This is a genomic window from Bacillus sp. CR71 (genome assembly GCF_003429245.1).
GTDB lineage: Bacteria > Bacillota > Bacilli > Bacillales > Bacillaceae_G > Bacillus_A > Bacillus_A thuringiensis_S.
The window spans coordinates 2,062,018-2,119,688 of the sequence record NZ_CP031748.1 but is presented as its reverse complement, the minus strand read 5'-3'; the positions used below and the strand labels follow the sequence as shown (position 1 = coordinate 2,119,688).

Here is a 57,671-nt window from a genome sequence, read left to right as displayed (position 1 = left end):
AGATTTAGCTTCTCATCGAACCGGTGTAAGCCGTCATGAGGCTCTTTGGTATAGCTCTTCCTTATCTCGAAAAAATCTCGTTGAAAAAATAAAACATTTACCACTTGATGCGCCGTTCCGAACAGCGTTTCTATATAACAACTTAATGTATACAACAATCAGCTACATTGTAGAAAATATTACAAATCAAACGTGGGAACAATACGTTACAGAACATATTTTAGAGCCTTTAAATATGAATCAAACAAACTTCTCTGTTACAGATTCACAAACTACAGATGATTATGCTTTACCTTACGTTGAAAATGAAGGTAAAATAAAAGAAGTTCCATTCCATAACATCGATACAGTTGGAGCTGCTGGGTGTATTAATTCTACAATTGAAGATATGGCAAATTGGGTCCTTCTTCACTTAAACAAAGGTAAATTTGGAAATCATGAATTAATCTCCTCTGAATTATTACAACAAATGTATACACCACATAATTCCATTCCAGATCAACCAGTTTTATCACTTCCTGAATCTCCATTAAATAGTTACGGTCTTGGTTGGTTTATTAGCGCTTACCGTGGTAATAAGGTAATTCATCATGGCGGTAATATTGATGGGTTTTCAGCACTTGTTTCATTCATACCAACAGAAAACATAGGCCTTGTCATTTTAACGAATGCTGGAGGAACATTACTTCCTACTTATCTCGCTAATCAAATTTATGACGAACTACTTGAATTAGAATCCATTGATTGGCATAAACGTGCTGTAGAAGATACTGAGAAAATGAAGGAAATGATGAAAGAAGCAACTGAATCGCTTCCTGAACAAATTAAAGGGACTACACCTTCTCACAAGTTAGAGGATTATACTGGTACTTTTGAACATCCTGCATACGGAACATTACAAGTATACAAACAAGATGATTCGTTATTTGTACAATTTATGGAGATGAAGGTTCAATTGCACCATCATCACTACGACATCTTCTCTGCAAAAATTGACTTATTCCAAATGAAAATGAGTTTATTATTCGCTTATGAAATGAATGTGAGTGGTGAATTCCCATCTCTTCAGTTACATGTGCCAGCTATGTTAAGTACTCAGCCGCTGACATTTAAGAAAATCAAATAATTATTTTGATGGTAAAAAATAAAGGTAGGTGCGAATCACACCTACCTTTTCTATTTCATATCAATCTTATCTGGTTGAAACCAACTTGGTTTTGATAACTCAAAGTTTTTATGATCTTCCAATACAATAGTAAGACGCTCTAACGTATCCTCCAACATATGCGGTGCTGCTCGTAATGTCCAGACAACTGATGAGAAAACTGTCATGCCAACGTACACCGCATATAATTTCCAGAACTCCTCTGGTATTCTCTCATTAAAGTATCCTTCTATTTGTCCGATTGAATATGGAATACTAATGTCTCTTGCAAATAGTGCAATTTTTACGAAATCATGCAGTGGGTCGCCCCAGTCATAACCATTAAAATCAACTACACCTACATATCTCCCATCCCGTACAATTATATTTTCTAAATGAAAATCATCGTGTTGAAATCGATTTGGGCGATCCTTTACATACATTTCATTTTCATCTATAAACTTAATAATTTTATCATCATTTTCAATTTTAATTCCGCATGTTTTATACGCCTCTAAATATTTCCTATGTTTTTTCATTGCTCTTTCATACCACGGAAGTATATTCTTAGGAGCTTCAAGTGTATGCATTTTCGCTAAATCTTTTCCTGCCTCTATGCCAATATCATATTGTTCTTTTGGTGAATACGTAGACAATAGTCTCTTCGCATCTTCCCCTTCTAAATATGAAAAAATACTATAGCATACACCTTCTTCTTCCAATATACCTATTTCAATTGGCCTTTGTGCCTGTACGTTACATTTTACCATTTCATTTAAAATTTGAAACTCTATTTTCTTTCTTTCATACTCTTTTATATCGCCTGTCCGAAATAAATATTTTTCATTATTCGCACTCATAATTATATATTTCTTGTCAGGCGAAAAACCTTTAGAAATTTCTTTAATATCCACTGCATCTTTTACAATTTATATATTGTTTTGCTGCGCTGTAATTATCTTCATATCTATTCCCCTTACATTTCTGCCTTTGGTGTATAAGCAACTTCTACAATAAATCCATTCGGATCGTAAAAATCAATCGTATAGTAATCTTCCGAATAATGATTCATTTCAATTGGACCACGTATTACCTTCACTTTCGTACTAGAAAGAAAATCTGCTACTTCATCAACTACTTCTCTATGAATAGCTTGATAACAAATATGTCTAGGCCCTAACGTCCTTACGATTTCCTCATCTACTTCTTTAAAATATATTTCACTTTCTCCTGTGCTATATGCTACTTCATTTAACTTTCTCCATCCAATTATGGAAAACAACTTATTATAAAAAGAAATGGACTCCTCCAAATTCGCTACCCAAAATTCAATATGATGAATGCCTGCTCGAAGTGTATTCATATTAAGAATACGCTCCTTGTACTACTTCCACAATTTCCATCGGCTTATGAACCATATAATCTGGTGCATCTTTTTTCACTGTTTCAATGACATCATATCCCCAAGATACCCAAATCACGTTCACTCCAGCCTTTTTACACGCTGCTACATCTCGCTGTTCATCACCAACGTATAACATATCCTGCTCTGTTATCTTTTTCGATTTTAAAAATCTTTTTATCATTTTATCTTTACCAAACAGATTTTTAGAACAATACACTTCTTGTATATTTTCTATATCATTCTTGTGTAAAAATGCCCGAATATGCTCTTCTGAGTTAGATGATATAACCGCAATACCGTATCCTTTTTTATATAGTTCATCTAATACATCCTTCATCCCATGAAATAAAACAAGATCTTTTATAGCAGGCTGATATAATTTATAAAACTCCAACGCTAATATCGGTAATTTATACAGTGGTACATCGAGTTGTTTACATCTCTCTGGCATCGTTAATTTACGTAAATGTTCAATTTCTTCTTCCTTTACCGTTTTATATCCGTGCTTTTCAGCAATTTGATTATAAATTGGTACAAATATATTTTGCGAATCTACTAATGTGCCATCAAAGTCAAAAACAATGTATTTTTGCATCTCCATACTCCTTTTACTTCTTTTTTCTAAACCTATGTTATTCAACAACATAGTTGTCTGTCCCTTCTATAAACATAAAAAAGAACAAGATTTTCTCTTGTTCTTTTTAAGACAACCATTTCGGCGGTACATTTGTATTCCAATAAATATTTCCTAACTCATGATGTCCAGAGTATCCATCATCAAAACGGTGATAATGGAAATTAAAATAATAACCATCTTGCGGCGGATGATCTCTTCTTACATGGAAACGCAATAAATCATTTCCTGATTTCGTATCGTAGACGTGAAAAATCTTTTCATTATTTCCACCAGCTGGTTTTTGAGAAATCGCTAATGATTGTAGTGAGTCTTCTGGTACATCACTAGCAAGCTCAGCAATTGCCTCTTCAATTTTCGGTAATATTACATCTTTAAATTCATCTTCAATTACTGGACCAATTTTAGTACCAAACTTTTGCATCGACTGCTTCTCTGCTTCTTGCATTGCATAAGTAATAAAAGTATCGGTGGTTAACCTGTCATTCGTTTCTTCATATGTATAGGACGTGCTCTCCAAACTTTGTTGCCCAGCTGTGCTCGTAGGCTTGTCCGCAGCTTTGGCATTATCAAGCAATATGGAAGGAGGCGTCACTAAACCAAATGTAAATACGGTAATTAATGCGACTAAGGTTTTTCTAAACCAATTTGGCATTTATGTTCCCTCCCCTTTCACTCATTATTTTTTATATAACGGTGGTTTCTTCTATTATACAAAATGATTATAATTTTTGCACTTTACAATTTTGTTAACGTTCACATATTTTTCACTTGAATATGAAATTGTAAGATTTCATACAATATTAATACCACAATATTGAGGAGGCACTTGAATGACTTTAGATGTCATGTATTCCGCCGCAAGTATACTCGTTTTAGTATATTTTATTTATCAATGTGTTACAGACTAGAAAAAGAGCCGTCAATGGCTCTTTTTTAATGGTACAAATACAATCCATACAATTAATAAAATAAAAACAACGCTGCCTACCACAGCTGGCAATAAATAAAACTGTGAAAGTGTAACTATCCCATATAAAAGTATTGCTGGTAGTAATAAATAACGATCTGCCTTCCATCTTAACAATAGTAATTTCCCTTCATCACAATATAAACGAAGAAACATCTTATTCGTAAATTCATTCCAATAATCACGTGCATAGCGAGAAATTGCAACTACAGCAAATACGAGAACAATAGCTGTAATCCACCTTGGAGTCATAATTATACTTGCAGTACTGATACATACAATTTGAATATAAAATATTCGTGCAGTACTTGTACGGAAAAATTCTTTCAAAAAAGATTCGACAATACGAGAATCAGCTTTTTTTCCTAATAGTCTTTTAGAGCGCGGAAACATCCACGGTTTTTTATTCGAACTACTCGGTTTAGCCGCATGACCACCAACTTGCATAATTCCGCTCGTCCAGCGCATGCTTTCCTCCTTTTCTTTCTCGATTTCTTTAAAAAAGAACTTTTTATAATTCATTTTCTCTTTTACTAATACACTACTTAAGAAAATTACTAAACCGATAAATAGAATTGAATAAAATGGATTTTTATAAATAAAAAATAAACTAATTCCAAAAAAGGACACGCTCATAGAAAATACTACATTTTTTATAATCCATAAAACCCATCGTTTCCCCACATGTACATGAATAAATCTCGTTAACAACGACAACATAAATCGAAATATAGTAAAGAATACCCAAAATAATAGGACTTGTATCTCTGTTACCTCGATACTTTTCATCAACACCGGTAACATAATAACGACCACTATTATATTCGTTATCGCTATTCGAATAAATGTGTACATCATGCCATACTGGACTAATTTTCGCATATGTGTTGCATACGAAATTAAAAATAAACTATCCGCTTGCTCAAAAAATGAACGAACTCCTCTCGGATATGTTACTAGATAAAATGCTAGTAATCCTAATCCGAAATAAATCGTCTCTTCCATTGATAATTCATTTATCCATAGTGACCTATAATAGATTCCCATAAATATAAGTATTGGAATAATAATATATAACGCGACTGTCCAATCTGTTACCGAACGTATAGACTTCCACTTCCGCCGGAGCTCATGGCGTAATCTTTTATAAAATTGTTGTTTAATCATGTTGTTCACGCCTTACAATTATATCAAAGCAGTCTAGTAATGAGCTATCCGGCATTTCCGCTAACATTTGAATAGATTCTAAATGTCCATCTGCGACTAATGTACCTTGTGAAATGAGTAAAAATCTTTCACAAATTTTTTCAGCAGTATCCAATACGTGCGTACAAAGTAAAATTCCTGCTCCGCGCTCTTTTTCTTTATATAAATAACTTAAAAACTCTTTCGTAGCTACTGGATCTAAACCGATAAAGGGTTCGTCAATTATATAAAAATCTGGCTCAGTTAAAAACGCCAATATTAGCATCGATTTTTGTTTCATACCTTTTGAAAACTTTGATAAATATTCATGTTTATGCTTATCCATTCGAAAAGTATGTAATAATTGTCCCGCTCTTTCTTCCCAGCTTCCCATTTCACTTCCACGAGCTGCCATTAATAATTCAATATGTTCCCAGAGCGTCAAGTAATCATAGTATGTTGGATGTTCTGGTACGTATGCATACGGATTTTTCTTTTCACCGAATGATATTTCACCGTCCATATTTACAAGTAATCCCAGCATCGTTTTTATCGTCGTACTCTTCCCAGCACCATTTGCTCCAATAAGAGCAACTAGTTCACCTTTTTCGATAGAAAAAGCTATATCACGAATTGTTTTTTCACCTATTTCATATCCAGCTGAGCGGATATTTACTTCTAACATGCATTTCCCCTCTTTCCATTTCCAATACAATCAAGGAAAAGAATAACATATAACTATCTATATATCATTATAAAATATTTATTTTTATGGCAGGAAAAAACATTTTTTAACAGAATACTAAATGTTTGATTACATTTTATTGGAGTGGATAATATGTCTTTTCAAATTCGTGAAGCAACGATAGATGATATAGACGCACTTTGTTCTTTAACGAAAGAATTAAAAGGTTCCTCTATTTCCTATGAAGATATGAACAATCGATTACAATTCGTACAAATGAGTCCGTTTGATTTTTTATATGTTTACGAAGAAGAAGAAGCTATATTTGGATTACTTGGATTTCGTATACGTGAAAATTTAGAAGATGTAACACGTTATGGAGAGATTTCAATTATTAGCGTCGATTCTAACATACGACGGAAAGGCATTGGACAAGTGTTGATGGATTATGCAGAGCAATTAGCAAAGAAACATAATTGCATTGGCACATGGCTAGTTAGTGGAACAAAAAGAGTAGAAGCTCATCCTTTTTACAAAAAATTAGGTTATGAAGTAAATGGCTACCGATTTGTAAAACATTTCTAAACTACTTATAATTGAAGGGACTATAACTATGACAAACATTAAAGCAATTTTCATTGATCGTGACGGTACAATTGGTGGTGACACTACAATACATTATCCGGGATCTTTTACATTATTTCCATTCACAAAAACATCCTTGCAAAAACTAAAAGCTAAAAATATAAAAATTTTCTCTTTCACAAATCAACCTGGTATCGCAGATGGAATAGCAACTGTAGCCGATTTTGTACAAGAATTAGAAGGCTTCGGTTTTGATGATATTTATGTATGTCCTCATAAACACGGTGATGGTTGTGAATGTCGTAAACCAAGTACAGGCATGCTGCTTAAAGCAGCAAAAAAACATGGGCTTGATTTAACACAATGTGCTGTAGTTGGTGATCGCTGGACTGATATTGTTGCAGGAGAAAAAGTAAATGCGACTACGATTCTAGTCCGAACAGGAGCTGGGTATGATGCTTTGCATACGTACCGAGACAAATGGGCACATATTGAACCAAACTACATTGCAGATAACTTTGAAGATGCAACAAACTGGGTTTTAAATCAACTATAATACAAATGAAGATTTTGATGCACTCAAAATAATTTAAATCATAGTTAAAATATCCTTTTTGGCAAATAATTTTCTTCCACAAAACGGATTACCTCAAAAGGTAGCAAGTTCCCTTTTGATACGCAAACATTGCAATTCAAATTATATTTTTTATTACTAACAGCAATTAACATAAAGAAGGAATAGCTTAGTGGCTATCCCTTCTTTATTGACTTCTATTATTTACATTTGTTATCTTTTTTTATTGAGTATTCTCATCGTTTTTATACTCCAAAATATCCCCTGGCTGACACTCCAAAGCTTTACATATCGCTTCCAATGTTGAAAAACGAACCGCTTTTGCTTTCCCATTTTTCAAAATAGAAAGATTCGCCATCGTAATTCCAACCTTCTCCGAAAGTTCCGTTACACTCATCTTTCGTTTTGCTAACATGACGTCAATATTAATAATAATTGTCATATCCGCCACCTCAGACCGTCAAATCATTTTCTGATTTTATGTTAATTGCTTCTTGTAGAAGGCGTTGAAGAATAGCAGCAAAAACAGCGATAACGAGCGAAGCAAAAACGATAATAAGTCCCACTAACCCAATAGGAGGGTCCATTTTTTTCGCTATAAAATGAAAAAGTGGCATACCCAATACATACAAACCACTGATTGTAACTGCACAGCGCTTTATATTCTTTAACGCCTTTACAGATAATTCCGAGAACGCTGTGTTCTCGTCAATATACTGTAAAAGATTGAAAGCCTGATAAAGAGCAACATAAAAAGGCACAGCTGCTCCATACATCACAATAAAAACAAGATATTTTATCGGAGCGATATTAGGATACAAATTCGCTACAAAATTCGCCATTTCCGGCACTAAAAATATGCATAAGGCAAGCACTGCAATTCCAGAAAGAAAAATAATTACTTTTAAGAACGTTGTTGAACTTCATTTAAGGTTCATTTACAATAACTCACTTATTTAATGACAACATAATTTTACCACACAATTTATCGTTTAACAATAAATAAATATCGTTTTATCGTTATTGTCATACTTTTTAATTTAGGAAAAAATAAAAAAGTATTTCTCATTACAAAGAAATTCTTTTTCTTGAAAATGCCTCTTTCAACTTAATTTTTTAAAACGTTAATTCGTAATGGAAATAACGATTATCTCTCAAATAACCATTTTCAGCATATAATCGTTGTGCTGATAAATTATCAATCTCTGTTTGTAATTTTACACCTTTTGCTCCATTTTCTAATGCGTATTCTTTAGCAGCTTCTAATAATTTTTTACCTGTTCCGGCTCCACGCTTCGCCGCTTGTACAAATAAATCATTTAAAATCCATAATTCTTTCATTGAAATGGAAGAAAATGATGGATATAGTTGTGTGAACCCAATATATTCGCCGTCTTCAACTGCTACGAAAATAACGGACTCTTTTTTCTCAATTCGGTTTCGTAAAAATACTTTTGCCCCTTCTAAATCAGAATCCTGCCTATAAAACATGCGATAGTTATTAAAAACTGATGCTAGTCCATCTAAATCTGCAATTGTTGCCTCATATATTCTCATTTTACTCCATTCCCCTTCCAATACTGTCTCATTATATCCGTTGCCCATTTAGGCTGGTGTATTTCTTCTTTCGGCATAAACTCTTTCATTATTGGTTTTATATCCAATATAGGAGTGCCATCAATAGCATCTAATCCCTCAACAATAATTGATTTACCTTCTCTTTTGATCACCTTTACAATTGTTACACCTATGCGATTCGGGCGATTTTTCCCGCGCTGTGCAAAAATACCTACTTCAGGATAATCCTTATTATTTCTAGGATGTCTAGCAAAATACTGAATTTGCTCGTCAGTTACTTTATGAAAATAAAAAACAACTTCAATATGAGAAAAATCTTCAATCCCTTGTATACTTTCTTCTGCATACATTTCAGTTAAAGTTATACGGGATCTTACTTCTCCCCACTCATCATCTTTTATTTCCTTTCTTTCATTATGTACAAATGCGATTGGTTGAACTGAAAACATGCGCATTCCCCCTTAAATGTAACCACTTACATTATAAAATATTTTCTGAATGTTTTCCAGATATATGAATTTAGTTTGCATAATATAATTACATTCTATCTAGAGCTACCTTGACTGCTTCAATTGCATGTATATGAGTCGTATCAAATATCGGGACAGATACGTCTTCTTGCTTTATTAATAACCCTATTTCTGTACAACCTAATATGATTCCCTGTGCTCCTTTTTGCACTAACTCTTCGATGACTCTTTTATAATATTCTCTAGATTGAGATACTATTTTTCCTAAACATAATTCTGTATATATTACTTTATTTATTTCTTTTCTATTTTTTTCTGATGGTACTATTACTTTTATATTATTTTCTTCTATACGTGACTTATAGAAATCTTGCTCCATTGTATATGTAGTTCCAAGCAGACCAACCTTTTGAATGTCTTTTCTTTTAATTGCTTTTGCAGTTGCATCAGCAATATGTAAGACTGGAATATCAATTTTCGCCTTTATTTTTCCAACTACCTTATGCATTGTATTTGTACAAATGATTATAAAGTCTGCTCCTCCCTTTTGTAATGAATATGCCGCATTCCCTAGAATTTCTCCAGCACCATCCCAATCTCCGCTAGACTGACATCGTTCAATCTCTTCAAAATCCACACTATTAATCAAACATTTTGCTGAATGTAGCCCTCCTAATCTCTCTTTTATTTCTTCATTAATAATTCGATAATATTCAGAAGTTGATTCCCAACTCATACCACCTATAAGACCTATCGTTTTCATATAAACAACACCTACCTAAACTTTTTTATAAAACTAATAACAACGTTTTATTGTATATATTATACATAATAAAACAAGACTTTAAGTTTGAAATATAAAGTCTTGTTTTACGGAAATATGGCAATAATAAAGAGTAATTGTACTTTCATTTCCAAGGAAATTTTTATAGAATATTCTGAAATTAACAATCTGATGTTTTTATAAATTCTTTATACTTATAATTAAAACACTCTCGATACAACGCTTTGATTTCATCATATGATGGAACACGTGGGTTATTAGCTGGGCTACCACTTTCAATTGCATCTGATGCCATTTTAGAAATAGCATTTTCAAATTCAATTTCATCGATTCCATATTCTTTTAAATTTGGAATACGAAGATCAAAGCAAAGTTTTTTTATTTCCCCAAGCGTGTAGTCTGCTACTTCCTCATCAGAATTCGAATACAAATCCTTATTTAAACTACGTCCAATTTTTGCTAACCTTTTCACTGCACTTGTTTTTGTAAACTCTAACACTGTAGGTAATAGTATGGCATTTGATATTCCATGCGGTACATGAAATAATGCTCCCACTGGCCTTGACATTCCATGAACTAATGTAACTGATGCATTAGAAAATGCAATTCCAGCTTGTAAGGAAGCAATCATCATCGCTTCTCTTGCCTCCATATTACGTCCATCTTCATATGCTATACGTAAATATTTCATAATACTTTCAATAGCTGAAAGAGCAAGTACATCTGTAAGTGGCTGTGAAAATTTAGAAATATAAGCTTCAATCGCATGACATAACGCATCTATTCCTGTTGCTGCCGTAATTTGTGGTGGTAACGAACTTGTCAAAACTGGATCTATAATTGCTACTTTCGGTATAAAACTAGGATGCTTCATCATCATTTTTACATCTGTTTTTTTATTCGTAATTACTGCTACACTTGTAACTTCCGATCCAGTACCAGAAGTTGTTGGAATTGCAATAAGTGGTAGTGGATTGTTTTCTATTTCAATATCCTTTTCGACATAATCCTCAACTTCTCCACCATTTGTATATAAAACCGCTACTGCTTTCGCAGCATCAATACAACTTCCACCACCAATACCGATAATAAAATCACACTTTTCCTCTTTACAAAGAGATAAGGCTTCTAACACGTGTATATTTGTAGGTTCAGCATCCACTTTATTATATGTACTAACAGTAATACTTTTCTTATTTAGTTGTTGTATACACTTTTCAAGATATCCTAATTTCTCCATAATTGTATCAGTAACTATAAAAGCTCTTTTCCCTAACTTTTTTGATTGTTCCCCAAGTTTTTCAAGCGAATTCCTTCCATATAATACCGACTTTGGCATACGAAACTCAGAAACTTCTTGCAAGTACTTCACCCCTTCTTATCCTATTTAATATTTTATGATATAAATTATCGATTTGATGAATCTTTACGATTCGAATTTTTAATAGAGTCCTGTTAAAGTATAGAACGCGATAACTAAAAATACAGCAACCGTTTTCAAAATTGTAATAGCAAATATATCTTTATAGGACTGTTTATGTGTTAATCCTGTTACTGTAAGAATAGTAATAATAGCCCCGTTATGCGGTAGTGTATCCATTCCTCCTGATGCCATTGATACGATACGGTGCATAACTTCTAATGGAATATCAAATTGATTGGCCGCTGCAATAAATTTATCTCCCATTGCACTTAATACTATTCCCATTCCTCCTGATGCAGAGCCTGTAATTCCAGCTAAAATATTCGTCGTTACTGCACCATTCACTAACGGATTTGTGAAAGTAGCAGAGATGCCATCTCTCATAATTACGAAGCCTGGAAGTGCTGCAATGACACCACCGAATCCAAACTCAGCTCCTGTATTCATCGTTGCAAGTAGCGCTCCACCAATACTTGTATTCAATCCAGCTTGGAAACCTGTTACTACTCGCTTCCAATATAATAATAACGTTGTTAAGATCCCTATAATAAGTGCCAATTCTACAGACCAAATTCCTACTACTGCACTTAATTCTACTTTTCCAAATGCTTTCATACCAATTGCAGAAAAATCAAAACCGCTTGGATACCACTTTGGTATCATAATAGTAAACACTTTATTCATTACACCTACTAAAATAAGTGGTATAAATGCAATAAGTTGTTGTGCTCTTGTAATTTCAATGTTATTAATTAATGGCATATTTTTTTGTTCTAATTGCAAAGATGCTGCCATTTCAGTATTTCCATCATTAAAACCAAAATATCCTTCACCTGCCGCTTTTGCCTTCTTACGTCTACTCTCTAAATATAGTAAACCTAATGTAAGAACAAAAATTGCTCCTACAATGCCGAGTATCGGTGCAGCATAAATATTCGTTTTAAAAAATGTTGTAGGTATTACATTTTGAATTTGTGGTGATCCAGGTAGCGCATCCATTGTAAACGTTACTGCTCCAAGAACAATCGTTCCAGGGATTAAACGCTTTGGAATATTAGCTTGTCGAAACAACTTAGCTGCGAACGGATAAACAGCAAACACTACTACATACACACTAACACCACTATACGTTAAAATAGCCCCCATTAATACAATCGCTAATATAGTACGTTTTTCACCAACTAACTCAATAATCGTTTTTGCGATAGAATCTGCAATTCCTGACATTTCCACTACTTTTCCAAATATTGCTCCTAATAAAAACACAGGAAAATATAACTTTATAAATCCAACCATTTTCTCCATAAAGATATTAGAAAAGAAAGGTAATACATAACTAGGTTCTGTCAAAAATACTGCAAATAATGCAAATATCGGTGCGAATAAAATAACAGAAAAGCCTCTATATGCTACGAACATAAGTAAACTTAGTGCTAATAATATAATAACTAACTCCAATTTTACCCCTCCATTAAACAGAATATTCTAAAATTTATCGATAAACTTCTACTAATCTTTTAATTCTGACATCCCTCCTCTTATTCATACAATTTTTTCATGCTAAAAATGTCTAATTATAAATATTCGATTACATATGAAAAATCCCTTTAAACAGAAACGAATTCCTCATCATACGTTATAAAGGGATTGTTAGTACCTATATTTACTGATTTATTAAAATTTTTCTTACACAAAAATGATACAGTTCTTCAACATCTTTCACTATGTAAGTCGCACTAACTTCAGTCAGTTCTTTCTCACAGCCATAGCCATATAAAACACCAATTGAAGCAATTCCATTCTGATTCGCACCTATTATATCGTGCTTTCTATCACCAATCATTATCATTTCTTCTTTATTTAGTTCTTCATTTGTTTGTAAAATATGAGCAATTATTTCTTCTTTTTTTATTCTCGTACCATCTAAATTACTTCCAATGATATCTTCGAAATAATTCGTTAATTGAAAATGCTCTATAACTTGTTTCGCAAATACAGTGGGCTTTGAAGTAGCTACGAATATGCGATTTCCTGAACTTTTTAATTGTTGCAAGAGCTTCAGAATCCCCTCGTATACATTATTTTCAAACAATCCACGCTGCTTTAAATACTCACGGAAGTAAAAAACTGCACGTTCAACCTCTCCTTCACTCATATTATATCTCTCTACGAATGATTGCTGAATAGGAGGACCTATAAATGAATCTAACTCACTTATATGTACTTCTTCAATTCCTACTTTTTTTAACGCATACAAAACCGAATTTACAATCCCTTCTTTCGGATCCGTTAAAGTTCCATCTAAATCAAATAGAAATGTTTTATACATGTTTCATTCCTCCACTTAATTTGCTGTATAAATAACTGCTAACATCTCTTCCACTTCTCCCTATTATACTATCATTATCTATTTTTTCGAAAAATCAATTTCCATATGTCACATACTTTCAGTTACAAAATACGATAGATATGATAAAGTAAAAAAGTTACAATTATTTTAATAGAAACTGGTGAAACAAATGTCAATTACGTTAATTTTTATAATGGCTTTCACAATTGTAATCCACGCAGTTGAAACAAGCTCTTATAGTATTCGATTAGCGGGGGTTCGTTTAAAGAAGATTGCTGTCGCATTATCCGTCGTAGGAATCGTATTACTCATTTCAAGAACGTCAAACTTACTACAAGCCTTTTTACTTGGCGGGATTGTGGACGAAGCAAAACTAGATCCTTCTATTGATTTAGAGCATATTATACGTCTTGTACTATTATCTGCTTCTATCGGTACATTGCTTGCGATTATACTGTATCCAACTTTGACAAAACTATTTGGATATGTCATTCAAAACTTTGAAACAGACGGTTCTTTCATTCGAATGGTGAAAACGAATAACATTCAAAAATTAAAGTACACAAAAAAATATGTCCGCTTTCCAAAGTTAGAAATGATTCATAGACTGCGTATCGGTGGTATTCCAAAGCGTATTATGCTTATTAACATGTTTGCTACTGCTATTTATACAGCTGGGGTACTTTCTGCCCTTTACGCTTCTTTTTTAAATCCAGATTATGCAACAAATGCAAGTACAGCTTCTGGCCTTGTAAATGGTTTCGCCACTATTTTATTAACTGTATTACTCGATCCACGCATTGCTCTTTTAACAGAACGTGCTTTACAATCAGAAAGCGGTGCTGAATCTATGAGTAAAATGTATGGTTGGCTAATGATTTCTAGACTTCTCGGCACATTATTGGCACAACTACTATTTGTACCAGGTGCTTACTGGATTTTATGGATTATTGAACTTATACATTAATTTACTAGAAAGGTGAATTTATCAATGAAGATCAAAACAGAGAAAGATATAATTCGCTTAATAGAAAACGACGAATGGATGATGAATGTATTACAAATGGCAAAATCACTAGAGTTACCTGATTGGTGGGTTTGTGCCGGCTTTGTTCGTTCTAAAATTTGGGATACTTTACATGACTATGAAGCTAAAACGGCTATGCCTGATGTTGATGTGATTTATTATGATAGTCTACATCAAGATGAGATATACGAACAATCATTAGAAACGAAATTAATGAATATTGATGCTACTATTCCTTGGTCTGTAAAAAATCAAGCTCGTATGCATGTAGTGAATAATATGCCACCATATTCTTCTTCTGTTAATGCTATTTCTAAATTCCCTGAAACAGCAACGGCTTTAGGAGTTACACTTGATGAACTAAACAATGTTATATTAACAGCCCCATGTGGTATTGAAGATGTCCTTTCCTTACAAGTGAGACCAACAGCTCATTTTCTTAAATCGAAAGAACGATTACATATGTACAAAAACAGAGTTATAAAAAAGAATTGGCAAAGTAAGTGGCCTAACATCACAATCACATATCCAGAAATTTAGAAAGAGTGCCTCTCATTTATAGAAGCACCCTTTTCTTCATTTCAAAAAATGTATGACTGTTTCTGCAAATCTATCTGCTTCCTCATAATGAGGTGAATGACCGCTCTCTTCAAATACGATATACTTGCCGTTTCGGGCATCTTTATTAAATGTTTTAATTTGTTCTTCACACGTTACTACATCATGTTTTCCTACTATTAATAACATTAGATTTTGTACATCTTTTATTTTTGATAATAATGATGTATGACATGCTCCCTCTAATTTTAATCTATCAAAGTGCATTTTGGAGCGATTTGAAAATATTTCCCACTCTTCATCACTGTATAAACTCTCATCTGTCCTATCTTCCTTATTATTGTAAATCTCCATTCTTTTTTCTTCTAATTCAGCGCTTAATCTTATATAAGCTTCTAACAACTCTTCTGAACTAGCATTGCTAGATGAATAAGCAAAGCACTCTTTTGCTACTTCTTCTTTTCCATACTTTTTTAATAAATGCCCTGTCTTTTGCAACAAAGCTCTACTTGTTAATGCAAAATCAAAAGTTGGTCCTTCAAATATTATTTTCTCTATTGAACTTGGATATATCGACGCATAAAGCAATGCTACATATCCACCGAAAGAATGTCCAATTATAGACCACTTCTCAATTTGTAATACTTTTTTTAATTCCTCACAGTCTTCAATCAAATCATTTAATCCAAAAGCTTCGTCTTCAGTAATTTTTTCTGAACGACCAACACCTCTTTGATCTATCATAATTACATATAGAGAATCTTTTAAACGTTCCGCTTGATGAAATGAAAAATCATAACAACTCTCTCCTGGTCCACCATGCAAGTATAAGACTGGCTTATTTTTAGGATTTCCATGTGTTTCAACGTATAGCTTTTTCCCTCTAATATTCATATACTCTCCTGTTTCTATCAAATTCGCCATAAACATCACCATCTTCTTTTTTTACTGAATATTATAACATTTATTGTTAAATAATCCCTATTACATTTAAAAAGACGATAATGATTGCGAGCGGTGCTACAAATCGAAGTAAAAATGCCCAACAAGTAAATACTTTCTTTCCATAATTTCCACCTACAAAAAACTCTGCTTCTAGTATCTTCTTTTCCATTTTGAATGAAACGAAAATACTAATAAATAGTGCTCCAAGTGGCATTAATATATTACTAGATAAGAAGTCTACTGCATCAAAAATATTCTTTCCGAAAATCGTAATATCACTCCATACTCCAAATGATAACGCTGATGGTATACCTACTAAGAAAATGCCGAAACCGATCAGCCATGATAATTTCGTTCTCTTTTCTTGTTCACCATTTGCTAATGCTGAAACAACAGTTTCTAGTAGAGAAAATGCCGATGTTAATGTCGCAAATGTAAATAGTGCAAGGAATACTGTTAAGAAAAATCCACCGAATGGGATTTGACTAAATACAGATGGTAATACGATAAATAGTAATCCAGGTCCTTCTGTCGGCTCCATTCCTAATGAAAATACGGCCGGAAAAATGGCAAGACCTGCAAATAAAGAAACAAATAAATTCAATCCAACAATTGTTATTGCTGATTTTGGTAAACTTTCTTTTTTATTTAAATAGGAACTATAGGTAACCATAATTGAAATCCCGATACTAATTGCAAAGAATGATTGCCCCATTGCGAACAAAATACTTTCCGAAGTAATCTTTGAGAAATCTGGTTGTAAGAAAAACTTCACACCTTTCATAGCATCATCAAGTGTTAACGAACGAATAATAAGAGCGACAAATAAAACGAACAATGCTGGCAACATATATTTACTTGCTTTTTCAATTCCGTTTTGTACACCCTTTGATACAACCCATATCGTAATGAACATAAAAGCGAAATGTCCCATAATAGCCCAAGTGGGATTCCCAATTGTTTCAGTAAATAATGCTCCGTAATTTTGTCCCGGTGCAATTAGTTGTCCAGTAATTCCTCTGAATAAATAAATTAACACCCATCCACCTACAACACTATAAAATGAAAGTAGTATAAAACACGTTCCAACACCAAGGCGTCCAATCCAGTGCCACCCTGTATTTGGTGCAATACTTTTAAATGCGCCAACTGCTTGTTTCTGCGTACTACGTCCAATCATAAATTCAGCTATAAGTAGTGGTAATCCAATTAATATAGTAAATAATATAAAGATTAAAAAGAATGCTCCTCCCCCGCTCTTCCCGGCGATATAAGGAAACTTCCATATTGCGCCAAGTCCAATTGCTGATCCTGCTGCAGCCATTATAAAACCTAATTTCGAAGTCCATTGCTCCGTTTGTTTCATCTCATTTTCCTCCTAATTAAATCTTTTTATATAGATAAATAAATTTTATATACCTATCCAAATAAACCCTCCACTTCTTTTTCCATATAATAAAAAAATGGCCTAGCATCTCTATATAAAGAGACGCTAAGCCATTTACTTAACGCGGTACCACCCTTATTGATTCCATTATGAATCCACCTTAGTAGTAATCGTTTGATTACAAACCTAATATCGAAGGTTAACCGTTAAGATTTACTAAGAATGTGATTCCGTTCCACCTTACTGCTCCTAGGCGAGTTCAGGATGTCATTTGACTATGTCGCACCAACCCATAGCTCTCTGTACAAATACATGACCTTACTACTCCTATTCAACACATTGTAATATTTAGAATATATTTTCTTTTGAAATTAATATGAAGTATATCGGTTATATTTGTAACTGTCAAGGGGTATATTAATTTTTTGTCGAAATGGTTCATATTGATAACTCACTTTTACTAAGCTTATTAGCAAAAGAAAGAGTCTATATTTTCATCTTTTTACGGTATAAGACGAGTACAATCTCTCGGAAAAGCACTCGCCTCTCGTACATTTGTTAATTCTAATAGTTTATATACAATCCTTTCTAACCCAATTCCGAAACCTCCATGCGGGGGACAACCGTATCGGAATGTATTTAAATAAGATTGAAATTTCTCTGGGTGTAATCCTTTTTCTTTAAACGAAGCGAGTAACATTTCATAATTATGAATTCGCTGTGCCCCTGACGTTATTTCTAACCCTTTATATAATAAGTCGAATGAATCAGTAATAGCTGGATTCTCTTTATTTTGCATCGTATACATCGGTCTCGCTTCTTTCGGATAATGTGTAATGAAAACAAATTCACTATTATATGTTTCCTTTACATATTTCCCTAGTAACTTTTCACCTTCTGTATCTAAATCCCCTACAGGAGATTCTTTACGATACTTACTTTTCAAAATTTCTTGTGCTTCTAACAATGTAATTTTAGGTATTTCAGTAATAACAGGTACTTCTATTTGTAATAGTTGTAGTTCTATTTCACATTTTTTCGCTACTTGTTGAAACATATATCGTAAAACATCCGTTTCTAGTTGCATCACTTCATAAAAATCATGAATAAAACCAAGTTCTACGTCTAACGATATATATTCATTCAAATGACGGGAAGAATTATGATGTTCCGCTCTATATACAGGTGCAATTTCAAAAACTCGTTCTAACCCACCTGCCACCATCATTTGCTTATAGAACTGTGGTGATTGTGCTAAATAAGCTTCTTTTTGGAAGTATGGAAGCTTAAAAACATTTGCTCCTCCTTCTGCCCCTTGCGAAACAATTTTCGGCGTAAAGATCCGTGTGAAATCGTTCTCTATAAGAATTTCACTAAAGCTCTGAACGAGTGTAGATTTCACTTTAAAAATCGCTGCGGTTCGCTCATGCCTTAATGATATTACTCGCTCATTAAGTAGTTGATCTAAGCCCACTTGTAACTTCTTTTTATTTATTTCAAATGGAAGTGGTTCTGCACCGTTTATTACTTTCACTTCATGAGCAAGTACTTCAACACCCAATTCTGTTTTCGACGTCTCGACTATTTCACCGATTACATGGACAACACTTTCTACATCAACTTTATATCCAGCCAATCCATTCTCTAATACACATTGAATTACTCCTGTTCTGTCCCGTAATAATAAAAAACTAACATTTCCAAGATGCCGAATTTTTTTACCCATCCTTGAAGTAATACAACCTTTCCACTTTGTTCCATACATTCTTTTGTGAGTGAACGCTTCATTATTGAATTCATTATTTTTCCCTCCAGTAATTTTATATTTATTTACGTTATTGTTGTCATCGTCATCATCCACGGTCACTCACCCCCTTTCAAAGAATACAAAAATCCGCCCCTATAAATAGGGACGGATTTTTTTCCGCGGTACCACCCAAATTGTCATACTGACCATCTTAGCCCTGATAACGGTAGGTACCGTTTGCTTTTACTAATAATCACGTTCAAAGCAACACTCACAGGTGTCTTTCCATCATGCGGTATCACAACCTTCTCAGCAACCGGCTGCTCTCTGTAGACCTTTGCACCATGTACTTTTCCTGATCATCACTTTTTATATTTACAGAGTATTCTAACTTCTCGCTTTATAAAATGCAAGAATTTTTTTGAAACATTCTGATTTTCTAACTCCTAACTGCTTCTAAAACGGGAAAAGTTAATTTTGTAATACATATTCTTATGTATCAAATCCGAAATTACACATCTAATATTTTCCTAATTTTTACATAAAAACCGTATTTTTCACGCATATTAATAAACAAATTTAAAGCGAGGTGTGCATATGCAAAAAGCAATTAGTTTCTTTCTCCTATTGTTTTGCCTAATTGTAGTAAACGAAACATACGCCTATTCACCAAAATCTTTACCAATCTCTCAAAACTCTGGTCAATGGCTAGTGAATATTGATAAACCGAAAAAAACAAACAAAAATATGCTTCAAGCTAAAAAAAATGAATTTCAAACATATCATTTTTCAGTAAAGAATATCGGGAATAGTGAAGTATATAACGTAAACGTCGAAGTATTCCGCAACGAACCAAATAAGAAAACGAAATATGAACTCTTTTCCCTAAAGGAAAGTCGTTTAGCAAGTGGAAAAACTGGATTTGAACACGCTAATTTACCTGTTGCTACAAAAGCGGATGAGGTTGATGTTATTATTACATGGCAAGAACACCCATTCCGATTGATGCGAAATGGTCAAAAAGTTGAATCTAGAAAATTTAAAGAACATTTTGTTTTTAAAGAAGCTAAAAAGTAAATGGGATACGGATATATTCACACTATCATTGATATAGCTTTATTTACTAGTACCAGTTCGTAAGCAAATTAAAAAGTCGTGGCTTATAATGCCACGACTTTTTATATTAATTCGTACTAATGCCTCTCGCTGCCCAAATACGATCGATATCAGCAGCATGTTGTCCGCCATATAAAAGAGCATCTGCTTGCTTAATCGCTTTTGCTCCATCACTGAATTTAGAGTTTGGTGTTAATGACCAGTGTGATTGTAAAATGATTTTTGTTGCTACATCACGGCCAAAAGCTTGTGCCATTTCGTATTGACCTTGTGCCCAAATTTCACCATCATCATGCACTTCATTCGTTATATCTTTCGGATATACTTTATTCGTATCTAATCGGCGTAAGCATGTTGGATCTGAACTAGAGTAAGCTGTCGCATCCCATTCTCCAACACATGCTTTTCCGTATCCTGTAGTCGATACTGCATCTTCATATGTAGCACCTAAGAAGTCGCCAAATCCTTCTCCCATCGCTCCGCCTTCTGCTGAACTACCAAAGCCAGGAACTTGGTTATCTTGAATCGAATGCCCATACTCATGTGCGATAATACCAGCATCTTCTGCATCATCAACACCGCCAGTACCGAAAGTTAAAGCTTTTGTTGATGGAGAATAGAATGAATTATCATCAGTTGTACCATTAACATTCACTTTTATCGAACGGTTATTAATATTTTTAAAACCTAACCCTTGAATGTAACGCTGTAATGTATCGATATGATAATACGACATCACATCTTCAAAGCTATCATTTGCACGTGTATAGTTAAATTGTAAATTCGTAGATTTTGTTTTCGCTTTTGAAGAAATCGTTACATATTCTCCAATTAAAAATCCTGTTCCATCTAAACCTTTTAACGTAACAGTTTTCAGTTGGTTCGTTAGAGCTGTTGAATCTGCATCGTTATTATCTTTTAAGCCTACTTTACTACCGCTAGATACGACTGGGTTAGGTAAAAATACTTTTCCTGATCCTTCAGCTTTTCGGTTTATATCAACCTTTTTAATTAACTTTCCATTTTCTGCATCAATAAATGTTTCCCATGCACCAAATGGATTATTAGAATGGACTACAACTTTATATACTGGACGAGCCATTCCTTCTTCAACAATATATCCGAATTCTTTCTCTGTAGGAGCCCATAAGTTTTGCTCACTTGCTTCTCCAACATACGCCATTGATTTTTGTATTGCATCTTTTTCACTAATTTTTGTCGTTACTTCCTTCACACCTGTAACAGGCTGATAATCAGAAACAGCGAGTACTCCCTTCCCTTCTCCGTTAAGAGTAACTGTAATTTGTTTTGAAAATACAGGAGCACCGTTAACAACTTGTTGAAACCTAACATATGAAGCTACTGACGTTTCTGTTGTAGAAATATATTGCAAGTCTGAAAGGTCTGCCTTCAATCCATACTGCGCAGCATTTTCTTTTAAATATTCAGTTGCTTTTTTCTGTGGCGAATAAGCTTCTAACTTTACTTGCTGTTGTTTTTCCAATGCCGAAACCGTAGAAATCGTCCCCATTACTAACGGCACAGTCATTGCCATTGCCACCATTTTTTTATTAAACATAGAACCACTCCCCCTAATAAAGTAGCTCAACCTTATCCCGTTACCACTCAGCAATCATTCTCCACAAAATGGAGGGATAAAAATTGAATCTAGGAGTAATTCTCTATGGACAATTCTATTACCTTTCCATTTGAGGTAAGTGAAATTTTCTCAATATTTATGTGTAAAGTGAAAACAATACTGTAGAAATATATTTCTACAGTATTGTTTTCGGTACGCTATGAAAAAAGAAAATTGCTAGTAATCCTATCGAATGTATAGTCAAATAAATTCTAATCATACAAAAAAGGAAGTTGGAATCATTCCAACTTCCTTTTTTCTTTAATTAGCCGCACTTAATTTAATTCTAAGTTTTGTCTCACCTAAAGAAAGTTCATCGTCTTCGTTCGTTAAGTGACCAAATGTAAATTGTTTAACGAGTAAGTTTTCTTCCAATAAATCTTTATGGTTCGTTAACGTTCGCTGTAGCTCTACTTCTGTATCGAGAATAACATCGACTCGTAAATTAACTGGTAAATTCAACTGTTTACGATATTCTTGAACCGCACGAATGAATTCACGCGCTACTCCTTCTTGTAACAATTCTTCCGTTACATTCGTATCTAACATAACTGTGTATTGTCCGTTAGTCGTATTAGAAAATCCTGATTTTGCAACTTTCTCAACTAACACATCTTCAGCAGTTACAACTACTTCTTCTCCTGGTGTTGCTTCGTAAACTGCTCTTCCTGTTGATACAAAGTTTTGCACTTCTTCTTGTGATAATTGTTTTAGCCAACCATTCACTGCATTCACATTTTTACCGAACTTCGGCCCCGCTGTTTTAAAATTAAGCTTCAATTGATATGATGTGTATTTTGTTTCATCGAGTTCAACATGGAACGCTTTTACATTTAACTCATCCATAACGATATCACGATAAGATTCCCAATCCATATCATTCTCGTTATGCTCAAGTAATACAAGTTCTGCTAGCGGCTGTTTTACTTTTAAAGAATGCTGATTACGGTTACTTCTTCCAAGTTCAACAACTTGTAAAACAGCATCCATTTCCGCTTCTAATTTCGGCTGAAGTAGTAATTCATTTACAACTGGATAATCAGCTAAATGAACACTACTTCCTTCTAAATTAAGATGAATGTCTTCCGCGACAAACGGTGTGAATGGTGCAATTAATTTACTAATTGTTACAAGTACTTCATGAAGTGTCTCATACGCAGCAGCTTTTTCAGCGTTCATACCAGATTCCCAGAAACGATTACGTGAGCGTCTTACATACCAGTTACTCACTTCATCTACAAGTGCTGCAATTTCACGAGCTGCATTCGTAAATTGATAATCATCAAGTGCTGTTCTCACTTTTTTCGTTGTACTATGCAATCTTGATAATACCCATTCGTCTAATTTCGTAAGCTTTACATTATACGTTTCTTTCGGATTATACTCATCTAAATTTGCATATAAAACGTAGAAGCTATACACATTGACTAATGTATCTACAAATTTAGATTTCGCTTCCAGTACTGTTCTTTCAGAAAAACGCTTCGCATTCCACGGGGCACTATCAACAAGTAAAGCCCATCTTAGCGCATCTGCACCAAACTTATCTACTAAATCAACTGGGTCTAGTGCATTCCCTTTACTTTTAGACATTTTCTGTCCTTCTTCATCTAAGACATGCCCTAATGATAACACTCGTTTATACGGTACTTTTCCTGTATACAGTGCTGAGACTGCTAATAAACTATAAAACCAGCCGCGTGTTTGATCAATTCCTTCTGCAATAACATCCGCTGGAAACTGCTCTTCAAATAACTCTTTATTTTCAAATGGGTAATGATATTGTGCAAATGGCATAGAACCACTATCAAACCAAACATCAATTACTTCTGGTGTACGATTCATTGTTCCTCCGCATTTCCCGCAGCAGACTTGCACTTCATCTACATAAGGCTTATGCAATTCCAAATCTTCTGGTGTTTCGTTCGTACTATGCTTTCTTAATTCAGCAATGCTTTTCGGTGCGAACTGATGATTACAACTTTCACATTCCCATACGTTTAATGGCGTTCCCCAATATCTATTTCGGCTAATATTCCAGTCCACCATATTTTCTAAAAACTTACCAAATCGTCCATGTTTCATATGATCCGGATACCAAGTAACAGAATCATTATTTTGTAAAAATGTATCTTTAATTGCAGTTGTTCGGATTAACCAACTTTCTCCTGCATAATAAAGTAGTGGTGAATCACAACGCCAGCAATGCGGATAGCTATGTTCATATTTTTCTTTATGATACAGTAAACCTTCCTTCGCTAAATAACGAACGATATCCACGTCACAATCTTTTACAAATTTTCCTTTCAAAAATGGTACTGCTTCTGTATACTCACCTTTTTCATCTACAACGTGCAAGAATGACAATCCTTCACTTTGAACGACTCTATAATCATCCTCTCCATATGCTGGAGCAATATGAACAAGTCCTGTACCACTATCTGCTGTTACAAAATCTGCTGCGATAACGCGGTAACCATTTGTAACTTCTTTCATCGGAAATGGGGCTGCATAAGATGTGTTTAATAATTCTTCGCCTTTATGAACAGATAATACTTCATAATTCTCTTTTAATACTTCTTGTACACGTTCTTTCGCAACAATATATACATGACCTTCTTGTTTTGCTTTAACGTATTCCATATTTGGATGGACAGCAAGCGCTACGTTTGCTGGAAGTGTCCAAGGTGTCGTTGTCCAACCTAAGAAATACTCATTTTCACTATCTTCCACTTTAAACTTCACAGTTGCACTTAAATCTTTTACTGTTTTATACCCCTGTGCAACCTCATGTGAGCTCAATGAGGTTTGGCAGCTTGGGCAGTATGGTGAAACTCTATGTCCTTTATATAACAATCCTTTTTCATGGATCGTCCCCAAAATATGCCATACACTTTCGATATATGGATTCTCTAAAGTTACATATGGATCATCCATATCTACCCAATAACCAATACTTTCAGTGAATTCACGCCACTGCTTTTCATATGTGAAAACACTCTCTTTACACTTTTGAATAAATGGTTCAATACCATATTCTTCGATCTCATGTTTACCAGAAATACCAAGTTGCTTCTCAACACCTAGTTCTACAGGTAAACCGTGTGTATCCCATCCTGCTTTTCTTACTACTTTATAACCAGCCATCGTTTTATATCTTGCTACTAAATCTTTAATTGCCCGACCAAGTGCATGGCCGACGTGTGGTAAACCGTTCGCCGTTGGTGGCCCTTCATAAAACACAAACGATTGCGCGCCTTCTCGATTCTGAATTGATTGTTCAAAAATGCTTTGTTCGTTCCACTGCTTACGAATACGTGTTTCTCTCCCTACAGCTGACTCTTTTACATCTACTTTCTTCATCTACAATCACTCCTTTGAATGTTTTAAAAGCACACAAAAAACCCGCCCCTATGAAGTAGGGACGGGTTTACCCGCGTTACCACCCTAATTCTATTAGCTTTTTCACTAATAGCGCTTAGCAACGTACTATCATACGTGTTCTTTGTAACGGTAGACATCCGTCCGGGCTTACTCACTTTCAGCCTCGGCTCCTCGGAGATGATTTTCAAATAACGTCTGCCCACCGGCTTTCAGCAATATACCGGCTCTCTGGAGAACAGTTCACTATTTTACTCTTTCTCGTCTTCAGATTTGTATACTTTGTTAAAAGTTATTTTATGCCATTTGACAACTAATTGTCAACTAATTCAAAATATATCCTTATCTTTTCCCCTATTCTTATACAATTACTTTTCAAATTCTCGCAATGCTGCTAAATTTTCATCATCCTCAATAAGTTCAGCAAAGAATCCCGATTCATCCTCACGAAGGACAATTTCAAGCTCTTTCTTCGCCTCTTCATTTCTATTTAACTGTGCTAAATAACAAGCACGATCATATCTTGCTAACAAATCACTTGCATCCATTGTTAATACTTCATTTGCTATTTTTTCTGCCTTTAGTGTTTGGCCGGCACCATGATATGAAGACGCTAAAGAAAGGAGAATTGCTGTTTCATTTGGATGATTTATAGAAGCATTTTCTAATAGATGAATTGCCTCTTCAAACCTTTCTTGACTTTGATACATTTCTCCTAAAGCAAGAAATGCTCTACTTACGAACGGTGTTTGCTCCATTAATTGTAAGATCATCTTTTCTGCTTTTCTTTCTTCCCCTGCTTTAAAGAATACTTGTGCTTGCAGAAGAAGTGTATCATAATCATCTGGTAGTTCTCGAACCATTTGCTTCGTTAATTCCAAAGCATCTCTTAACATATCTTCTTCCTCGCACTCAACGAAAAGATTTACAAGTTGCTTCGCTACTTCATAATCCCATCTATTTTCTAGTGATGTGTGCAAAATCTCTATTGCTTCTTTATTCATCTCTACATTCTCATAAAATAGCGCAAATCGCTGTGCTGCCATACTATTTTTCGGATTTAACTTTAAAGAGATTTCATATAAATCAATTATCATAGTAACCATTGAAATTTCTTTCGCACGATTTTTCATACGATAAAAAGCTCTCGTAATGATAGATCGTTTTGGCTGTTCATGCAGCTGCCGTTCAATCCATATTTCCGTAACCGCAGCTGCAGCATACATGAATGCTGTACTTCTTTCTGCTTTTTTCACCTTTAACGTATGAAGAAAATCTCGTATGTTAGACAATTTTTTATGTTGCTCTACTGCTTTTACATAAACATCAAATATACGTTCATTATCAAAATCTTTTTGTATTACTTTCATTGCAACTTCAATTGCTTTTACATTTCTTTTTTTCACTAATACTTTTGCATAATGATATAGAACTTCTATATGCTCACCATCTAATTGTAGCGCGTATTCAATCTGTTCTTGTTCTTTATCTATTTCATTCATCGCACCATGCACATATGCAATCGCATCTAAACGCCATATTTCAGGTACTTCTTCCGCTAATTGTTCTAGTTCAGTCAACAATTCTTCCTGAAGATTCATATCTACTGAAAGCTGTGCCAAATATTCCATATTAATATGCAACGGCTCTTCTTTCATCGCCTGAACCATATGACTTTGTTCTTTAAAACGGTTTTCTTCTTTTTCGTATATTTCCGCAAGCTGTAAATGTACACCTACGAAATTCCCATCAAGCTCTAAACATGTTTCATACGCTTGTTTTGCTTCCGTCAATTGTCCTAATGCCATAAGTGTTTCACCAATTCGGTAATACGGTAATGCCGTTTCCTTTTGTTCTATCGCCTTACTATATCTTTTCATCGCTTGGCCGTACTGTCCAATAGATTCATATAAAATACCTGCATAACAACCGTACTCACTTACTTCATTTCTTTCTTTGTGTAACGTTCTTAAAAACGCTATACCTCGTTGTACAAATTCCGTTCCTTTAATTCGATTCACATATTCATCTAACGCACTTGCTACATTATAATCACTTTTCTTTATACCATTTTCTAACTTAGATAGCGCTACTTTAAACCCTTCTTCATTTCCACCAAGTTCAATTTCAGCATCCCATAAAACCATTCCTGCATTCATGAGGAAATCTTGGCTCTTTTCAATTTGCTTCTCAAGACCAAGAATATATTCTTTTGCTTCCTTGTATTGTTCTCTTGCCATATAAACTTGTGTAAGTCCGAAGTGAGAATAAACATCCTCATCATTTTCTTCTAAAGCACGCTTATACAATACTTCTGCTTCTTCCAAGCTATCATTTTGAAAATGATAGTCACCTAATTTTACGTAAAGAGATGCTTTATCATCACAATTCTCAATACCGTTTAATAAAATTTCTTTCGTACTTTCCTCATCCTTCAAATCAGATTCGTATATTTCCGAAAGTTTTGTATAAATGTAAGGTGCATTACTATCCAAATGAATCGCTACTTTAAGCCCTTTTATTGCTAAATATAATTTTCCTAGTTGATGTGCACATCTCGCTCGTTCATACCATACATGTGCTTCATATTTATATTCTTTTAACAAGTCATTAAAGATTTCATATGCTTCTTCATATCTTTCTAAATCTATTAATATTATACCGTGATTCGTTAAAGTAAACCTTTCAGGACTACGCTCTAACGCAACTTGAGAGTATTGCAATGCTTTTTCAGATTGATCAATATACATATAGGATAAAGCGAGAAAACTCCAAGCAATAGGCTGATCTGCGTCTAATTGTAACGATGAACGAAAGCTTGAAATTGCTTCTATATAACTTTCCTGCTCAAAAGCATATCTTCCATTTATCAAATGATATAATGCACGATTATTTTTCTTCTCAACGCTTGTCAGCATTTGCTCGGCTTTGTCTACTTCCTGAAGACGAATAAAACACTGTGCACCATGCAATTTAACAAAGTCCGAGTTCGGAAACTTTTCCATTAACTTATCGATACAATATAAAATAAATTCTTTATCTACTTCAACATCTAAGTGCTTTATCGTATATAACCACGTATTTGGATTATCACTCGTTTCTTTTAAAAATTGTACTAAGTTACTAATTCCCTCTTTGTCATGTTCATCTAAATGATCCGTAAGAGAAAAAATAGATTTAAAATAACGATTTTCTTCTTCACTTAGAAACGCTAGTTGCTCCTTCTTTTCTTTCGGAACAAACGTGATTGCTAAACAGCCTGTATAACGATATTTTTCTTGTAATTTACTATATTCCACAAGAACTGGTTCTATAAAGTTTGGATCTTGAACATAGAAAGCTTGCAATGTATCATCATATCCAGATAGAACTTGTACGTGTGAAGCATGCTCAATATCTATACTTAATAAAACAGGAATTCCTTCGTCAATCAGTCTCTTATAATTCTCTTCATTCCCTTTAAAATAACGATATTCATAACCTAATTCTTCTAAATAAGAAACAGTATCTGAAAACTTCGAACCTGTCATATCAAAAATAAACTCTGCTATTTCATCTTGTGTACGTTTCTCTCCCCATATACGCAACATCATCTCTAAACTTGTCGGAACACAATAATTATCCTTTTGTACAATAGGAACTATCGGCAAGTGAACCTTTTTTCCATCCGGATTTTTTTCTAAATTATGATATAAAGATTCTTTTAAACTCTTTTCTTCTCTTAATAGCTTTTGTAAATCTGCAAACTTATTCATTTTGTACAACGCTTCTGCACGTAAATGTACAAAGTAAGTATTATAGGCATGATATGGCAGCTGAGTATTTATGTTATCTATTACCGCTAACATTTCTTCATATTGCTCTAAATCTAATAAATACTTTACCTTCTCAAAATGAAAATATGGTACTTGTGGAAACTTTACAATCGCATCATCAATTAACTGTATTGCACGTTTTTGTTCCCCTTTATTCGCATACAATTGTGATAATAAATAGGTAGATAACTCTTCACAATCTTCATGCTGTATGCCAGCAATAAATTGTTCTTCCGCTTTCTCCCATTCACCTGTATGCATATAAACGTAGCCCCATTTATCAAAGACTGCACGTGTACTGTACTCCTCTGCTTTTTTCATATACATTAGCGCTTCTTCGTTTCGTTTCATTTCTAAAAGACATCGTACTAACGTAAAATATGTTTTCGCTAAAAAATCTGCATCTATTTCTTCTTTACCTAACTCTTCTAAAGAAGATTTTAACAACTGCTCTGCTTCAAGAATTTTTCGCTCATCAATTAACTCATCACAATATAAAGAGAGCGTTCTCATATTTGGGAATTTTTTATAAGCGTAGCGAATGAGAAATGAACTGCATTGGTGCATAAGCCCTTCATCAGTAAGGCGAATTAATATATCAAACTCCTTATGCGAAGGAATATTGGCAAGCCAATTCTTCACATAGGATAAAGTATTCGTTTCTTTTATATATGCAATTTCATTATTTATTTCCTGTAATCCGTCTACAAATCTCTTATCTTTCAAACAAGTTTCTAATTGCTTAAAATCTAGCATGCATTCACCTCGAATTTATATTTATACTGCTACTTGCTTAGATTTTACACACCATATAGTATGTATTCAACTAAAATCTCTTATAATGGATGGTATTAATTAATATTATTCAAATTTATAACAAAATATAGTAAAAATGATTGTTTTTCTCTGTATTTTGTTTGATTATATGGAATAACGTAACATGCAGTTTTGATCTTGTAAAAGCTGAACTTAGTACATAAAATTATATCGCCGATAATTCAAATATATCAGCGATTATATGTCGAATACCGACTTATCGACATTAAACGACAATTCTTATACATCATACCTTTTAACAAACTATGTCACCAAATGTAATTTTCATATTGGGAGCGTATACAAAAGAAGAATACACATGAAATATTTTAAAAAATCGTAGTTCAGCTTCATATTGAGCTAGCGCATTATCATATGTTAATCCTCTGGCTATTAAACGTTCTACAAATTGTTGCTTATCACCCGGATCACCTGCAATCCCCTCTTCTTTTAATGATTGATACAAATCGTTTTTATCATTGTGATGCATATTTGAATCTAAAAAGTTCACTTTATCGCTTACTCTACACTCAATATTTTTCACACCTAATTCACTTAAATATATCGGTATTTTCATGCCTATATTGCCATCTTTACCATTTCTTTTCGTATCACTTTCAAATAATTTCTGCAAAATACCTAACTGAATAAATTCTGATTGTTTCTCCCCATCTAAAGAGTATGAAGACATATTTGATATCCAATGTGGTTCAAAACAGATTATTTTTCCGCCCTTTTTAATTGAATGTATCATTTTTTGTAGCATCGTTTTTGGCGAACTCATATGTAATAAGAAAGCATGACAGATTGCTATATCGTATTTATCGTTCAGTTCAATTTCTGTAGCATCTTCCTCAATAAATTCTGATTCATACGGGAGGGAACGAAACAACTCTCTCGCTTCAGCTATTAATGCTTCTCCGCTATCAATGCCTGTATATGTTGATCCACCTGGAAGTAACGGCAACAAAACTAACCCTAAATAACCATATCCACAGCCATAATCAACAACATGTACTGGATCAGAAATCTTCCAAACTGAATTCACTAGAAAACTTACATAATCGCTATTGTAATATAAATCTCTCGTGTTTTTTAAATACGCTAGTTTACTGTTCCAATCGTATGTTTCCAACGTCTAACGCCTCCTTTTATATACACCCCTTACAATTCTCCATTTAACAAAAACATTCCTACATTTTAATTCCCCCAGAAATTAGTTTAATAAAGTGAGATTACTACTTACATGGCTCCTATACCAAATAAAAAGGCATACATATCTGTAATGATACATACACCTTTTATGCTACATCTCCTCAGGTGCCTCCACCCCAAGTAAACGTAATCCTTCTTTTAGTACAACCGTCACAGCATAAACCAATGCGAGTCTGCTGTCTTTTTCTTCGCTCTCTTCTAATATACGAACATTACCGTAATATTTATTGAATGATTGTGCTACATCTAATATATATTTCGAAATAATCGATGGCTCATTTTTATTGAAAGCTGCTTCAATTATTTGCGGGAATTTATTTAGTAATTTTACGACACTCCAGCTATGATCGTCTTTTAAAGCAAATGTACATGTTTCAAATTCTACACTTTCTTTTCTTAAAATAGAACAAGCACGTGCATGTGTGTACTGTACGTACGGGCCTGTTTCTCCTTCAAATTTCAGCATGTTTTCTAATGAGAATTCAATATTGTGCATACGCTCATTTTTTAAATCGTGGAAGATGACTGCACCAACACCGACTTGCTTTGCTACTACTTCTTTTTGTTTTAAGTTTGGATTTTTCTCTTCAATATTTTGTTTTGCAAGTTCGATTGCTTCTTCGAGTACTTCTTCAAGTAAAATAACTCTTCCTTTACGTGTCGACATTTTCTTACCATCTTTTAAAATGAAGCCAAACGGTACGTGTTCCATACCATCAACCCAAGTATAGCCAAGTTTTTTTAATACGGTGAAAAATTGATTGAAATGTAAGCTTTGTTCTGGACCAACAACATATAGCGCTTTATCAAACCCATAAGTGTTTTGACGATATAAAGCTGCCGTTAAGTCACGCGTTGCATAAATCGTCGCACCATCTGATTTTCTAATTAAGCAAGGCGGCATTCCTTCTTCTTCTAAATTAACGACTAATGCACCTTCTGATTCTTCAAGCAACTCATGTTCTTCTAAAATCCCAATAAAATCTTCCATTAAATTATTATAAAATGCTTCTCCCTGAAAATTAGTAAATTCTACGCCGAGAAGTTCATAAATGCGAGAAAATTCTTTAAGGGACTCATGACGGAACCAATTCCAAAGCTCTACCGCTTCTTCATCACCTTCTTCTAATTTCTTAAACCAAGCACGTCCTTCTTCTTCTAGTTCTTCGTCGTCTTTTACCTCTTCATGGAATTGGACATATAACTTAAATAGCTCACGTATTGGATCTTCTTTAACTACTGCTTCATTTCCCCATTTTTTATAAGCCGTAATTAACTTTCCAAACTGTGTTCCCCAATCTCCTATATAATTAATCCCTACAACTTCATAGCCACATTTTTCAGCGATATGTTTCAGCGAATTTCCTATCATTGTAGAACGTAAATGCCCCATCGAAAAAGGTTTCGCGATATTAGGAGAGGAATAATCAATTACTACTGTTTTTTCACAGCCAAAGTGGTTTTGACCGAACTCTTCTTTCTCCGCTAAAACTGTTTTTAATACTGCATCACTTACAGTTTCACGATTGAAAAATACATTTACATAAGGACCAACGGCTTCTACTTTCATAAAAAACGGATTATTTAATTTCTCAGCAACTTCCTTTGCGATAAGAGCTGGTGCTTTTTTATATTGCTTCGCTAATGAAAAGCATGGGAACGCTGCATCTCCAAATTCATCTTGTTTCGGTGTTTCAATTAAATCTAAAATTTGTTTTTGCGTTAATTCATTCGTGAAAATATTAGATAAACTTTCCGCAAACTGCATTTTATAATCCATGATACAACCTCCTTATTTTTTAAAACACAAAAAACTCGTCTCTAAAAAAGAGACGAGTTTTAACCCGTGGTACCACCCTTGTTGTTCGTTACGAACCACTTTCCCGTTTATAACGAGGACAGGGGGCCTCGGCTTTCTCTACTATTCGTTCAAGAAGCATCTCCGAAGTGCGCTTCATCTTTTTCTTCCGTACTAGGCTCACACCATCCCCAGCTCGCTTTCCTTCTAAAAAAGACTACTCTCTTCATCACAGACAGTATATTTAATTAATTATTGCTTATTATACATCTTTTCAAACAATTAGCAAGGGTCAATTACACCAAAGTGAAACTTAGCACTTTTTCTTTTGTATACGTGAAAATTGTGTTTTTCAAATCTAGAACTACGGAAATGATCTTTTAATACGACACGCTTTCTCGCCACTCGCTTCGCCTCCGCAATTGTTTCGTCAGTAATATCATGATACAAAGCGAAGTGTTTTAATCCTTTAATTCCGTCAGATTCTATGACAGTTTCTTCAAACATAGGATCAAGGTAAACGACATCGTAACTATCGTCTTCACATTGCGCTAAAAATGAAAAATGCTCCGTTTGCTTTACTAGGATTCTTTGCATTGCTTCATCGATTTCAGAAACAGATGAAGACCATGTTTTCAAACCATTTCTCATGATATAAGCCATATATTCATTGCCTTCAAGTCCTGTTACTGTTCCACTTTCACCAACAACATAACTAGCTACAATACTATCTGATGCCATACCGAGCGTACAATCTAACACTGTCATTCCGCTCTCTAATTTAGCAGCTTGTACAAACGGATCGTGCTCTCCACGCATTAACCTTTTCACACGAAACATCGCTGAGTTCGGATGAAAGAAAAATGATTCTTCCGTACCTTTCGGATAAATAGCTAATCGGTTCTTTCCTACGACAAGTACATCTTGTTCATACTGCTCATGTAATTTATGCACTGGTATATCATTACGTAAAATAAAAGAACGATTTAATTCTTCTGCTACCTCCTTTGCATATGCTGTCATTTCTTTATTTGTTCTTCCTGCTGTTGTTACTATCATTCTTTCACCTCTATATAAAGAAAAGAGGGAGATTTACTCTCCCCCTTCCTTAGCAATTCTTTTCGAAAGCTTGCTCTAAGTTCGTAATAATTTCGTCCATAGTTGCACCTTCAATTTCATGACGGTGAATGAAGTGAACAACTTCTTTTCCATTTAATAATGCCATAGATGGTGAAGATGGAGGGATTTCTCCGAAGTATTCACGCATTTTTGCGGTAGCATCTTTATCTTGACCTGCGAATACAGTTACAAGATGATCAGGTTGTTTTTCAGCACGAACAACCGCTTGACCTGCTGATGGACGTGCTAAACCAGCTGCACAACCACAAACAGAGTTTACAACTACTAAAGTTGTACCTGATGTATTTTCCATAAATTCTGTTACAGCTTCTTCTGTAGTTAACTCTTCAAACCCAGAGCGCACTAACTCTTGGCGCATTGGGATTACCATTTGGCGCATGTATTCTTCATAAGCATTTGACATCTTGTAATCTCTCCTTCAACTTTCATTCCAAATTCATCATATCACGCTCTATTACTAGGTGCAAAAGAAAGATTACGATGATTTCATTTTTTTGTAGGGATTTCACAAACCCCACCGCGGCAATGTCCAACTGGGACAAGTTTTCTATTGTTAGCGATATAATCGTATACTTTACTTCCAAAACCAAGTACGATAGATAGCTTTATAAAAGGAACGGCAAACCAATAAGATGGTACGGCCTTTGCTAATACATCTATGCTCTGAATGCCGTCATACCACTTATTATTTTTAAAAATATACAGTCTTTGTTCCATCTTACTTTGTAGTTCTTGAGAAAGCTCATACTTCTCAACTACATCTTCATCTCGAAATGAAACAAATTTCATCTTACCTTTTTTATCTAATTTTTTCGTACGTTCTGCAACGGCCGTACACATCGGACACCAACTATCATAGAAAACAATCATATATTATTCCCCTTTACGAGACTCTGTCATTTGTTTCCATACAGAACCTTTTGCTTCTTCTCCGCCTTCAATACGCTCTAATGCTAGACGCGCTTGCATCGCTACTTCAAACTCTGGATCATCTTGCGCTGCTTTTAATGCTGGAATTGCACTTTCATCTCCAAGCTCAAATAAGAACATAGCTGCACGCCAGCGTACTAATTTACTTGAATCTTTCAGAGATTTAATCATAACGAACATCGCTGCTGGATCACCTACGTCTGATAAGCAATCGCCTGCTGTACGGCGAACACTTACTGAACGATCTAATAACGCTTTATATAATAATGGCAATACTCCATCACCTTTTACCATACCTAAATACGCAGTTGCTAAACGGCGGATCGAAACTTTTTCATCATCTAACGCCATCTTCAACACTGGAATATCTTCTTCAGTAGGATCCATTTGTTCTAATGCTGCAAAACGGTTTTTCCAGTCAGAATCTTTCATCATCTCTTCTGTTACTTTATATGGCTCACGCTTTTGAATCGTTACTTCAACAGCACCTGCTTGATTTAATAATTCTTTAACCGTTTCATTTACACGTTCTTCTGAATAAGCAGCAACAATCTCTTCCACTACTTCTTTCCCGATTTCTTCAAAGTTACCGTAACGTGTACTTTGTTCCACCCATTTACGCTCTTTTACAACGTTTGGTGCAGACATTTGCACTTTCATAATTGATTCTTTAAAACGATCTGGTAAACCAACACGTTCTTCCGTCGTTCCATCTGTTAACTTTACTTGCATTGGAATTGTAAAGAACATTTGAACAAACACTTTCACTTCTCCAAAATGAGCAAGTTGTTGTTCTTCACTTTCTTCCACTACTTCTTCGCCGAAAACAGCACGAACTTGTTGTAATAAAACTTTCCAGTCATACTTCGCATTTCGCTCCACTGCTAAAAAGTCGGCTACATGATATACACCTTTAATGCCTTCAATTTTCAAAATTTCTTGCACTTGCATTGGTGCTTGTTCTTTATTTTCATTTGTATAATTATTACGCGCTCCTGATGGTAATACTTCATTCAAAATAACTTTCATTGTATTTGGACTTGGCGTCGGTTCAATTGCTTTAATCTTCACGTAAAAAACTCTCCTTTATTGCATGTTCTTAGCTGTATTGTAACATGTTATCACTCTATACTCCTACTCGGATGCTTAATTTTACTAATTCCTTTTCTACATTTCTGAAAAGCTTTATTCATTCTATTTTCACCTAATCTTTCCAAAACTATAGTTAAAAGTCTAATTGACAATTACATAAAAAGGAATTAACCTTAACTCATAAAATGACCTTGGTCATTTTATGAGTTAAGTCATTTATAAGTGGAGGGATAACAAATGAATAATGTCATAATTATTGGTGGCGGTATCGCTGGACTTTGTGCAGCAATTTCCCTACAAAAAATAGGATTAGATGTAAAAGTATATGACAAAAAAACTGAACCCACTGTTGCTGGTGCAGGTATTATCATTGCCCCAAATGCAATGCAAGCACTGAAATTATACGAAATTTCTGAGAAAATCAAAAAATTCGGCAACGAAAGTGACGGTTTTAACCTTGTATCCGAAAAAGGAACTACTTTCAATAAATTAATTATTCCAACTTGCTATCCAAAAATGTACTCCATTCATAGAAAATATTTACATCAATTATTACTTTCTGAACTAAAAGAGGATACTGTCGAATGGGGAAAAGAATGCGTAAAAATAGAACAGAATGAAGAAAACGCCTTAAAAATAGTATTTCAAGATGGTAGTGAAGCACTCGGCAATATACTCATTGCGGCTGATGGTATTCATTCTGTCGTTCGAAAACAAGTAACACAAGGCGATAATTACCGTTATGCAGGCTATACGTGTTGGCGCGGCGTAACTCCTACTAATAACCTTTCTTTAACAAACGATTTTATTGAAACTTGGGGAACAAACGGTAGATTTGGTATCGTCCCTCTTCCCAACAATGAAGTATACTGGTATGCACTCATAAACGCTAAAGCTAGAGATTCAAAATACAAAGCTTACACAACAGCAGATTTATATAATCACTTCAAAAATTATCATAATCCCATTCCAGCTATTTTAAAAAACGCATCTGACGTTAATATGATTCATCGTGATATTGTAGACATCACTCCAATGAAACAATTTTTTGACAAACGCATCGTATTTATTGGAGATGCTGCCCATGCACTTACTCCGAATTTAGGTCAAGGTGCTTGTCAAGCAATTGAAGATGCGATTATTCTGGCTGAATGTATCGAAAATAATGCTCATTATCGTCAAGCATTTATAGAATACGAACAAAAAAGAAGAGATAGAATTGAAAAAATCTCAACCACTGCGTGGACAGTTGGAAAAATGGCGCAAATAGAAAGTAAACCTTTAACTATAATAAGAAATGAAGTAATGAAACGTATTCCAAAATGGATTTCTGAAAGGCAAGCACACGAACTATATAGTTTTCGTTTATAACAAGAAACTATAAACAGAATTCTTTCTATCTTGCTTTCGATTATATAGAGCTTTATAAAACAATAAACTGAATTCTGACGTAAGATTCTATTTGAGATTATCTATTAAACAGCTATAATTGTTTGTGTTAGGAGTAGATAAAATGCTAAGAGAAACGAGAAAAAAAGAGTTAAAAGAACTTATATTCCTAAAGGCAATACAGCTCTTCCAAGAACGTGGGTACGAAAACGTAACGGTTCAAGATATTACTACTGCATGTGGTATTGCAAAAGGAACTTTCTTCAACTATTTTCCGAAAAAAGAAAACATATTATTATTTTTAGGTGATTCTCAGATTGACCTATGGAATGAAAGTTTAAAAACGTATAAAAATATGGAACATCCAAAAGAAAAAATCAAACTTGTTTTAGGAGATTTACTGGATCGATTTACTGGACATGGTGATTTCATGAAGCATGCCGTCTTTGAGATTATAAAGTCAAACTACTTAGTAGAAAATGAATTAAAAAGTATACAACAGCTACAAGAAGGTTTGTCTTCAATTATTACCGAAGCGAAAGAGGCAGGAACATTAAACAGTCAATGGGATGTAAATATTATCACTTCTACTATTATGAGTACTTATTTTTATACACTAATATCCCCTTCCCAATTACATGCTAATGAAACAAATGCAAAAAATATACTCTATCAACAGTTGGATGTTGTTTGGGGAGGTATCACTCAAAAATAATAGAGGGCTATTAACCCCCTCTATTATTTTTGATACTCTTTACTTCTTATCATGATGCCCCCTCCCGCCTTCTCTCCAAAAAGGTAATACTCTCAATCACAACTTCAGTTCTATATATTCTCTTGCCTTGTTCATCATCGTAATTACTCGTCTGAATACGCCCTGTAATCCCAACAAGTGACCCCTTCTTACAATATTCAGTTACATTCTCAGCCGATTTTCGCCAAACGACACAATTAATAAAATCGACTTGTTGTTCACCTAAACTATTTCGAAATCCTCTATTCACCGCAATACATATTCTTGCATAAGCGACGCCTTGTTTTGTGTAGTATAATTCTGGCTCCTTTGTCAATCTACCGATTAATACAACTCGATTCATCATAAGTTATACCACCTCACATATTTTTCTTCATTGTAAGGAGAAGTATTTGAATAGTAAAAAGCACAAAATGATATATCCGTAAGTAAAAAGTATTATTTTAGACCCTACAAAACAAAAAAAGAAACCATACATAGTTCAAACATGTATGGTTTCAAAATTTATTACACTTCAGTACAAGATATGTAATATCCTCCGCGAGCCATCTTTATTTCAGCACGGTACATTACATTTTCTAAGTAGAACGTAATCGGTTTAACTTTACTCTCAAATTTTAGTCTCTCATTGCATTCAGTTGCATATCCTTCAATCACTGAAGTAATAACTTCTGATGATGGATACGTTAAAGTTTCATCTAGTTCTATGAAAAAACTTTTAGAAAATAGTTTTTTCATAATCCCTTTCTTCTCTTTCATCATATTCCATCTCCTTCAATTCAAGTTGATAACATCCATATTATACCATACATTCAATATATCTTTGAAAATAAAAAAATCCTGCATTTTTCATGCAGGATTTTTTTATTAGTCATTTTTCGTAAAGTAAGAAACAAAACGAAGAATTTCTAAGTATAACCATACTAATGTAAGCATTAGTCCCATCGCAGTATACCACTCCATATATTTCGGAGCTTGACTACGTACACCATTTTCGATTAAATCGAAATCTAGTAATAAGTTTAATGCAGCAACTACAATAACAACTGCACTAATAATAATACCGATTGTACCACCTTGGTGAATGTATGGAACAGTTACACCAAACATATTTAGTAGGAATACGACTAAATACATAACCATAATTCCAAGTGTTGCTGCCATAACGCCTGTACGGAATTTATCCGTTACTTTTACTACGCGTGTTGCATATAACACTAACATTGCAAATAGAATTGAGATTGTTAGTAATACAGCATTTAAAACGATAGAATCGCCAAATTTCATTGTATAAACTGCTGAAATACTTCCTAACACAACCCCTTCTACCGCTGCATAGATTGGTGCACCAAAAGGTGAAATACGCGGGAAGAACATAGACGCGAATGCGATGATTGCCGCAACGATTAAAGCACCAATTAATACTGGCATCTTCATCGTCCCCTGCATCATCTGTATGTATGAATAGACAGACGTTGCAAGTAGCAAGATAAGCATAATAAACGTTTTGCCTACTGTTCCGCCAATCGTCATCGCAGAAGCGCTTGCTCCCTCTTTACGGAATGCCTCTTTTTTCAACATTGGATTAGATGTTCTCATTTTTTCCCTCCTAAAATAGGTTCTACCAATAGTGTAAAGTTTTTCTCTTTACTTTTCAATATATGCAGCTTGTTTTTATTTTAATCCTTCAACGATGTCTGATAGTTCACTCCATCTTTCCATCTTTTTTTCTAGCTCTTCTTCTGTTTTCTGCTGTGCTTCAGATAATTCTTGTGCCTTTGTGAAGTCAGATCCAACTTTCGCAAGTTCTTCTCCAATTGACTCAATTTTCTCTTCAAGTTCGGCAATTGTATCTTCAATCGTTTCCCATTCACGCTGTTCATTGTATGAAAGTTTACGTTTACGTTGTTGTTTTGGAGCTTCTTCTACAACTTTTTTCTCTTTTTGAACTTCCGCTTTCTCCATAAGTTCTCTCGTTTTTTCCATTTCTAAATAATCTGTATAACTACCTAAAAACTCACGCACTTCGCCTCCACCAGTAAAGATGAACAGTTCATCTACTACTTTATCTAAGAAGTAACGGTCATGCGATACAGTTAAAACGACACCTGGGAAATCTTCTAAATAATCTTCTAGTACTGTTAATGTTTGTGTATCTAGATCGTTCGTAGGTTCATCAAGTAAAAGTACGTTTGGTTCTCCCATTAAAATACGTAATAAATATAAACGTCTTCTTTCACCACCAGATAGTTTACCAAGTGGTGTACCATGTGAATGCGTCGGGAATAAGAAACGTTCTAACATTTGAGATGCACCAATTACTTTTCCATCTGTCGTATGAATAACTTCTGCAATCTCTTTAATGTATTCAATCATACGCTGATTTAAATTCATCTCTTCATTTTCTTGCGTATAATAAGCAACTTTTACAGTTTGTCCTACTTCAACTTCACCACTATCAGGAGATAACTTACCTGCAAGCATATTTAATAGGGAAGATTTCCCGCTTCCATTCGCCCCAATAATTCCGATACGATCACCCGGTTTCACAATATGATTAAAATTATGTAATACCGTCTTATCGCCAAATTTTTTCGTTACATCTTTTAACTCAAGTACTTTCTTTCCTAGACGACTTCCGCTTAGTGCAATATCAACTGACTGTTTTGCAGCTGGTCCTTCTTGTTCCTTTAGCTCATCAAAACGCTGAATACGCGCCTTTTGTTTCGTAGAACGGGCTTTTGCACCACGACGAATCCAAGCAAGTTCACGACGATATAAATTTTGGCGTTTCGATTCTTGTGCCAATTCTTGCTCTTCACGAAGTGCTTTCGCTTCTAAAAATGTACTATAGTTTCCTTCGTAGCTATATAATTTACCATTATCTAATTCAAAAATACGATTCGTCACACGATCTAAGAAATAACGATCATGGGTTACAAGTAATACCGAACCTGTATATCTCGCTAAATATTCTTCTAACCATTCAACTGTCTCATGGTCAAGATGGTTCGTAGGCTCGTCTAAAATTAATAAATCAGGTGTTTCAATAAAACATTGTGCCATTGCGATACGTTTTTTCTGTCCACCAGATAAGTTCCCAACAATTGCAGTGAAGTCCGTAATTCCTAATTTCGTTAAAAGAGATTTCGCATTTGCATTTGCTTCCCATGCACTCATTGCATCCATACGTTGCTGCACTGCAAATAATTGTTCCTGTACTTTTTCATTACTTGGATCTTTTTCAATATTTAATAGTGCTTTTTCATAATCACGAAGAAGACGAATTAAAGGTGTATCACCATGGAACACTTGCTCTAATACTGTCAGTTTTTCATCAAACTCTGGTTGCTGTGATAAATAACTAATTGTATACCCACGTGAATGCGTCATATCACCTGTATCAGGAGTTTCTAATCCTGCAATAATTTTTAATAATGTCGATTTACCAGTTCCGTTTACACCAATAATTCCGACACGTTGTCCTTCTGTAATACTACATGATAATCCATCAAATAACGGCTTTTCTCCATATGATTTTGATAAGTTCTCCACAGTTAACATTTTCATATTTGTGCATTCCACTCTTTCATAAATTGTTCAATAAACTGTTCCATGTAACGATGACGAATTTCAGCCTCTTGTTTTGCTGCATTCGTATTCATTAAATCTTTTAATTTCAAAAGTTTTTCATAAAAATGATTTAAAGATGGATCATTATTTTTTCTATACTCTTCTTTCGTCATTTCTTCACGCGGCGGAATAGTTGGGTCATACATTAATCTCCCTTTTGCCCCGCCATATGCAAATGTACGAGCAATTCCAATTGCACCAAGAGCATCTAAACGATCCGCATCTTGAACAATTTTCCCTTCAAGTGACTCTACTGTGCCGCCATGGCCACCTTTATAAGACATATTGGCGATGATATGAAGAATATGTTTACTTTCCTCTTCTTCAACACGTAACTCTTCTAACCAATCAGAAACTTTTTTCATTCCTGCTGCTTCACTTTCATTTAGCTTTTCATCTGCCACATCGTGAAGTAATGCTGCCATTTCAATTATAAAACGATTTCCACCTTCTTGCTCAGATAAAGAAATCGCCAGTTTATGTACACGCTCAATATGATACCAATCATGCCCACTCGCATCTTTTTCTAAAATATGTTTTACAAAAGTAATTGTTTTTTGGATTTTTTCTTGTTTTGTCATTTTATCTTCACCCAGTTACTTATTGTAACACGCCCGCATTTTTTCATCACATATTTTCTTGTCTGCCCATACACTAGGTGGTAGGCATCATCATGAAGGAGGAATAAACATGTTCTATAATAATCAACCGCCTTACCCAAGGCAACCATTTTACCCTCAACAGCAGGAACAGAGATACACAGAACAATACGAAGAACAAGAGTTACAGCAACAAGAACAACAATATGACGAAAATCCATATGCAACAACGCAAAATCAAGAAACTGAATTTCAACAAAATCCATATGACACACGTCCAAATTATGAATATCCTCAAAATCCATATGCAGTAGCACAAAACCAAGAACAACAATATCCTCAAAATCCATATGCAGCACCACAAAACCAAGAACAACAATATCCTCAAAATCCATATGCAGCACCACAAAACCAAGAACAACAATATCAGCAAAATCCATATGTAACACCACAAAACCCATACACAACTCAACCGCAATACCAACAACAAATGTATCAACCAAACTACGACGCACGTGTCTCACCACCTAAACCACCAACAATAGATCCAACTCAGCCACAAATTTTACCGCCTGGGCCAACATTAGACATTACACAACCACAAATCTTACCACCTGGACCAATTACAGAACCAACACAACAACAAATTCAACAAGTTGTCGGTACACAGTTTTTACCTTTCAAGAAACCCGTACTAGATTTCGTAAAACCATGGGTAGATTACGGTTTAAATGAAGCAAAACATACATCACATGAACACGCATTAACAGAAGTTGCTGCGATTATGTTTTTAGTTGGTAAAGGCTTCAATCCGACGATTGCACATTATATCGTTGAATCTTGGGAGAAGAATGAGCAGTTTTAGGGTTGTTTATTTGATAAAATATAAAAAACACAAAAGTGCCAAACCCCTTATACCACAAGGGTTTTGGCACTTTTTAATATCTAAAACAAATTTTATTGAAATAATTATTTTTATAGATTTTCATACTTTTTTATATAGTACGTGAACATATACAGTACAAAAATACACCTTTGTATACACATTTTTAGAAACATCCTACGTTTATCAAACAATAACCAAAAGACGTACCTGCAACCTCATCATATAAATAATAAATATTAAAAAGAGGACACTATAAGCGCCCTCTTCCTTAGGTTTTAAATATGTTCTCCATGATCCATAAACACTTCAATTGCTTCGTTTTGTGGTATGTCTTTTACATTAGTAAGACCAAAAGTAAAAACAGCGGATAACATCATCATTAATAAGATTGCTTTTTTCATTTTAGCGCCCTTCTTTCTATGCTCTTTTTGTCTGCATCTAAAGCGATGTGCAAATACTTGCTTGCTTTTCTGTGATTTTCTGAACCATAGAATCTTTCACCTAAAAGAGAAGCATATTCTTTTACCCAATCATATAATTCTTCTTTTTCAAAATACGAAATACCTTCTATAACCACATTTTCTAATTCTTCTTGCGGTACATAGTTATGTACTGCTTTTAAAATTCGGAAATGATGACGATAACATAAGTCGCTAATCTTATAGCCATTCTCAATATATTCATTAGCGATATGACTATAACCTAACTTAAAATGTTCTCTTGCTAAAAGAAACATAGTTTTAGCGTTATTTTCTAATGAATCCTCTAAGTGTTTAATTGCTAACTCTGGCATGTTTTGACTTGCGTATAAAAGTCCTAAATTATGCTTAACTCGTTTAATAAGAAGTTCATCATTAGATTTTTGGAAGGTACCTAGTGCTGAAAGTAAATATTCCTCTGCACTTTCGAATTCATTTAGTCGAATGTGTGCCATTCCTAAAGTATTTAAGCATGCTGCAGTTTTTAATTCATACCCTGGACTAATTGAAAATACTTCATTCGCCTTTGTAGCAAATTGAACTGCTAGGATCGGTTTTAATACGTGATAGTAATGGACTGCAAGCCAATAATTAAATTCAGCTTTTTCAATTTCATCATGCATGTACTCTAAAAACGTTTCAGCTTTTTCAAATTGCATTCTTGCTTCACTATGGTTTGCTTTATTAATAGCGTAAATTGCTTTAAATAAATGATGATAGTACTCTAAAAATGTTTCTGTAGACTCTGGTAAAGGCTCGATTTTGTCCAGAATATCTTTTGTACTATCCATATCCCGAATTAGCAGTTTATACCGTGCATTCAATAAAGCGTAGTAGACTAATATTGTTTGGTCTTCCTTAATATTATTGATTTTATTTGCAATATCTTCTTTTATTTTCTGAGACTGTAATACACGTTGTGAAATCATAGCTTGATACCATTCGTTTAATAATTTTGTGATTTCTTCTTTAGAAATAATGTCAACACTCATCTACTTCTACCCCCTTTTGTTAAATGTTATCATGACATGCTTGTTTGCATAAATAAGTTTTTGAATATTCTAACTTGAAAAAATTATTTTTGAATATTCATGTTAACAAAATGGTCCCTTTTCAAACCTTAAAAAAGAACGCACGTTTGTTTGTAGTGGAGTTAAAAAAACAAAAGTGAGGTATTACATCATGGAATATAACGGCTTTCCTGTAGTACGTGGAAGAGGTATGGTGAAATGGAATCCGTTTGCTTCAATACCGGAGCAATACGAGGAAATACATAGAATGTTTGAGGAACAATATAAAGTACCTAAACCTTTTTTAACACAAGATACTATGGAACGAATAGAAAGAGCGTTAATGCAATCTTTTCACGAGGAAGAAGAAATACATACCTCATACTATCGTGATGGAATGGTGCAAGACATGTACATAAATGTATTACATATTGAACCGATGACGAAAACTATATATTGTACAGATGCTTTTGGTTTGAATACTAAGTTTAAGTTTGATGAATTGGTGAATATAAATTAAAAGAAGCCGCCCGACAGTACTGAAGTGCACCCCAATTGTTAGACACAGCCTAACAATTGGGGTGCACTTCACATATATAGGTGGCTTTTGTACGACAAAAAAGAGCTCTGCTATACAGCAGAGCAAAAGAAAAATATATAACCCTATAAAAATAATACAAATTATTGATACTTTCAAAAGACGAAATTTAAATTTCCATCACAATAATACCTATGTTTAAGTATGAAACATTCTACCTTCACTATAGCTATGAATATTCTTATTTTAGAATTCCATAGTATCCAAATAGCTCTTTGAGAGATACCTCAATACCGAACTTCTTCAAAGAATCTTTTCTTTGTTCAAAGAGAAGTTCTAAAACTTTTTTCTTATCTTTGTCTCTTCCATAATGAATCAACCTATGACAGTTCGGACATATACTAACTATATTTCCAACAACATCTAAACTATTTTCAAAATCAATTCATTTATACGATTAATTGTGTAAGAATTATGATGTGTGATTTCTCCTAATTCCTTGTACTGCCTTACGCTTTTTTTCCATTTCACAATTACAACATTATTTTTTTGTAACTGTTTAAATTGCTCTTATTTTTCAAAGTTTTCAAAATTCATATCAATTCCCCTTTGTATGAAAATGAAATTTCTATAATAAAACTTTATAAGCTTTATATATCCATTCTTCATCTTTGTCTTCTTCCACATAAAAGATTTCTATTTTTATTTCCATACCATTTTCCATTAAAACGTGCGCTTCATATTTCCTATCTACATAACTAGCACAATCAATATTGTCTGCTACTATTTCTCTCCATTTATCAGGTAAACTATCATAAAAACGTTCAATGGCCGCTACTAAAACTAAATCTTCTAAATGAGCAGTTTTAGGGTTGTTTATTTTTAAAAACATCAAAAATGCCAAATCCCTTATATCACAAAGGATTTGGCATTTTTAAGTATCTAGAATACGCGCTAAATTTAAGGAGAAATTAACAGACATGAGTCCGGTATAATGCCGTGTCCACACCCAAGGATCGGTTACATAAAATAACGTATCTAACCTGGGAAGTCTATTAGTCTTTTCCCCTTATAGTAACACTCTCTTCTACTAAGACCTTTTCTTTCTAGGGCCTACAATTAATTTAATCGCTGTTCTCTCTTCATTATTGATAGAAATCTCTTGAAACGCTGGAACAAAAGCTAAGTCAATACCACTTGGAGCGACGAACCCTCTTGCAATCGCAATTGCTTTAATCGCTTGATTTATAGCTCCAGCCCCAATCGCTTGAATTTCCACATTACCACTTGTTCTTAGTACACCTGCTATTGCACCTGCGACTGAATTTGGGCTTGATTTTGAAGATACCTTTAATATATTTTCCATGTAAGTTGCTCCTTCTATTATTTAATCTCTCTTTCGTTACAATTTTAAATATTTTAGCGTATCTTTAATTACTATTCACACCAAAAACAAACGATGCTTCATATGTACATTTATTCTATTTTTTCTGACTTCTTCCTGCCCAGCTACACAAATAAAAACAAAAAATAAATACTCTAATATACATACGATTAAATATCATAGCTTCACCAAACGATAACATCCATACAGCAAAAGATAATATTGCTGTTTTGTCATACGAAATTAATATAGTAAAGTGAAACTTTACTCAGTGGGGGGTTTTGTTCATCCCCACCTAACTTCTTTGCTTTCGCTGAATTTTGAGGTGGGAGTCTTACTGCTCGGAAAATAGCGGGATAAACGTTTCCTCGTTACTTCAATCCATTTAGAAATCCCATTCATTTTTCTATCAAATTCTGAACCTTATCATCTTCAAAAAGTGTTAAAGGTAATACCCCAATACTACATTTCATCATTTGACCACTTTATATTCCAAATCTATCTCCTTTTATAGTACAAGCATACACGCCAATTGTGATTCATTTTCATAAACTATTATGTGTTTTACATTTATTAAGAATAGGAGGTAATATATTGGGTTCATACTATCATTCTTCAAACTCGTATAAAAAATGCTCATGCAAATCTTCTTCCAGTTCAAATAAAAAATGTTCATGTGACCATTCACATAAACGAAGCTGTCCTGCATACGGAACTTTTTGGCAAACTGAATTTATAACTGTTCCTTTTGGCAACCCTTTTCCATTTAATCACGTTGGACCTTTAGCAGGAGGCGTTTCCTTACTAAACCCTACTACTATACAATTTAGACAAGCTGGTGATTATAGAGTTTCGTTCATTTCCAGTATTAATACTACTTTAAATCCTGTATTTCCACATATCCCAGTCATAACTATATTTTTAAATAACAATCCACTTGCTAATAGTCAAGGTGACTTCGCTATTCAAATGAATACTTCATCAAATAACGAATGTCTTCAACTCGTTGGCGAAACGATTGTTACAGTGCCAGCTAATTCAACTCTTCAACTTAGAAATAATAGTGGCTTTAATCGTCAAAGTATTGTAACTTGTGACAATGGTATAAATTCAGTTGAATTAACAGTTACAAAACTAAGTTAATATTATTTCTTCACATTCAGATGCTATTTCAGCATCTTTTTTTATTGAATAACAGTTTTCTTCGACTTTTATTATCTCTCATCACGCAAAAAAAGTGCAGAATTCTTTCTAACACAAGATTTCTGCACTTTTATATTATGCTTATTTATTCTTCCTTATTTCTCTACATAAACCGACTTAACAATCGTACGATTATATGGTTTTCCTTCTTTATTCATCCCTTTTATATCCATCGTAACGTTATATACTCCCGGTTGTTTTATATCTTTCAAAGCACCTGTAAATGTATTCGTATTAACATTTTGTAATTCATTAAATTCAGAGACTAACTTACCTTCTTTATTAACGACTCTTACTGTTATGGAAAGATCCCCTTTCATTTCAGGTGCCATTGGTGATTTTTTCAGTTTATACTCAGGTTTATTTACTTTAACTTTTGTAGGTATTTGAAGAACAAATGGTGCGTCATTCTTGTAATCGCTTACAACTAAATATGCATCTTTCGACTGCTTCGCCATCATTTTGATTTTCCATTCGCCTACTTCCAATTTATCAAACTTAAATGTTCTAATTGTCGCCCCATTAAAGAAAGATTCGCCTTCACCAGTAGTTATAGCGCTATCTTTATTTGCATATATTTTTCCTTTTGGAGATACCATTTGTACTTCTACATCAGAAGAAGCAGTTAGTACAGAAACGATTCCTTCCGCTTTTTTATCAACTGTAACGGTTTGCTCTATCCACTGATTTTGTGGTAATTCGCCTCCTAAAATATTTTGATTTGAAGTTGTATTTAATTGTTCTAGATTTTCATTTGAACTAGTGCTGGATGCTACTAAAGCTGGTAATTCCACATTTGTCGTACGTAAATATGGTTCGATTCGTGTAAAAACAGCTGATCCTTTTCTTATATTGTCATGATCAAATCTGGAATCTGTAAATAAATGTGTACCGTACGATAGCTTCGCACTCCATTCATTTACTAGTCCATCATTTGAACCGTACGATGATAAATATAACCCGCCCATAGATAATGCAGAAAATGTTGGCCCCCAGCTAGTCCCAGTAGCCGTATAGTAACGGTTTAATTTAGCTGCTGGGTTATTATCTATTGTTGAACGAAACTTTGCCATTTCACCTATTTGTAACGAGTACGTACCATCATCTTTTTGACCTAATATAGAAGCTAGCCACCCTGCCCACCAACTATATGACAAATCTGCTAAATTTGAGCCGTGATGCGGTGTAGCAAGTGTAATAACATTTCCAACAAATCGATTCGCATCATATTCAACTAATGCGGCTTGTGTATCAATACCACCTTTACTATGCGCTACAATATTAACTTTTTTACCGAAATGATTATATATTTCTTCAAGTTTTTGTGCTAACAGTTTTCCGTTATCCCACTGACTAGCCGAACCTTTCCCCGCAGCATCATATAATTGTATAAACACTGTTTGATAGCCTGCTTTCAAAGCATAATCATACATATCATTTATATCATGATATACTGTCTTTCCATACCAACTATCCGCATTACCATTTCTTCCTTGTACAAAGAGAATTGGTGGTTTATTCTCATCATAATTAGCAGGTTTTTGGCCTAAAAACCATTCCCCAGGTGTAAATACTTCTGTGTCAGGAAACCCCTTTCCAAGCTCTTTTACAACTTCTGCCTGTACATTTGTGCTAATCGTTGGAGCCATGATAAAAAATACAATTAGTAAGGCCACACATCTTCTCATCAGTCTCATATTACTCCCCCTATTTTTTTGAAAGAAGGTGTTCTTTATAATATTTTATATTTTCCCTTCCTTAATAATAGCTAATCTTTGATTTTAAAAAGATGTTAGCCCTATTTTTAGAAGGTTACTAGTTGTGTACCCTCTTCCTTAACTCTCGTTATTCTCTTTGTTTCTACCTCTTCCTTTTGATAGAATACGACAAAAAAGTTTCTCAATAATTGTTAACTTCGCTACATCCAGATATTTTTTAAATCATTATTGTTTATATAAAGCATACAAATCTTGAAAAAATTTTAGTAAAAAAACATTTTATTACTAGTTAGTTATTTAAAAACATAATAAAGATATGTACTTTCTTTTCATTAAATACAAAATAATTTTAAAGGACCCTATATTGTAAGGCTTTCCTACAATTAAAAATCAAACTGAAATTTCCGAATAAACAATCATATTTCCAGAAACATATATTATGATAATTTCCGCGCACTTGAATTAACCTTGTAGAAGTACTAACCTATCGGTGAGCAGAAGAAAATTCTGTAAAAAGAAAGGAGAATACTTTATGATGACCAATTTACAAAAGGAGTTTTTTGAACGCTTAAAAATTCCTGCAAAAGAAATAACATTTGATGATTTAGATGAAATCTTATTAAAAATGGGAATGATTCTCCCCTATGAAAATCTTGATATTATGGCTGGTACTATTAAAAATATCTCAAAAGATAACTTAATAGAAAAGTTACTTATTCAAAAACGAGGTGGACTTTGTTATGAATTAAACTCCTTATTGTATTATTTTTTAATTGATTGTGGGTTTCAAGTATACAAAGTAGCCGGTACTGTTTATGATCTTTACGATAATAAATGGAAGCCCGATGATGGTCATGTCATTATCATATTAAGTCATGAGAATAAAGATTATGTTGTGGATGCAGGTTTTGCATCTCATCTCCCTTTACATCCAGTCCCTTTTAAAGGAGAAGCCATCTCCTCTCAAACAGGAGAATATCGAATTCGTAAACGAAATACTCGAAAAGGTACGCATATTTTAGAAATGAGAAAAGGAGCTAACGGAGAATCTACAAGTTTCTTACAATCTGAACCTTCAAATGAATGGAAAATAGGTTATGCTTTCACTTTAGATCCAATAGATGAGAAAAAAGTGAATAACATTCAAAAAGTGATTGTAGAGCATAAAGAATCTCCTTTTAATAAAGGGGCTATCACTTGTAAATTAACTACTTATGGTCACATATCGTTAACAAATAAAAATTACACAGAAACCTTTAAAGGCACCAAAAATAAACGACCAATAGAATCTAAAGATTATGCTCGCATTCTTCGTGAATCTTTTGGAATAACGCAAGAGAAATATGTAGGAAAAACACTAGAAAGAGGTTAGTTGACTAGAAGTATTTCATAATAAAGCAGATTCTATATTTAGAATCTGCTTTATTTTATATTTTGTTATAAATTAATTTAATTTTGTTGTTACCCTTTAATTTTCAATTATATACTCATCATCATATTTATCGTATTGTAACCCTTTCCCTATCTTTGATTCTGTAACTTGATCTCTTAAAAACGGTGCAGCACCCATTTTGCTAGTTGCAATTTCAATTCCATATTTTTTCGTTAAATGAGCTAACTCTATTAAAAACCACTCTCTTCGCAATGTAACTGGAATATCAAATGTTTTTCTTTTCATATATAATAGCACCTCTTTTATTTTCATAGCTTAAAAACATCACTGGATGCACTTATTAAAACTACCTTCCACCCCTAACATCCAATGAAACATTATAGTATATGCATGTCCATTTCAAACGTGCTATCACAAATATGATATTAAAGTTTACATAATTATATTATGTAATAATAGAAGAGAAAGGCATGTCCCTTCCTCTTCTATTATAGATATTTAAATTAAGAACATCTTGGTACACCTAAAGCTAAAAATAAACCTGCTACTCCCGCAGTAATCGGTACTTTTAACGTAATAACATCGTCTACCTTCGTTACTAAAAAGTAAGCATTACCTTCTTGTAATATACAAGTTACCAACAATTGAAATTCCATTCAAATCTCCTCCTTTCAATCGATATACTATAATTTATGAAATCTCTTTCAAAAAGTAATAGTAAATATATCTATTTTCCCTTATATGCAAATAAATGTTTATAAGTCTAGTAAAAATATTAATTTTCTAAATTTATATAAAACGTGTAATATCCAATAAGTTCCTATATAATCAATAAGAAAAATCTTACAAATGGAGGTATGAAAATGGCGATTTTGAGTAATATTGGTGCAGCTTTATTTTTTATTGCTTTTATTCTTTTAATCTTATGTATCATTTCATTCTTTAAAAAAAAATGGAAAAGCAAAACAATATGGACGTCCTACCGTTATTCTTTTTATGATTTCAATTATATTAATAGTGACTGGTACAACAAAATCTGAACACCCAGTCATCGAATTTTTTGCTATTTTAAGTTTCATTCTATTTATATTCTTCCTTGTACTTGCAATATTATCTGTTATTAAGAAAACAGGTGTAGCAAAAAAACAATTTATTATTACAGCCGTATTATTTGTCATTTTTGTTGCGCTATTAGGTATTTCAGCTCCTTCTTCTGAAAAAACGACAGCAACTAGTACAAAAGTTGCCTCTAACAATGAAGAACAAAAAGATAGCGAAAAGAAAAAAGAACTAGAAAAGAAAGAGGCTGACGAAAAAACTCAAAAACAAGAAGATGAGAAGCGTCAAGCCGAGGAACAAGCTCGTAAGCAAGAAGATGAAAAACGTCTAGCCGAGGAACAAGCTCGTAAGCAAGAAGATGAAAAACGTCTAGCCGAGGAACAAGCTCGTAAGCAAGAGGATGAAGAACGTCTAGCTGATGAACAGGCTCGTAAACAACAAGAAGAACAAAAACGTCAGGCTGATGAACAAGCTCGTAAGCAACAAGAAGAGCAAAAAGCACAGCAAACTCAAACACAACCTACCTCAGGAAATACTAGTAGTGCATATTACAAAAATTGTGATGCAGTTAGAGCTGCGGGGAAAGCTCCTCTATATAAAGATCAACCAGGATATAGTCGTAAACTAGATAGAGACGGCGATGGAGTTGCATGCGAATAATAGTAATAAAAAAGAAGCTTAGTAAAAGCTTCTTTTTTACTGTAATGCCTTACATTTAATATCCCTTTCTCTTATTTAGATGTGTTCTTAAATAAATTTCATACTATTATTCTCAAAAATGACACATAATAAGTGATTTCAATCACCACATTGATTTTCATTTATCGCTATTCTTAATTTAGTAATTACATTCAAACTTTATGGAGGCGTTCATATGAAACATACATTTACTGAAACTTCTATTGTCGGTGAGATCGTTACACAATTCCCGAAAGCTAGTGATCTTTTTAAATCATATAGAATAGATTTTTGTTGTGGTGGCAATAAACCGCTTATTGATGCAATTCATGAAAGAAATTTATCAGCTACTGAAGTGCTTACAGAGTTAAATACGCTTTATAATAATATGAAACGATTAAATGAATCTGAAATTGATTGGAAAAATGCTTCTTATCGCGAATTGATTGATTATGTTATAAATAAGCATCATCGCTATTTAAATGAAGAGTTGCCACAATTAAGTCCGTATGTGACAAAAGTATTACGTGTTCATGGGGCAAGTCAGCCTCATTTAGCTCAAATTCATAAGCTATTTCATGAACTAAAGATGGAACTAGAACAACATTTAATTAAAGAAGAAACAGAAGATTTTCCATTAATTTTAGAATTTGAACAAAATCCAACTGAAGAAAACTATGTGAAGTTACGTAAAGTAGTAGATGAGTTGGAAAATGAACATAACCACGCAGGCAACATTATTAAAGAGCTTCGTAAAGTGACGAATGACTTTACTCCTCCAGAAGGAGCTTGCGGCACTTATCGACTTGTTTATCAACGCCTTGAAGCACTAGAGTCTGATTTATTTGAGCATATTCATTTAGAAAATAACATTTTATTTCCACGTGCAATTACGAGAGTGTAAATTAAGTGCAGGACATGAGTGTAAATACTTATGTCCTGTTTTTTCATTTGGTAAAGAATATACACATCCCTCTCGAATAAGTCCGAATTTTAACAATTTGTGAATCATTGTAAAAATGTGATAAATATCACATCTCCCTCTTTTTAAATTTTCTATAATAGAAATATAATCCTTTGTTCAACACTTCACATAAAAAGGGGAAACGAAAATGAAAAAACGTTTAGTTATGATCGGAAATGGTATGGCTGGCATACGTTGTATGGAAGAAATATTAAAACATGATAGTGATTCATATGAGATTACTATTTTTGGAGATGAACCACATCCAAACTACAATCGCATTATGCTCTCTCATGTTTTACAAGGCAAAACAAATATGCAAGATATCATTATGAATGAATATAGTTGGTATGAGGAAAATGAAATAACTTTGTATACAGATGAAAGGGTTCAAAGTATTAACCGAGAAGAAAAAATAATTATCACAGAAAAAAATCGTACTCTTACATATGACAAACTAATTATCGCAACAGGTTCTAGTGCTTTTATTTTGCCCGTTGAAGGTTCTACTCTTCCTGGCGTAACAGGATTTCGAACTATTGAAGATACACAATTTATGATTGATACCGCTAATGAAAAGAAAAAGGCTGTTGTCATTGGTGGTGGATTACTTGGCTTAGAAGCTGCAAGAGGTCTTATTGATTTAGGAATGGACGTATATGTCGTTCATTTAATGCCAAGCTTAATGGAGCAACAACTAGATGCCAAAGCAGCTTCTCTATTACGCGAAGATTTAGAAGCGCAAGGCATGCAATTTCTAATGGAAAAGAAAACTGTAAAAATTCTTGGTACAGACCATGTTGAGGGCATTCAATTTGAAGATGGTGAAGTTGTAGATTGTGATTTAATCGTAATGGCTGTCGGAATACGCCCAAATACGCAAATAGCAAAAGATGCTGGTTTAATTGTAAATCGCGGTATTGTAGTCAATAACTATATGCTAACAAATGATGAATCCATTTATGCAGTTGGAGAATGTGCAGAACATGACGGTATCGCATATGGACTTGTTGCTCCTCTTTATGAACAAGGTGCGATATTAGCAAAACATATAACGAATTTACAAACTGATGGATATACGGGCAGTATCGTCGGTACGCAATTAAAAGTTGCAGGTTGTGATTTATTCTCTGCTGGCCAAATTTATGAAGATGACCAAACGAAAGCAATATCCATCTTTGATGAATGTAAACGTTCCTATAAAAAAGTATTAATTCGTGACAATAAAGTCATCGGTATCGTTTTATATGGTGACACAGCTGACGGTACACGCCTCTTTAGCATGTTAAAGAAAGAAGAGGATATACAAGAATATACAGCCGCTTCCCTTCTCCACAAAGCTGGTGAAGAAAGTGCACTTGACGTTGCTACAATGAGTGCGGATGACACGATTTGCGGATGTAATGGTGTTACGAAAGGTACAATCGTTCACGCCATTTTAGAACAAGAGTTAACGACTTTTGAAGAAGTTAAGGGCTGTACGAAAGCCGCAGGTTCTTGTGGTAAATGCCGTCCGCTTGTGGAACAAGTTTTATCTCATACACTTGGAGATGCTTTTGATGCCTCAGCGCAATCTGCCGGTATGTGTGGATGTACAACTTTATCCCGTGATGAAGTCGTAGCGGCCATTCACGAGAAAGGCTTAAAATCTCCAAAAGAAGTACGAAATGTTCTTGGTTTTATACATGAAGAAGGCTGTTCAAAATGTCGTCCTGCTTTAAACTACTATTTACGTATGGCGATTCCAGAAGAATATGAAGATGATAAATCGTCCCGTTTCGTTAATGAAAGAATGAATGGTAACATCCAGCACGATGGTACATTCTCTGTTATTCCACGCATGTACGGAGGCGTTACAACAGCTGATGATTTAATGAAAATTGCTGAAGTTGCGAAAAAGTACGATGTTCCTCTTGTGAAAATTACAGGTGCAAGCCGAATCGGCTTATATGGTGTTAAGAAGCAAGATTTACCTAACGTATGGGCTGACTTACATATGACTTCGGGATATGCATATTCAAAATCGCTTCGTAATGTAAAATCATGTGTTGGTTCTCGCTTCTGCCGTTTCGGTACGAAAGATTCATTAGGACTTGGTATGTTGCTTGAACAATCATTAGAAATGGTAGATACACCTCATAAAATGAAGATGGGTGTAACGGGCTGTCCGCGTAACTGTGCGGAAGTACTGACGAAAGATTTTGGCGTTGTTTGTGTCGAAAATGGATACCAACTTTATATTGGCGGAAATGGTGGTACGGAAGTACGCGAAGCTGATTTTGTAATGATTGTCCCTACTGAAGATGATGTCCTTCGCATCGCTACAGCTTATATGCAATATTATCGTGAAACTGGTATTTATGGAGAGCGTACTGCCTACTGGACAGAACGTTTAGGCTTCGATCACATAAAAGAAATACTGCAAGATGCAAATATGGTCACTAAGTTAAATGAACGTTTCCAAAAAGCTCGTGGCACATATAAAGAAGCATGGGGACAAGCACTAGAAACGAAATCATTAAAAGCGATGTATGAAGTAGAAACTGTGAAATAAGGAGCTGTGATCTATATGATACAAACGAAAGAAAAAATAAAAGTTATGCGTGCGGAAGACCTTCCTATTCAAATCGGTAAAGAGGTGCAAATGAATGGTATGTCTATCGCCCTATTCCGCCTTTCAAATGGAGATATTCGAGCTGTAGAAAATCGTTGTCCTCATAAAAACGGACCGTTAGCAGAAGGAATTGTATCTGGAGAATTCGTCTTTTGTCCACTGCATGATTGGAAAATTTCATTACTAACAGGTGAAGTGCAAAAACCTGATGACGGCTGTATCCAAACATACGAAGTAGAAGTTATTGATGGTGACATTTATATAAACATGTAATTTACGAAAGGAAGCCTCCTCTGGCTTCCTTTTACATAAAAATAGAAGAGGTGCGATTATGAACGGATATGTATATTTAGTTGGTGCAGGACCAGGTGATGAAGGGCTTATTACAAAGAAAGCGATAGATTGTTTAAAGCGTGCAGATATCGTTTTATATGACCGTTTATTAAACCCTTTCTTTCTTAGTTATACAAAAGAAACATGTGAACTTATGTATTGCGGCAAAATGCCAAAGAATCATATTATGCGACAAGAAATGATTAACGCCCACCTCCTTCAATTCGCACAAGAAGGAAAAATCGTTGTACGATTAAAGGGCGGAGATCCATCTATTTTTGGCCGCGTTGGTGAAGAAGCAGAAACTTTAGCAGCAGCGAACGTTCCATATGAAATCGTACCAGGTATTACATCTAGCATCGCCGCTAGTAGCTATGCAGGTATCCCCCTCACCCACCGTAACTACAGTAATAGCATCACTTTATTAACTGGGCATGCAAAAGGCCCTTTAACCGATCATGGAAAATATAATTCATCCTATAATAGCGACACGATCGCCTACTACATGGGTATAAAAAACTTACCTACAATTTGTGAAAACTTACTACAAGCAGGAAAGAAAAAAGATACACCAGTAGCCGTCATTGAATGGGGTACAACTGGTAAACAACGTGTAGTCACAGGGACACTGTCCACCATTGTTT

At 34.2% G+C, this 57,671-nt stretch carries 52 protein-coding genes, 4 pseudogenes and 4 other annotated features (2 of these 60 only partly in view); of the genes and pseudogenes, 17 read left to right on the top strand and 39 right to left on the bottom strand.

Annotated elements, in window-relative coordinates; all coding sequences use genetic code 11:
* A pseudogene (locus DOS87_RS10865) lies at nucleotides 1-1,126 on the top strand (serine hydrolase); it begins 332 nt to the left of the window's first position.
* A 50-nt stretch (nucleotides 1,127-1,176) separates the two neighbouring features.
* Here DOS87_RS10865 and DOS87_RS10860 read toward each other — a convergent pair.
* The 6 genes from DOS87_RS10860 to DOS87_RS10835 all read right to left on the bottom strand — a co-directional run bounded on the left by DOS87_RS10860 (nucleotide 1,177) and on the right by DOS87_RS10835 (nucleotide 6,023).
* Complete coding sequence (locus DOS87_RS10860) at nucleotides 1,177-2,073, bottom strand: aminoglycoside phosphotransferase family protein (RefSeq protein WP_261795685.1); 897 nt, start codon at nucleotides 2,071-2,073, stop codon at nucleotides 1,177-1,179.
* Between the two features lie 47 nt (nucleotides 2,074-2,120).
* The gene (locus tag DOS87_RS10855) at nucleotides 2,121-2,507 is read right to left on the bottom strand and encodes a VOC family protein (RefSeq protein WP_208730257.1); all 387 of its coding nucleotides are present in this window, start codon (nucleotides 2,505-2,507) and stop codon (nucleotides 2,121-2,123) included.
* A 1-nt stretch (nucleotide 2,508) separates the two neighbouring features.
* Nucleotides 2,509-3,144, bottom strand: coding sequence for an HAD family hydrolase (locus DOS87_RS10850; RefSeq protein WP_001174980.1), 636 nt, complete (start codon nucleotides 3,142-3,144; stop codon nucleotides 2,509-2,511).
* A 106-nt stretch (nucleotides 3,145-3,250) separates the two neighbouring features.
* Nucleotides 3,251-3,838: a YpjP family protein gene (locus tag DOS87_RS10845; RefSeq protein WP_001134421.1), complete on the bottom strand. Its 588-nt coding sequence runs from the start codon at nucleotides 3,836-3,838 to the stop codon at nucleotides 3,251-3,253.
* Between the two features lie 267 nt (nucleotides 3,839-4,105).
* On the bottom strand, nucleotides 4,106-5,320 hold the full coding sequence (locus DOS87_RS10840; RefSeq protein WP_208730256.1) for an ABC transporter permease: 1,215 nt from the start codon (nucleotides 5,318-5,320) through the stop codon (nucleotides 4,106-4,108).
* On the bottom strand, nucleotides 5,313-6,023 hold the full coding sequence (locus DOS87_RS10835) for an ABC transporter ATP-binding protein (protein ID WP_000895248.1): 711 nt from the start codon (nucleotides 6,021-6,023) through the stop codon (nucleotides 5,313-5,315). The genes DOS87_RS10840 and DOS87_RS10835 overlap by 8 nt, the downstream gene beginning before the upstream one ends.
* A gap of 153 nt (nucleotides 6,024-6,176) precedes the next feature.
* Here DOS87_RS10835 and DOS87_RS10830 point away from each other — a divergent pair, with 153 nt between their 5' ends.
* Both DOS87_RS10830 and DOS87_RS10825 read left to right on the top strand, forming a co-directional pair.
* Nucleotides 6,177-6,608 carry a GNAT family N-acetyltransferase gene (locus DOS87_RS10830; RefSeq protein WP_000009776.1) on the top strand — a complete coding sequence of 144 codons (432 nt, stop codon included), beginning with the start codon at nucleotides 6,177-6,179 and terminating at the stop codon, nucleotides 6,606-6,608.
* Between the two features lie 28 nt (nucleotides 6,609-6,636).
* A complete protein-coding gene (locus tag DOS87_RS10825; RefSeq protein WP_000181784.1) occupies nucleotides 6,637-7,164 on the top strand; it encodes an HAD-IIIA family hydrolase in 528 nt (175 codons plus the stop codon).
* A 241-nt stretch (nucleotides 7,165-7,405) separates the two neighbouring features.
* Here the strand turns inward: DOS87_RS10825 and DOS87_RS10820 are convergent, their stop codons facing one another.
* The 8 genes from DOS87_RS10820 to DOS87_RS10785 all read right to left on the bottom strand — a co-directional run bounded on the left by DOS87_RS10820 (nucleotide 7,406) and on the right by DOS87_RS10785 (nucleotide 13,766).
* Nucleotides 7,406-7,624: a helix-turn-helix domain-containing protein gene (locus DOS87_RS10820; protein ID WP_000152534.1), complete on the bottom strand. Its 219-nt coding sequence runs from the start codon at nucleotides 7,622-7,624 to the stop codon at nucleotides 7,406-7,408.
* Between the two features lie 10 nt (nucleotides 7,625-7,634).
* Nucleotides 7,635-8,081, bottom strand: coding sequence for a DUF2975 domain-containing protein (locus tag DOS87_RS10815; protein ID WP_043311463.1), 447 nt, complete (start codon nucleotides 8,079-8,081; stop codon nucleotides 7,635-7,637).
* A 217-nt stretch (nucleotides 8,082-8,298) separates the two neighbouring features.
* Nucleotides 8,299-8,739: a GNAT family N-acetyltransferase gene (locus DOS87_RS10810; RefSeq protein WP_001223866.1), complete on the bottom strand. Its 441-nt coding sequence runs from the start codon at nucleotides 8,737-8,739 to the stop codon at nucleotides 8,299-8,301.
* Nucleotides 8,736-9,209 carry an SAM-dependent methyltransferase gene (locus DOS87_RS10805; protein ID WP_000493250.1) on the bottom strand — a complete coding sequence of 158 codons (474 nt, stop codon included), beginning with the start codon at nucleotides 9,207-9,209 and terminating at the stop codon, nucleotides 8,736-8,738. The genes DOS87_RS10810 and DOS87_RS10805 overlap by 4 nt, the downstream gene beginning before the upstream one ends.
* Nucleotides 9,210-9,297: 88 nt before the next feature.
* Nucleotides 9,298-9,993, bottom strand: coding sequence for an aspartate/glutamate racemase family protein (locus DOS87_RS10800; protein ID WP_000848566.1), 696 nt, complete (start codon nucleotides 9,991-9,993; stop codon nucleotides 9,298-9,300).
* A gap of 181 nt (nucleotides 9,994-10,174) precedes the next feature.
* The gene (locus DOS87_RS10795; protein WP_001158664.1) at nucleotides 10,175-11,377 is read right to left on the bottom strand and encodes an iron-containing alcohol dehydrogenase; all 1,203 of its coding nucleotides are present in this window, start codon (nucleotides 11,375-11,377) and stop codon (nucleotides 10,175-10,177) included.
* A gap of 78 nt (nucleotides 11,378-11,455) precedes the next feature.
* Entirely contained in the window at nucleotides 11,456-12,895 is a 1,440-nt protein-coding gene (locus DOS87_RS10790) for a GntP family permease (protein ID WP_000424339.1), read from the bottom strand.
* Nucleotides 12,896-13,100: 205 nt separating this feature from the next.
* Nucleotides 13,101-13,766 carry an HAD family hydrolase gene (locus tag DOS87_RS10785; RefSeq protein ID WP_000278487.1) on the bottom strand — a complete coding sequence of 222 codons (666 nt, stop codon included), beginning with the start codon at nucleotides 13,764-13,766 and terminating at the stop codon, nucleotides 13,101-13,103.
* A gap of 190 nt (nucleotides 13,767-13,956) precedes the next feature.
* Here DOS87_RS10785 and DOS87_RS10780 point away from each other — a divergent pair, with 190 nt between their 5' ends.
* Together DOS87_RS10780 and DOS87_RS10775 are read left to right on the top strand one after the other, a co-directional pair.
* Entirely contained in the window at nucleotides 13,957-14,754 is a 798-nt protein-coding gene (locus DOS87_RS10780; RefSeq protein WP_208730255.1) for a lipid II flippase Amj family protein, read from the top strand.
* 24 nt (nucleotides 14,755-14,778) lie between these two features.
* Nucleotides 14,779-15,354, top strand: a complete 576-nt coding sequence (locus tag DOS87_RS10775) for a nucleotidyltransferase family protein (RefSeq protein ID WP_000695364.1) — start codon at nucleotides 14,779-14,781, stop codon at nucleotides 15,352-15,354.
* 36 nt (nucleotides 15,355-15,390) lie between these two features.
* Here DOS87_RS10775 and DOS87_RS10770 read toward each other — a convergent pair whose 3' ends face one another.
* From DOS87_RS10770 to aspS, 3 genes and pseudogenes are all read right to left on the bottom strand, one after another.
* The gene (locus tag DOS87_RS10770; protein ID WP_192797246.1) at nucleotides 15,391-16,296 is read right to left on the bottom strand and encodes an alpha/beta fold hydrolase; all 906 of its coding nucleotides are present in this window, start codon (nucleotides 16,294-16,296) and stop codon (nucleotides 15,391-15,393) included.
* A gap of 46 nt (nucleotides 16,297-16,342) precedes the next feature.
* Entirely contained in the window at nucleotides 16,343-17,683 is a 1,341-nt protein-coding gene (locus DOS87_RS10765) for a sodium-dependent transporter (RefSeq protein WP_000814513.1), read from the bottom strand.
* A 116-nt stretch (nucleotides 17,684-17,799) separates the two neighbouring features.
* Nucleotides 17,800-18,048: a binding site (T-box leader), on the bottom strand.
* 158 nt (nucleotides 18,049-18,206) lie between these two features.
* A pseudogene (gene aspS, locus DOS87_RS10760) lies at nucleotides 18,207-19,504 on the bottom strand (aspartate--tRNA(Asn) ligase).
* A gap of 105 nt (nucleotides 19,505-19,609) precedes the next feature.
* Nucleotides 19,610-19,823: a binding site (T-box leader), on the bottom strand.
* Between the two features lie 225 nt (nucleotides 19,824-20,048).
* Between aspS and DOS87_RS10755 the strand changes: the two are divergent.
* Entirely contained in the window at nucleotides 20,049-20,528 is a 480-nt protein-coding gene (locus DOS87_RS10755; RefSeq protein ID WP_081143858.1) for a hypothetical protein, read from the top strand.
* Between the two features lie 106 nt (nucleotides 20,529-20,634).
* Here the strand turns inward: DOS87_RS10755 and DOS87_RS10750 are convergent, their stop codons facing one another.
* The 9 genes from DOS87_RS10750 to DOS87_RS10710 all read right to left on the bottom strand — a co-directional run bounded on the left by DOS87_RS10750 (nucleotide 20,635) and on the right by DOS87_RS10710 (nucleotide 36,372).
* Nucleotides 20,635-22,146, bottom strand: a complete 1,512-nt coding sequence (locus DOS87_RS10750; protein ID WP_000482263.1) for a M36 family metallopeptidase — start codon at nucleotides 22,144-22,146, stop codon at nucleotides 20,635-20,637.
* Between the two features lie 321 nt (nucleotides 22,147-22,467).
* Nucleotides 22,468-25,569 carry an isoleucine--tRNA ligase gene (gene ileS / locus DOS87_RS10745; RefSeq protein WP_000754894.1) on the bottom strand — a complete coding sequence of 1,034 codons (3,102 nt, stop codon included), beginning with the start codon at nucleotides 25,567-25,569 and terminating at the stop codon, nucleotides 22,468-22,470.
* A gap of 54 nt (nucleotides 25,570-25,623) precedes the next feature.
* Nucleotides 25,624-25,864 (bottom strand) — a binding site (T-box leader).
* A gap of 91 nt (nucleotides 25,865-25,955) precedes the next feature.
* Nucleotides 25,956-30,158 carry a bacteriocin-processing peptidase family protein gene (locus DOS87_RS10740; protein ID WP_208730254.1) on the bottom strand — a complete coding sequence of 1,401 codons (4,203 nt, stop codon included), beginning with the start codon at nucleotides 30,156-30,158 and terminating at the stop codon, nucleotides 25,956-25,958.
* A gap of 316 nt (nucleotides 30,159-30,474) precedes the next feature.
* Nucleotides 30,475-31,353, bottom strand: coding sequence for a class I SAM-dependent methyltransferase (locus tag DOS87_RS10735; RefSeq protein WP_208730253.1), 879 nt, complete (start codon nucleotides 31,351-31,353; stop codon nucleotides 30,475-30,477).
* Nucleotides 31,354-31,524: 171 nt separating this feature from the next.
* Nucleotides 31,525-33,213 (bottom strand): arginine--tRNA ligase, encoded by a 1,689-nt coding sequence (argS, locus tag DOS87_RS10730; protein WP_208730252.1) that lies wholly within the window; start codon nucleotides 33,211-33,213, stop codon nucleotides 31,525-31,527.
* A gap of 45 nt (nucleotides 33,214-33,258) precedes the next feature.
* Nucleotides 33,259-33,473 (bottom strand) — a binding site (T-box leader).
* Nucleotides 33,474-33,513: 40 nt separating this feature from the next.
* A complete protein-coding gene (locus DOS87_RS10725) occupies nucleotides 33,514-34,290 on the bottom strand; it encodes a class I SAM-dependent methyltransferase (protein WP_081143854.1) in 777 nt (258 codons plus the stop codon).
* A 49-nt stretch (nucleotides 34,291-34,339) separates the two neighbouring features.
* Nucleotides 34,340-34,774, bottom strand: coding sequence for a BrxA/BrxB family bacilliredoxin (locus DOS87_RS10720; protein ID WP_000063708.1), 435 nt, complete (start codon nucleotides 34,772-34,774; stop codon nucleotides 34,340-34,342).
* 83 nt (nucleotides 34,775-34,857) lie between these two features.
* On the bottom strand, nucleotides 34,858-35,241 hold the full coding sequence (locus DOS87_RS10715) for a thiol-disulfide oxidoreductase DCC family protein (protein ID WP_000634874.1): 384 nt from the start codon (nucleotides 35,239-35,241) through the stop codon (nucleotides 34,858-34,860).
* 3 nt (nucleotides 35,242-35,244) lie between these two features.
* A complete protein-coding gene (locus DOS87_RS10710) occupies nucleotides 35,245-36,372 on the bottom strand; it encodes a conserved virulence factor C family protein (RefSeq protein WP_000692582.1) in 1,128 nt (375 codons plus the stop codon).
* A gap of 258 nt (nucleotides 36,373-36,630) precedes the next feature.
* Here DOS87_RS10710 and DOS87_RS10705 point away from each other — a divergent pair, with 258 nt between their 5' ends.
* A complete protein-coding gene (locus tag DOS87_RS10705; RefSeq protein WP_150158002.1) occupies nucleotides 36,631-37,764 on the top strand; it encodes an FAD-dependent oxidoreductase in 1,134 nt (377 codons plus the stop codon).
* Nucleotides 37,765-37,906: 142 nt separating this feature from the next.
* On the top strand, nucleotides 37,907-38,497 hold the full coding sequence (locus DOS87_RS10700; protein WP_208730251.1) for a TetR/AcrR family transcriptional regulator: 591 nt from the start codon (nucleotides 37,907-37,909) through the stop codon (nucleotides 38,495-38,497).
* Nucleotides 38,498-38,546: 49 nt separating this feature from the next.
* Here the strand turns inward: DOS87_RS10700 and DOS87_RS10695 are convergent, their stop codons facing one another.
* The 5 genes from DOS87_RS10695 to DOS87_RS10675 form a co-directional block, all read right to left on the bottom strand.
* A complete protein-coding gene (locus DOS87_RS10695; protein ID WP_000982013.1) occupies nucleotides 38,547-38,882 on the bottom strand; it encodes a single-stranded DNA-binding protein in 336 nt (111 codons plus the stop codon).
* 161 nt (nucleotides 38,883-39,043) lie between these two features.
* The gene (locus DOS87_RS10690) at nucleotides 39,044-39,298 is read right to left on the bottom strand and encodes a DUF4318 domain-containing protein (RefSeq protein ID WP_016077798.1); all 255 of its coding nucleotides are present in this window, start codon (nucleotides 39,296-39,298) and stop codon (nucleotides 39,044-39,046) included.
* 105 nt (nucleotides 39,299-39,403) lie between these two features.
* Nucleotides 39,404-40,135 carry a Bax inhibitor-1/YccA family protein gene (locus tag DOS87_RS10685; RefSeq protein ID WP_001260655.1) on the bottom strand — a complete coding sequence of 244 codons (732 nt, stop codon included), beginning with the start codon at nucleotides 40,133-40,135 and terminating at the stop codon, nucleotides 39,404-39,406.
* 75 nt (nucleotides 40,136-40,210) lie between these two features.
* Nucleotides 40,211-42,106: an ABC-F family ATP-binding cassette domain-containing protein gene (locus DOS87_RS10680; RefSeq protein WP_000783172.1), complete on the bottom strand. Its 1,896-nt coding sequence runs from the start codon at nucleotides 42,104-42,106 to the stop codon at nucleotides 40,211-40,213.
* Nucleotides 42,103-42,750, bottom strand: coding sequence for an HD domain-containing protein (locus tag DOS87_RS10675; RefSeq protein ID WP_000165956.1), 648 nt, complete (start codon nucleotides 42,748-42,750; stop codon nucleotides 42,103-42,105). The genes DOS87_RS10680 and DOS87_RS10675 overlap by 4 nt, the downstream gene beginning before the upstream one ends.
* A gap of 109 nt (nucleotides 42,751-42,859) precedes the next feature.
* Between DOS87_RS10675 and DOS87_RS10670 the strand changes: the two genes are divergently transcribed.
* Nucleotides 42,860-43,633, top strand: coding sequence for a hypothetical protein (locus DOS87_RS10670; RefSeq protein ID WP_000499692.1), 774 nt, complete (start codon nucleotides 42,860-42,862; stop codon nucleotides 43,631-43,633).
* Nucleotides 43,634-43,929: 296 nt separating this feature from the next.
* Here the strand turns inward: DOS87_RS10670 and DOS87_RS10665 are convergent, their stop codons facing one another.
* The gene (locus DOS87_RS10665; protein WP_000709202.1) at nucleotides 43,930-44,055 is read right to left on the bottom strand and encodes a hypothetical protein; all 126 of its coding nucleotides are present in this window, start codon (nucleotides 44,053-44,055) and stop codon (nucleotides 43,930-43,932) included.
* On the bottom strand, nucleotides 44,052-45,125 hold the full coding sequence (locus DOS87_RS10660; RefSeq protein WP_000109862.1) for a response regulator aspartate phosphatase: 1,074 nt from the start codon (nucleotides 45,123-45,125) through the stop codon (nucleotides 44,052-44,054). Before DOS87_RS10660 ends, DOS87_RS10665 begins: the two co-directional genes overlap by 4 nt.
* A 190-nt stretch (nucleotides 45,126-45,315) precedes the next feature.
* Here DOS87_RS10660 and DOS87_RS10655 point away from each other — a divergent pair, with 190 nt between their 5' ends.
* Nucleotides 45,316-45,663, top strand: a complete 348-nt coding sequence (locus DOS87_RS10655; protein ID WP_000456183.1) for a YolD-like family protein — start codon at nucleotides 45,316-45,318, stop codon at nucleotides 45,661-45,663.
* Nucleotides 45,664-45,922: 259 nt separating this feature from the next.
* Here DOS87_RS10655 and DOS87_RS30500 read toward each other — a convergent pair.
* The 3 genes and pseudogenes from DOS87_RS30500 to DOS87_RS10645 all read right to left on the bottom strand — a co-directional run.
* A pseudogene (locus DOS87_RS30500) lies at nucleotides 45,923-46,123 on the bottom strand (restriction endonuclease); the annotation flags it as partial.
* 186 nt (nucleotides 46,124-46,309) lie between these two features.
* Nucleotides 46,310-46,573, bottom strand: coding sequence for a hypothetical protein (locus DOS87_RS10650; RefSeq protein WP_000478850.1), 264 nt, complete (start codon nucleotides 46,571-46,573; stop codon nucleotides 46,310-46,312).
* 198 nt (nucleotides 46,574-46,771) lie between these two features.
* Nucleotides 46,772-47,047, bottom strand: a complete 276-nt coding sequence (locus DOS87_RS10645; protein WP_000427801.1) for a stage V sporulation protein S — start codon at nucleotides 47,045-47,047, stop codon at nucleotides 46,772-46,774.
* Nucleotides 47,048-47,659: 612 nt separating this feature from the next.
* Here DOS87_RS10645 and DOS87_RS10640 point away from each other — a divergent pair.
* Entirely contained in the window at nucleotides 47,660-48,208 is a 549-nt protein-coding gene (locus DOS87_RS10640) for a hypothetical protein (RefSeq protein ID WP_000536156.1), read from the top strand.
* Between the two features lie 155 nt (nucleotides 48,209-48,363).
* Here the strand turns inward: DOS87_RS10640 and DOS87_RS10635 are convergent, their stop codons facing one another.
* On the bottom strand, nucleotides 48,364-49,965 hold the full coding sequence (locus DOS87_RS10635; protein WP_001238698.1) for an esterase/lipase family protein: 1,602 nt from the start codon (nucleotides 49,963-49,965) through the stop codon (nucleotides 48,364-48,366).
* Between the two features lie 553 nt (nucleotides 49,966-50,518).
* Here DOS87_RS10635 and DOS87_RS10630 point away from each other — a divergent pair.
* Nucleotides 50,519-51,358, top strand: coding sequence for an arylamine N-acetyltransferase family protein (locus DOS87_RS10630; RefSeq protein ID WP_000988895.1), 840 nt, complete (start codon nucleotides 50,519-50,521; stop codon nucleotides 51,356-51,358).
* A 96-nt stretch (nucleotides 51,359-51,454) separates the two neighbouring features.
* Here DOS87_RS10630 and DOS87_RS10625 read toward each other — a convergent pair whose 3' ends face one another.
* Both DOS87_RS10625 and exsG read right to left on the bottom strand, forming a co-directional pair.
* Complete coding sequence (locus DOS87_RS10625) at nucleotides 51,455-51,664, bottom strand: hypothetical protein (RefSeq protein ID WP_000824195.1); 210 nt, start codon at nucleotides 51,662-51,664, stop codon at nucleotides 51,455-51,457.
* A gap of 218 nt (nucleotides 51,665-51,882) precedes the next feature.
* Complete coding sequence (exsG, locus tag DOS87_RS10620; protein WP_000395679.1) at nucleotides 51,883-52,035, bottom strand: exosporium protein ExsG; 153 nt, start codon at nucleotides 52,033-52,035, stop codon at nucleotides 51,883-51,885.
* A 207-nt stretch (nucleotides 52,036-52,242) separates the two neighbouring features.
* Here exsG and DOS87_RS10615 point away from each other — a divergent pair.
* The 5 genes and pseudogenes from DOS87_RS10615 to DOS87_RS10595 form a co-directional block, all read left to right on the top strand.
* Nucleotides 52,243-53,098, top strand: a pseudogene (locus DOS87_RS10615) (excalibur calcium-binding domain-containing protein).
* A 214-nt stretch (nucleotides 53,099-53,312) separates the two neighbouring features.
* A complete protein-coding gene (gene ric / locus DOS87_RS10610; protein WP_000683171.1) occupies nucleotides 53,313-54,020 on the top strand; it encodes an iron-sulfur cluster repair di-iron protein in 708 nt (235 codons plus the stop codon).
* A 208-nt stretch (nucleotides 54,021-54,228) separates the two neighbouring features.
* A complete protein-coding gene (gene nirB / locus DOS87_RS10605) occupies nucleotides 54,229-56,634 on the top strand; it encodes an NADPH-nitrite reductase large subunit (RefSeq protein ID WP_150190112.1) in 2,406 nt (801 codons plus the stop codon).
* 15 nt (nucleotides 56,635-56,649) lie between these two features.
* The gene (gene nirD / locus DOS87_RS10600) at nucleotides 56,650-56,967 is read left to right on the top strand and encodes a nitrite reductase small subunit NirD (RefSeq protein ID WP_000616697.1); all 318 of its coding nucleotides are present in this window, start codon (nucleotides 56,650-56,652) and stop codon (nucleotides 56,965-56,967) included.
* Nucleotides 56,968-57,025: 58 nt separating this feature from the next.
* A protein-coding gene (locus DOS87_RS10595) for a uroporphyrin-III C-methyltransferase (protein WP_001014927.1) crosses the window boundary here: on the top strand, nucleotides 57,026-57,671 show its beginning. It continues 779 nt past the right edge of the window; the window shows 646 of its 1,425 coding nt (coding positions 1-646); the start codon lies at nucleotides 57,026-57,028; its stop codon lies off the right edge, out of view.

Bases quoted from the DNA above. Each gene is read 5' to 3' on its own strand.
- exsG (WP_000395679.1), bottom strand. From the start codon at position 52,035: ATGGAATTTCAATTGTTGGTAACTTGTATATTACAAGAAGGTAATGCT.
- DOS87_RS10825 (WP_000181784.1), top strand. From the start codon at position 6,637: ATGACAAACATTAAAGCAATTTTCATTGATCGTGACGGTACAATTGGT.
- DOS87_RS10645 (WP_000427801.1), bottom strand. From the start codon at position 47,047: ATGGAAAATATATTAAAGGTATCTTCAAAATCAAGCCCAAATTCAGTC.
- DOS87_RS10685 (WP_001260655.1), bottom strand. From the start codon at position 40,135: ATGAGAACATCTAATCCAATGTTGAAAAAAGAGGCATTCCGTAAAGAG.
- DOS87_RS10655 (WP_000456183.1), top strand. From the start codon at position 45,316: ATGGAATATAACGGCTTTCCTGTAGTACGTGGAAGAGGTATGGTGAAA.
- DOS87_RS10850 (WP_001174980.1), bottom strand. From the start codon at position 3,144: ATGCAAAAATACATTGTTTTTGACTTTGATGGCACATTAGTAGATTCG.
- DOS87_RS10840 (WP_208730256.1), bottom strand. From the start codon at position 5,320: ATGATTAAACAACAATTTTATAAAAGATTACGCCATGAGCTCCGGCGG.
- DOS87_RS10785 (WP_000278487.1), bottom strand. From the start codon at position 13,766: ATGTATAAAACATTTCTATTTGATTTAGATGGAACTTTAACGGATCCG.
- DOS87_RS10845 (WP_001134421.1), bottom strand. From the start codon at position 3,838: ATGCCAAATTGGTTTAGAAAAACCTTAGTCGCATTAATTACCGTATTT.
- DOS87_RS10695 (WP_000982013.1), bottom strand. From the start codon at position 38,882: ATGATGAATCGAGTTGTATTAATCGGTAGATTGACAAAGGAGCCAGAA.
- nirB (WP_150190112.1), top strand. From the start codon at position 54,229: ATGAAAAAACGTTTAGTTATGATCGGAAATGGTATGGCTGGCATACGT.
- DOS87_RS10680 (WP_000783172.1), bottom strand. From the start codon at position 42,106: ATGAAAATGTTAACTGTGGAGAACTTATCAAAATCATATGGAGAAAAG.
- DOS87_RS10660 (WP_000109862.1), bottom strand. From the start codon at position 45,125: ATGAGTGTTGACATTATTTCTAAAGAAGAAATCACAAAATTATTAAAC.
- DOS87_RS10750 (WP_000482263.1), bottom strand. From the start codon at position 22,146: ATGTTTAATAAAAAAATGGTGGCAATGGCAATGACTGTGCCGTTAGTA.
- DOS87_RS10700 (WP_208730251.1), top strand. From the start codon at position 37,907: ATGCTAAGAGAAACGAGAAAAAAAGAGTTAAAAGAACTTATATTCCTA.
- DOS87_RS10830 (WP_000009776.1), top strand. From the start codon at position 6,177: ATGTCTTTTCAAATTCGTGAAGCAACGATAGATGATATAGACGCACTT.
- nirD (WP_000616697.1), top strand. From the start codon at position 56,650: ATGATACAAACGAAAGAAAAAATAAAAGTTATGCGTGCGGAAGACCTT.
- DOS87_RS10670 (WP_000499692.1), top strand. From the start codon at position 42,860: ATGTTCTATAATAATCAACCGCCTTACCCAAGGCAACCATTTTACCCT.
- DOS87_RS10805 (WP_000493250.1), bottom strand. From the start codon at position 9,209: ATGTTTTCAGTTCAACCAATCGCATTTGTACATAATGAAAGAAAGGAA.
- DOS87_RS10720 (WP_000063708.1), bottom strand. From the start codon at position 34,774: ATGTCAAATGCTTATGAAGAATACATGCGCCAAATGGTAATCCCAATG.
- DOS87_RS10780 (WP_208730255.1), top strand. From the start codon at position 13,957: ATGTCAATTACGTTAATTTTTATAATGGCTTTCACAATTGTAATCCAC.
- DOS87_RS10800 (WP_000848566.1), bottom strand. From the start codon at position 9,993: ATGAAAACGATAGGTCTTATAGGTGGTATGAGTTGGGAATCAACTTCT.
- DOS87_RS10755 (WP_081143858.1), top strand. From the start codon at position 20,049: ATGCAAAAAGCAATTAGTTTCTTTCTCCTATTGTTTTGCCTAATTGTA.
- DOS87_RS10835 (WP_000895248.1), bottom strand. From the start codon at position 6,023: ATGTTAGAAGTAAATATCCGCTCAGCTGGATATGAAATAGGTGAAAAA.
- DOS87_RS10690 (WP_016077798.1), bottom strand. From the start codon at position 39,298: ATGATGAAAGAGAAGAAAGGGATTATGAAAAAACTATTTTCTAAAAGT.
- DOS87_RS10725 (WP_081143854.1), bottom strand. From the start codon at position 34,290: ATGATAGTAACAACAGCAGGAAGAACAAATAAAGAAATGACAGCATAT.
- DOS87_RS10630 (WP_000988895.1), top strand. From the start codon at position 50,519: ATGATGACCAATTTACAAAAGGAGTTTTTTGAACGCTTAAAAATTCCT.
- DOS87_RS10810 (WP_001223866.1), bottom strand. From the start codon at position 8,739: ATGAGAATATATGAGGCAACAATTGCAGATTTAGATGGACTAGCATCA.
- ileS (WP_000754894.1), bottom strand. From the start codon at position 25,569: ATGAAGAAAGTAGATGTAAAAGAGTCAGCTGTAGGGAGAGAAACACGT.
- DOS87_RS10770 (WP_192797246.1), bottom strand. From the start codon at position 16,296: ATGGCGAATTTGATAGAAACAGGAGAGTATATGAATATTAGAGGGAAA.
- DOS87_RS10650 (WP_000478850.1), bottom strand. From the start codon at position 46,573: ATGTTTTTAAAAATAAACAACCCTAAAACTGCTCATTTAGAAGATTTA.
- DOS87_RS10775 (WP_000695364.1), top strand. From the start codon at position 14,779: ATGAAGATCAAAACAGAGAAAGATATAATTCGCTTAATAGAAAACGAC.
- DOS87_RS10665 (WP_000709202.1), bottom strand. From the start codon at position 44,055: ATGAAAAAAGCAATCTTATTAATGATGATGTTATCCGCTGTTTTTACT.
- ric (WP_000683171.1), top strand. From the start codon at position 53,313: ATGAAACATACATTTACTGAAACTTCTATTGTCGGTGAGATCGTTACA.
- DOS87_RS10855 (WP_208730257.1), bottom strand. From the start codon at position 2,507: ATGAATACACTTCGAGCAGGCATTCATCATATTGAATTTTGGGTAGCG.
- DOS87_RS10625 (WP_000824195.1), bottom strand. From the start codon at position 51,664: ATGAAAAGAAAAACATTTGATATTCCAGTTACATTGCGAAGAGAGTGG.
- DOS87_RS10635 (WP_001238698.1), bottom strand. From the start codon at position 49,965: ATGAGACTGATGAGAAGATGTGTGGCCTTACTAATTGTATTTTTTATC.
- DOS87_RS10740 (WP_208730254.1), bottom strand. From the start codon at position 30,158: ATGCTAGATTTTAAGCAATTAGAAACTTGTTTGAAAGATAAGAGATTT.
- argS (WP_208730252.1), bottom strand. From the start codon at position 33,213: ATGGATTATAAAATGCAGTTTGCGGAAAGTTTATCTAATATTTTCACG.
- DOS87_RS10820 (WP_000152534.1), bottom strand. From the start codon at position 7,624: ATGACAATTATTATTAATATTGACGTCATGTTAGCAAAACGAAAGATG.
- DOS87_RS10765 (WP_000814513.1), bottom strand. From the start codon at position 17,683: ATGAAACAAACGGAGCAATGGACTTCGAAATTAGGTTTTATAATGGCT.
- DOS87_RS10705 (WP_150158002.1), top strand. From the start codon at position 36,631: ATGAATAATGTCATAATTATTGGTGGCGGTATCGCTGGACTTTGTGCA.
- DOS87_RS10715 (WP_000634874.1), bottom strand. From the start codon at position 35,241: ATGATTGTTTTCTATGATAGTTGGTGTCCGATGTGTACGGCCGTTGCA.
- DOS87_RS10675 (WP_000165956.1), bottom strand. From the start codon at position 42,750: ATGACAAAACAAGAAAAAATCCAAAAAACAATTACTTTTGTAAAACAT.